This window comes from Azoarcus sp. L1K30 (genome assembly GCF_018122735.1).
Classification (GTDB): domain Bacteria; phylum Pseudomonadota; class Gammaproteobacteria; order Burkholderiales; family Rhodocyclaceae; genus Parazoarcus.
Map to the genome: position 1 here is coordinate 3,019,746 of NZ_JAGRRD010000001.1, position 57,671 is coordinate 3,077,416.

Genomic DNA, 57,671 nt, shown 5'->3' on the forward strand with positions numbered 1-57,671 from the left:
GACGAAACGGTTGCGGCGGCGCGGGCGCGAGGTCGGTTTCCATGGTCTCGCCTCGCCCCGCGCGCGAATCAGGCCTGACCGCGGTTGAGCATTTCCAGACCGACCTTGCCCTCGGCAATTTCACGCAGCGCGATCACTGTCGGCTTGTCGCGTTCATGCTGGTCCATGTCGATCTGCGGCGTGCCGCCCAGGGTCAGCTGGCGGGCACGATAGGTCGCCGCCAGCGTGAGCTGGAAGCGGTTGGGGATCTTCTTCAGACATTCTTCAATGGTGATGCGGGCCATGTTCAATCCTGTTCAAGGAAATCAAAATACTGTGGATGTCGCTGGTGCTGATTGGCGTTGCGCAGGCGCGAAGCGCGTACGACGGCAACCAGATCTTCGAGCGCGACATGCAACTCGTTGTTAATTATAACGTAGTCGAACTCGGCCACGTGCCGCATCTCGCCGCGCGCGCCCAGCAGACGACGATTGATGACATCGTCACTGTCGGTGCCTCGCCCGCGCAGGCGGCTTTCGAGCTCTTCGAGCGACGGCGGCAGGATGAATACCCCCACCGCGTCAGGAAAAACCTTGCGCACCTGCTGGGCGCCCTGCCAGTCGATCTCCAGCAGTGTATCCCGTCCCAGCGCGATCTGCTCCTTCAGCCAGACCTTCGAAGTGGCGTAATAGTTTCCGTGCACCTCGGCCCATTCCAGAAACTCGCCGCGGTCGCGCAGCCCGCGAAAGGTGGGCACATCCACAAAGTGGTATTCGCGCCCGTTCACCTCGCCCGGCCGCGGCTCGCGGGTGGCGTAGGAGACGGACAGCTGCACCTGCGAATCACGCTCGAGCAGGCCCCGCACCAGCGTGGTCTTGCCGGCACCGGAAGGTGCAGTGACGATGAAGAGATTTCCGGGCATACGCGACTCTCGATTGATGGCTCGACTCTGCGCCGTGGCGCCGAGCCCCGATTGTAGCGCGCCGTGCCGACATGCCGAAGGACCTCAGGGAATCAGGCCGCGACCGCGCACAAGCCCAGCCGCCGGCGAAGCGCATCGACACCCCACAACGGACGCTCGAGCTCTGCGGCCATGCGCTTGATACGCATCACCATCTCGCGATTGGTCGCTGGCACGGCACGCGCGGCGTCGAACCAGACATTGTCTTCGAGGCCGACTCTGACGCCATCGGCAAACAGCAGTCCGTAGAGGTTCGCACTCAGCTGCTGACGCCCGAGCCCGGCCATCGCCACATGCGCGCCCTCGGGCAGCGCACTCATCAGGCACCCGGCAGAGACCGCATCGCACTGCGCGCCCGCAATATTTCCAAGCAGCACGTTGATATAGACCGGCGCGTCGATCAGTCCTTCCCTAATCAGCACCTTGCCGAAGTTCGCCATGCCGAGATCGAATACCTCCAGTTCCGGTCGTATGCCGCGCTCACGCATACGTGCGGCCAGGCGCCGGATGGTATCGGGCGCATTCACGCTTTCAGACTGGGCAAAATTAAGCGAACTCAGCGTCAGGCTGGCCATGTCCGGCTTCATGTCGCCCTCGAGACCGAGCACCCCTGCGCGCGCCTCGAAACCAGCCTCGAAGCGGCCGCTCGTCGTCACGCACAGAATGGCAGAACGGCCACCTGGCAAGGCACGGATAGACTCGATCAAACGGCCGTAGCGCTCGGGGTCCGAAGACTGCCTGCCCGCCGCATCGCGCGCATGGAGATGAAACATCTGCACGCCCATTTCAAGGCAGGCGCCGACCTCATCGATGATTTCCGCATGCGTCAAGGGCACATACGGGCTGTTCAGACGCGTCGGGATGGCACCCGTGCATGCAAGATTGATCGAGAACGGATGTCCTTCCGATGCGCTCATTCGTCTCCTCCGGTCACGGCCATGGCCGATCTGTTCGTCTTGCGGGCAGGATTACCGACATAGACGCCATCCGGATCGGTATCGGCGACAACCACCGCCCCCGCACCGACGAACGAACGTTCGCCAAGCTTGATCCCGTCGCGCAGCACCGCCCCCACCCCGACGAATGCGCGCTCGCCGACCGTCACATTTCCGCCGAAGGCGCATCCCGTCGCAATGAAAGCGTGACTTCCCACCCGACTGTGATGGCCGATATTCGCGCCGGAACGCAGCAGCACGTTATCCCCCACTGTCGCATACGGCTGCACCACGGCCTGCTCGAACACCAGGCAGTTTTCGCCGGGCTCGAAACCGTCCCACACGCAGGCCCGGCTCGAGATGTAACTCGCCAGCGTGTAACCACGCGCCTTGGCATCGAGGAAGCGCTCTTGGCGCAAGCCGTTGATGCGTGCGGCACCGAACGGAATGATCAACTCGAACTCCACCGGCGAGAAGGCACTTTCCAGCGCGTCGAAAGCCACGACCGGCAAGCCCTCATGTTCGGACTTGTGCAGATAGGCACGGTCGACCGCAAATGCGGCAACCGTGCGGCGGGCGTCGTGCCGCAAACAGTAAGCCGCCAGACTGGCAAACGTGCCGTCTCCAAAGACGATGATCGGACGCATTGAAGACATTCTCGGCTCCTCAATTTCTTCCAAACGGGAAACGGTCGACCTCGGGCAAGCCAGACTGGCCCCCTGCCTCCAGCCATTGCACCCACGCCGCGAACAGTTTCATGTCATCCAGCTGGTCGATCGCACCGAAGTCCCGTACCCAGTCGGAACTGTCCAGAACGGGGATCGGCGCTGTACCCGCCCACGAATCCACGAGCGTGCCCTGTGGCACGACCAACATCAATGCGGCCAGGCTGGCATGCATGCTTCGCGCTGGCCCAGGCAGATTGTAGATCCGGCATGAGGGCCCGGCTTCCAGCGCGGCCACGCAGGCACGCGCGGCCGTCCACACGCCCAGCGCGTCATGCGCGCGGTCAGGGCAGAAACGACTCACGGCACCGCCAGCCCTGGCCGTGTGCAATGCCGTCCTGAGAAAGGCCTCGCCGTCCCGGCTCACGCCGGCACCGATCAGCACGGAAAGACGCAGAAGGGTAAATGTCGAGCCCGACATCGCGATCGACTGTTCCGCGTCCAGCTTGGCGCGGCCGTATGCATCGACAGGGCGGCACGCGGCCCCGTCCGGTATGCGGTCGCCGACGTGCGCGCCGTAAACAGACCGGCTGGACGCATAGACGATCGGCACGGACCCGGTCAAAGCGCCGAGCATGCCGAGCGTGCCATCGACATGGCTGGCGTGCTGCCCCGCATCACCCCGATGGCGCAGGGCACCCGCGCAGTGAATCACGGCATCTGCGACAACGCTGGCCGCAGGCAGGTCCTGCAGGCGCCCCTCGGTCGTCACGATGCGCCATCCGCGGTCGGCCGCACAACGGACCACGCACTCGCCGAGGTAGCCCCGGTGCCCGGTCACCCAAACGCTTGCCATCTGCCCGTCGCCTGCAATGTCGACACCTGCTGCGCGCGCAGCACGACAGACTGCGGACAGCGCAACGCCACATCGCCGAGCTCGCCGCGTCGCGCATCGTCCAGCACCACGCCAGGCAGGAATGCAGACAGTACGCGTGCCACCTCGCCCACGCCGAGTACGTCGCGCAAACCGGTTCCGCCGCTGAACCGCCCGCCGATCTCGAACGGCACATACTGTCCATCGACCAACCGGCGGCACTGCACCATGACCGGCCCACGCCATCCATCGGCGGCCAGGGCCTGCGCATAGGCCAGTCCGACGGCAACCAGCGCAGGATCGCGTTCGAGGCGGGTGTGCTGGGCGATACCGCACACCATGACGTTGATGGCGGCGGCCATGACCTCGGCACTGCCATCGGGTCGAACCAGGGCCTGCACGCTGTAGTGTGCCCGGTCGGGCGGCGCCGACCACAGCGGCACGCCGGCACGGTCGTCTTCGAGCCACGGGGAAAGGTCTTCTGGCGGCGCCAGCAAGGGCTGGATGACCATGCCCGGCATGGTGAGCACCGCATCGAGCTGCGAAGCCCGCGTCAACACCCGAACGCCACGCGACCCATCGCCCTTGCGCGGCTTTGCGATCATCGGCATGCCCCAGCGCGCGTGCAGGGCGTGCGCCGCCTCAGGCGTCACAGCCGATTCGGCGAAGGGCAATCCATGCCGCGCCGCCCACTGGCAGGTCAGCCACTTGTCACGCATCATTTCTGCCATCGCGGCACCGCCGACCAGCGCCGGCACGCCGCTGGTGGCCGCCCAACGTGCGACGGCGACCACATCATCGTCCCTGCACGGAATGACCAGGTCGGGCCGCATCTCGTCGACGACTGCCGACAAGGCGCTTTGATACCCCGCCTCATCGGCAACTGGCGGCACGAGGAAGCAGACGTCGCAGTCGAAGTTGTTGGCCGCGTCCGCCACGGAATTGATTCCGATCACGCAGAAGCGGTCCCGACCGAGCCTCTGCAGCGACTCCAGCACATTGGTTCCAACCAGGCTGCCCACACCACTCAACAGCAATCGAATCAATTCGCTTCTCCCAGATGGGCCTGCATGCATGCCCCGTCATGCGCTGCCGACGGATTCACCCGCACGCCGGCCTCGACACACAGTTGTCGTAGCGTTCATCAGACGCGCACGGACGAATCACGCGGGCGGACGCCCACGCAGGCTTCGAGCGCCACCGCCACCCTGCGGCATTGCACCGGCGTCATCTCCGCATACCACGGCAAGCCCACCACCGAATGCGCAAGCGCCTCCGTTGCTACGAGGATGGGGCCGCCATCCGCGCCGACCAGATCATGGTGCGCGAAGGCCGGGTGCCGATGCAGCGGCGGGCAATACCAGCGACGGGTTTCGATACCCTGTCGTGCAAGCGCGGCAACGACGTGTTCGCTGTCGCCCGCCACCCTGACCACGACGTTCGCCGGCAGCCCCGGCAAGGCAGCGCCTTGCTGAAGCCGGATGCCGTCGATGGACGCAAGCATCGCAGCGTACTTCTGCCACAGCGCATGACGCCGAGCCTGCAACTGAGGCCAGCGTTCGCACTGTGCCAGCCCGACGGCCGCCGCGTACTCGGACAGCTTGGCGTTCGTACCGACCGCCTCGACCATGCCGTGGCTGAAGCCAAAATTGGAAAGTACCCGCACCCGCCCGGCCAATTGCGCGTCATGACACACGAGCGCGCCACCTTCTCCGATCCCGAACGGTTTGGTCGCATGAAAGCTGAAGGCCAGCGCGCAGTGCCTGCCCGGCCGCTGGTTGCCAAATGCGCCCGCCGCGTCGATCAGAATTCTCACGCCAGCCTCCTCCGCCAGCGCGTCCCAGGCATCGACGTCCTGGGTCACGCCGAAGGTCGCCACCGGCAAGATTGCCGCCGCCTGTACGTGTGCCAGCGCCGCCCGCGCCAGGTCTGGCGTCAGGCACCAGGTGTGTGGATCGACATCGCAGAATACCGGTCGCAGTCCGTTTCGCACCACGGCCCCCGCCGTTGCGGGAAAGGTGAACGCGGGCAGCAGGACGGCACTGCCAGGCGGCAGCCGCATGGCAGCAAGTCCGAGTTCCAGCGGAGCGGTCCCGCTTGCCAGACTGACGACGACCGGAGTATCCGGCGCACTTGAGCCGAACAATTCGCCGATTCGGGCCTCGAATTCGCGCACGAGTGGCCCGAAGTTCGAATACCAGTGCGCCGCGTCGATCTTGCGCAGCCATGGCAGCAGGCGATTGGCGTCGGGCAGGGTCGGTCGCAGCAACGGAATGGGGCCTGCGTCCTGCTCAATCACGCGACCTCCCTTCCGCGGCCACGTCGGCAGGCACTTCGAAACTTTCGGGCCCCTGCCCCTCGCACCAGCGTTGCCACATCACGCGAAACGCGCACTCCAGTCCACGCACGACCACCCCCTGCCGGCGTAGCGGCGCCGAAGCATATTGCTCACGCAGACCCGCACGCAGAACAGCCAGCGTCCCGACATCGCCCGTCAGAGCAAGCGCGCGATCCACGAAAGTGTCGACGTCATCCACCACCCAGTCGCCCAGCCCCACACGCTCCAGCACGGCCGAGCTTTGACAGTGCGCCCGCGACGGTCCGCGCATGGCCAGCACCGGCACGCCCATCCACAGTGCGTAGTTCGTCGTCGTCCCGCCACTGTAGGGCCAGGTATCGAGCACGACATCGACGTCGGCATGCAGCGCCAGGTAGTCCTTGAACGGCAGCCGTGGATGAAACACCAGACGATCGGCGGAAATGCCATGCGTCGCGAAGCGCGCCGTCAGGTGCGCGGCAAGTTCGGGGGCGCCGACGTTGCCGAGCAACATGCGTGAACCGGTGCGGGCATGAAGCACGCGCGCCCAGGTCGCGATCACCGCATCGCCCAGCTTGTTCGGGCGATTGAAGCTCGCGAAGGTGAGGTAACCGTTGCGTGCCGCAGGCAGTCCGGCAACGGCTGGCGCATCGGCCACGGGCTGAAACGCACCCGCGCTCGGCAGACGCGCAAAGCGTTCGGTGAAGAAACGTTCGAAAAGACCGAAGGGCGCAGCGAAGCGGTCGCAGATCAGGTAATCCATCGCCGCCAGACCCGTCGTCCCCGGGTAACCGATCCACGTTGCCTGTATCGGTGCCGGCTTGAGCGCAAAGCACGTCAGGCGATTGCCCGCAGTGTGCCCCGACAGGTCGACCAGAATGTCGATACCGTGGCTCACGATCAGGCACCGCAAGCGTTCATCATCCATTCCGAACACGTTGTGCCACGCGTCGACATGAGCGCGCAGGCGCGCCGACACCGCGTCTTCGTCGGGTGCGGCCATGTAGGCGCTGAGCGTGGCGCGCGCGCGATCGAAGTCGGCAAGAATGGGCTCGATGAAGCGCGCCACCGGATGGTCCTTGAAATCCGCCGACACGAACCCGATCCTGAGCCTGCGCGCGGGATCAGGTGAGTTCTCATGCCGGACATCATCCAGTGGCACGTCGAATTGCCGCCCGAATGCTGCATGTGCATCGAACACCTGTTCGGGGGACAGTTGTTCATCATGCGCCATGGCGTAGAGCATGTTGCTCCACGCTTGCGCCGAGGTGGGCTCAATGGCAATCACTTGCCGCGCCTGCTCGGCGGCGCGGGTGTTGTCGCCGATGGCGCAGTACATGCCGCTGAGATTGATGCACGCCTTCGTGCGGGTCGCGGGATGGCTGACCGCGCGATGCGTAACCGCGATGGCGTCCTGCAGTTTTCCGCATCGCTGCAGTGCGCAACCCAGTCCAAGGAGCGCCTCGGCGAATTCGGGCCGCAGCCTCAGGGCGGTCTCGAATGCAGCGACGGCTGCCACACCGGATCCGATGGTGTTGAGCGCATTGCCACGCACCAGATGCGCTTCGACCAGATCTGGCTGCAGTTCGATCGCACGCGTTGCCCTGCGCACTGCCTCCTTTGCGTCACCGCATTCGAGCGCGTTGACCGCCGCATTCGACCAGATACCCGCCACGTGCGGCGCAAGCGTGATGCTGGTCGCGAAGGCCTCGGCCGAAGCCGCCCACTCGCCGCTACGCTGCAGGGCCACCCCCAGTGCATCCCACACTGAAGCATCGTTCGGCCCCAGCCGCACCGCATGGCGAAGTTGCGAGACGCCAAGCCCCGCATCCCCGCTCAGCATGCAGGAAAGCCCCAGCAGGTGCCAGGCGCGAGCGTCCGCCTTCGCACTCCCGATCATGTGTTGGGCCAGACGCTTGCAAGCCGCGAGATCGTTCGCATGCAGCGAGGCCATCCACGCCGACACCTCCGTTGCGGATACAGTCGTCATTCAGCGCCCTTTGCCCGGACGGTGCCCCGAGAATGAGAATGAAAACGGACGCTCAAATCGTCCCCAATAACGGCAGGATGATAAGGCAACAGCGCATTTGCGGCGACGTAGCTTGACTTGAGACGCGAGGAAGGACTGCTTCGTTCACTCACCACCAGCGCCAACCATGAACCCTGAAGAAGCGAAGGCCGGACCGGACAAAGAGGGCAATGTGCCGCCACCCTTTCGACGCCGCATGCCCACCCTGATGCTCGATCCGTACGTCTGAGACGCGCGCGAGACGGCCACTGCTCCGCGCCCGCAGACTCAAGTCGAAATCCTCGAAATACAGGAAGTAGGCAGGATCAAAACCACCAATCCTGTCAAGACATCGGCGTCGCCAGAACATGAAACAGCCACTGATGATCGGCGGATCCCACAAGACCGCCGTATCGTCCATGTCCCGCATTTCGTAGCGTGCAAGATGCGCCCGGAAAAACTTGCGGATGAAAGCAGGGGCAAATCCACGCAATAGCAGCGACAACACGCTCGGGTAGCGCTTGCACAGATGCTGGATCCGACCATCCGGCCATGTCGCACGCGGCGCAACGAGCGCACATTCCGGATGCGCCTCCATGAATTTCAAGGCCTCGTCGAGCGCATCATCGGCCAACGAAACATCGGGATTCAGAATCAGGTGAAACGGACTGCCGACCTCGCGCAGCGCAAGATTGTGCCCCACGCCGTAACCAACGTTGCCGTGACCATGGAGGAGCTTCAGGTGCAGGGTTTGACCGAACAATGCAACGAGGTCAGCAATCGCTGGCGTCGGCACATCGGAATTGTCGATCAGCACAACGGGCAATGGTGACAGTCCGGCGCACTCTGCGGCACGCGACAAGGTCGCCAGGGTCACGTGCAGCGCCGGAATATCCGGATCAAATAACACGACCGACACCGAGACGCCGCCGCGATGCGCGACCTCCCCGCCACACACCGTTGCCACATCGGCCTTAACCTCTTGTTGCCTCAAAACATTTCTCCACGCCCCGCCCACGTGCTAAATTCTCGCCCTTCGTCTGCCAATTCGGGGCCAGGCCAATGCCTCCCCCAGACGCCTGCACGAGCACTCATGACGTCCAGCCCTAACGCATTGCATGTATACGTTCGCGACATCGACATGTCGCAGACCACTTCACTGTCGATCCTTGTAGCACAGATCGCCGCAGGTTCGGATGTGCTTGATCTGGGCACCGGCAGCGGCGCGCTGGGGCGTCATCTGACCGAACATGCGAATTGCGTCGTCGACGGCGTCACCTACAATGCAGCCGAAGCCGAGCTTGCCCGACCTGCATACCGACAGCTGGAAATCGCCGATCTCGACACCTGCGATCTGGCCGGACTGTTCGGTACCGCGCAATACGACTATATCGTGTGCGCCGACGTCCTCGAGCACCTCAAGCAGCCCGAACGCATTCTGGCCGTATGCATGCAGCGCCTGCGTCCGAATGGCAAACTGTTGATCTCGGTACCCAATATTGCATATGGCGGCCTGCTTGCCGAACTGCTGATGGGTGAATTCCGCTACCGTGAGGAAGGTCTGCTGGACCGTACCCACCTGCGCTTCTTTACCCGCCACTCGCTCACCCGTTTTCTCGAAGATAAAGGGTGGGCACTCGACACCGTGCAGACCGTCGACATCGACCTGCACGCATCGGAGTTCGGTGCGGCGTTTGACAGCCTCCCCCCTGCGGTCGCCCGCTATCTTCTGGCACTGCCCGATTGCCTGAGCTATCAGTTCATCGTCAGCGCCTCGGCAGCCCCGCTGGCAACTGCCGATACGACCCGTATCAAACCGCAAGCCGCGGCAAGCCACCACGCGAAGTTCTCCGCGCAATTGTATCTGGCGGATGAAACGGGCTATGCCGAGCGCCGCAAGATCGTCGCGTCCGGCGACATTGGCAACCCGCGGCAGACGCTTCGGTTTCCACTGCCTTCAGAGTCGTGTTCAAACCTGACCGCTTTGCGCCTCGATCCGGCAGACCGTCCGGGCTTCGTCCACCTGTACGCCATCCGGCTCATCGACACCGCAGGCAAGGTGCAATGGCAATGGGACGGAGAGCTACCAAGCCTCGCCGACTCCACGCACAGCCAGATCGTATTTCAAACGCCGTGGTTTTCACCCGATGCGCCCTTGCTGTTGCTCACGGGCGACGATCCGCAGCTCGAGCTTCCCGTTTCGGCATCGGCGTTGGCAGCGTGTGCGCAAGGGGCTTGCCTCGAGATCGAGCTGGGCTGGCCGATGTCTGCGGATTACCTGGCCATGGCAGGCATCGCCGGCGCCTTCGAAGCGCGGCTTGCAAAGCAGTCTTCGGAATCGGCCAGCCTCACGGCAGCCCTGTCGGATGCCCGCACTCAGCACCAGCACAGCGCAGCTCTGGCCCGGGAAAGGTCGGAGAAGATCGAACACCTGTCCACTGAGCTCGAACGTCAAAAAGCTGCGGCGGCTGCCCTTGCCGCGCAGAAGCAGGCGCTGGAGCGCGAACGCGACGAACGGATTCGCTACCTTCAGGCGATCGAGAATTCCACGATCTTCAGGATGACCCGCCCGCTCGTCCGCGCCAAGATGTTCGTGGACGGATTGATTCGGCCGGGCGTCGAGGCGACACCGCCACACGCGGCACAACGCCGCCCGATGGCGCCAAGCGTGCATCCGGTAGATGTCATCGTCCCGGTGTACAAGGGCCTGAACGACACCCGCTGCTGCATCGAATCGGTATTGGCGAGCAATTGCGCCCATCCGTTCCGACTGATCGTCATCAACGACGCCAGCCCCGACGCCGAGGTCCGCGACTATCTCAAGCACATCGACGGCAGCGACGAACGGCTGATCGTGCTCGAAAACGACGCCAATCTGGGCTTTGTCGCCACCGTCAATCGCGGCATGTCGTTTTCCACCGATAATGATGTCATCCTGCTCAACAGTGACGCCGAAGTCGCCAATGACTGGCTCGACCGGCTTCGGGTCGCAGCCTACGCCGACGAGCGCGTCGCGAGTGTCACGCCATTCTCGAACAACGCGACCATTTGCAGTTACCCCAACTTCTGCCAGGACAACGATCTGCCGGCCGGGTACGACACCGCTGCGCTCGACAGGCTGTTCGCGCAGACGAATGCGGGAAAGCTGGTGGAGATTCCGACCGCGATCGGCTTCTGCATGTATATCCGGCGTGATTGCCTGAATACGGTCGGACTGTTCGACGTCGAGAATTTCGGCAAGGGCTACGGCGAAGAAAACGACTTCTGCATGCGCGCCATCGAAGCCGGATGGCACAACCTGTTTGCGCTCGACACCTTTGTCCGCCACGCCGGCGGCGTCAGCTTCGGCAGCACCAAAACACCACGCGAGCGCGAAGCCGGGGCAGTCATGCGCAGACTCCATCCGGAATACGAAACGATCGTACATGCGCACATCGCCGCCGACCCCGCACGCAGCGCCCGGCTGGCGATAGACATCGCCCGTATCCATGCGTCCGCTCACCCGGTCATCCTGTCGGTCACGCATGACCGCGCGGGCGGCACCCTGCGACACATCAGGGAGCTTGCGCACCACTTTGCCACGCGCGCCGTCTTCTTCAGCCTCAGCCCTGCACCCGGCGGTGAAACCCTGCTCCAGCGCCTTGGCGACGGCGAAGCCTTCCAGCTCTCGTTCCGCTTGCCCGAAGAGTTCGACGCGCTGGTCGATACGCTGCGCCATATCGGCGTCGGGCATGTCCACTTTCATCACCTCCTGGGCCATTCACCGGACATCACCACGCTCCCGGAGCGGCTTTCCGTCGCATACGACTTCACAGCACACGATTTCTACGCACTCTGCCCCCAGGTGTCGCTGATCGACCATACCAACCGCTATTGCGGCGAGAAGGGAATCGAACAGTGCGCCGGGTGTCTGCAGAAATCGCCCGCCCCCGACGGCGTAGACATCGAGACCTGGCGTGAGCGCTATCGGACGCTGCTCAGTGGCGCGCGCAACGTCATCGCCCCGAGCCACGACACGGCGCATCGGCTCAGGACGCTTGCCCCCATCGCCAACATCCGGGTGGTTCCACACGGCGACATCGAGCACACAAGCGCAGTCAGTCCAGCGCCGCATAAGATCGACGCGACTGCGCCGCTGCGCATTGCGGTAATCGGTGCGCTGAGTCCGATCAAGGGGGCCGACGTCCTGGAAGAGGTTGCGACCGAAGCCGCCAGACAAGGTGCCGCGCTGGAGTTCCACCTGATCGGATACGCTTACCGCAGCCTGCGCACCCAGCCCCGCAGCCGCCTCACCGTGCACGGCCAGTACGAAGAAGAAGACCTCCCGCGCCTGCTCGACTGGCTCAAACCGGATCTCGTCTGGTTTCCGGCCCAATGCCCAGAAACCTACAGCTACACCCTGAGTGCCTGCCTGCACCACGCGCTGCCGGTCGTGGCCACAACGCTCGGCGCCTTCCCCGAACGCCTGTCTGGCCGCGCATGGAGCTGGATCCGCCCGTGGAATCTGAGCGCCGCGGAATGGCTCGCTTTCTTCGACAACATTCGCGAGCATCATTTCGTCACTGGCGAGGCGCCGGCAGTCGACACCGGAACCTGCCCCGAACAGGTCGAATGGTCGTATGACGGCGCCTACCTGGATGGCATCACCCAGGTTCGCGAGCGCCCGCCACTACCCGAAGGCGCGCTGGAGCACTATCGCGCCGGTCGCCACACTGGCATGGCCGCCGTACGCAGCGGGCTCAAGCAAACGGCCCTGCAGTTGATCATCCGCTTGCGCAGCACCGCACTCCTGCGCGGGCTGGCTCGCCGCATTCCGCTGCGCTGGCAATCTCGGCTGAAGAGTTGGCTGTTGCGTTAAGCTGAAAGCTGCTTGACGCAATCCAGGCAATCGAGCTCAGTCGGCTCGACCGTGGCAATGCTTGAAGCGCTTGCCACTGCCGCAATAGCAAGGCTGATTTCTGCTCAACGCGTCACTTGGCGAATTGTTCGGCAGCACAGCCGCTGCTTTGCGGGCAACCAGATTCAAGCTGATCGGGACACCCTTGAACAGCATGGAACTCGTATCATCAAACAGGCCAAAGTCCTGAACTTTCCGAACGCCCTCGAATCCGGCGGACTTCAGAAACCCGGCGAGAAATTCTCCATTCAGGCCGACCACGTGATAATCATACTTGTCGACGTGGCCGCCGAACATCATGCGCATGACGAAGAAGCGCTCATCGACGGTCAGTTTGCTCTTATCGAGAATGAGCGCCGCAAGAACATCAAGATCAGGAACGCTGATATAGATCGTGCCACCGGGAACGAGCACACGATTCCATTCACACAAAGTGCGCAGCAGTTCATCCTTGTAATCAAGATGTTCGACAACGTGAGACGCGTAGATTGCATCAAAGGTATTGTCCGGGAAAAGCGATAAATCATTCGCGTTGCAGATGTGATCGACATAAGGTGCCGGATTGGCATTCAAGATTTCCCAGCCCGTTGACTTTGTAGTTCCACCAATGTGCAGCTTTCTGCTCATTTAAGTCTCCATAACCAGACTGCCAATTCGGCAACCAACTGCGCGCGTAAACGCCCGCTGCCCCATGAATATTGAAGGAGCGCACAAACACAGGCACTTGGTTCATCAACTGAAAAACCGCTCGGCGACGCCCCAGAAGTGCCATGCCGCCGGATCGTCCCGCACCGCTGCCTCAAGCACCGCGAACGTGTCCCGGATCAGCGCATGGATGTCATTGCTGACACCCAGCTGATGAATGGAAAGGGTTCTCTTGCCGGTTTCACGGCATACCCCGGTCAGGTAAATCGTCACCGGAAGCGCCTGCTCCACTGCCAGGCGGAACAGGGGGCGCGGCACGCGTGCCTTCATCCCGAGGAAGGTGATCTCCTCGCTTGCGCTCGCATGATCGGCCGGGACATCCACAACCGCCAGCACCTGCTCGCCCGCGCGCAACGCCTTGAGCGCCGGTCGCAAGCTGGCCGAGGCATCGAGTGGCGGCCGGCGCAAGGCGCGTGCCACAGTTCCGTTTCGTGCCTGGCTATACCGGTGGCACAGTGCCCGCCCGTCGAACTGGGCGGCATTGAGCGGCGCGACCAGTGCGTTTGGCGTCAAACCCGACGCCGCCGCATGGCGCAATCCCCACATGCCTGCCCCCCAGTGAAAGGTAAATAGCAATCCCGGCTGTCGGGCCGCAGGCCATTCGCCGGCAATCTCAAGGTGACGCCGCATCCATGCATCCGAACGCGTGCGGGCGAGATACAGATCTGCATGATCGATGATGGTCAGCAGACGCCGTGCGCGTTCGAAGCCGAGTGGGTCGCTACACCACCCGCGCGCCGCCGCCTGCGCCACGGCCACTTCGCACGATGCACGATACAGAAAGCGCCACCCCGACAGCCTGTGAAAGATCCGGAAGCACAACCACCACGGCAGCACGGCCGCCAGGCCGGGCACCAGCACCAGCTCGACGAGATCCTGCCATTCGGCACGAACCCTGCGCCAGATCGAGCTCACGACCATCGATGCGGCAGACGCACGAGTCCCGGCGTCTTCGTCGGATACACGAACCTGAAGCGCACGCAATCCTGCCATTCCTCGTACACGACGATACCGCGCGAATCGAACAGGTAGGCGCTGACGACATAGTCACCGGTATGCAGCGGCAGGTCCGGAAAGGTCACCGTCGCCCGCCAGCGGCCATCTGCAAGCCGCACCGGAGCGGCGCCATCTGCATGCGTGGTGACCGACGTGATGCCCACGCCATTAAGCTGCTCGAGCATGACGCCGATACTCGGTTGCTCGTCGGCATTCACATAGGCGGTGACGGTCACCGCAAGATCGTTGCCCTCGAGTACAGGGACCTCGCCCACCGGGGGCGATGCCTCCAGACCCGCCACCACCACTTCGCTGATGCCGGCACGACGGTCGGCCGACGTGGGCGTCTGCGACGCGGACGCCGGTTCTGCGGCGCCGCCATCGCCCTGTTCGCCCGTATCGCCAGGCCCGTCCAGCGAACGCACATGCGCTTCATAAGAGGCCAGCACGCGCTCGGTCGGGCCGAAAGCGCGCGGACGCCCGCCGTCGAGCCACAGGGCGACATCGCACAACTGCTGGATGTGATAGAGGCTATGGGAACAGAACAGGATGGTGCAGCCCATGCTGCGGAAATTCGCAATGCGCTCGATACACTTCTTCTGAAAGTGCTGATCGCCCACCGCAAGGGCTTCGTCAATGATCAGCACGTCGGGCTCGACCGCGGTCACGAGCGCAAACGCCAGACGCACCACCATGCCCGACGAATAAGTCTTCACCGGCCGATCGATCGCATGCTCAAGCTCGGCAAAATCAATGATGCTGGCCTCGAGGGCAGCCATTTCACGTTCCGAAATGCCGATCAGCGCACCAGCGAAGTACAGGTTTTCTCGACCCGAAAATTCGGGATGGAAACCTGCACCCAGCTCCAGGATGGCCGTCACTCGCCCGTTGCGCGAGATGGTCCCCGTCGTCGGTTGCAATGTTCCGGCAACCAGTTTGAGCAAGGTGCTCTTCCCCGCGCCATTGTCGCCGATCAGACCCATGCACTGCCCGCGGTGCAGCTCGAACGATACGTCCGCCAGGGCCCAGTGACTACGATGACAGGCACGGCCCGTCACCAGCGCCTTGAGCCTTTCGCGCGGCGAGTCATACAGCTTGTAGCCCTTACCTACGCCCTCCGCATGCAATACGACTTGTCCGCACGCGGCGGTGTCGACGCTGGACTTTGCGCTCATAGCCAATCCACCAGCGTTTCGCGGCTGCGTGCGATCAGGCGATCGAGCACCCAGGCACCGACCCCGAGCCAGACGGCGATGCCGCCCCAGACGCCGGCACCCGGCCATATCCCGCTCAACAGAACGGATTGATAGCCCATCACCAGCGACGACATCGGATTGATCCACAACGCCCACCGCCATGCCTCAGGAAACATGGTGACGGGAAACAGCACGGGTGAAAGAAAGATGCCGACCGAAATGAAAAAGGTCACCACCTGCAAGGTATCGCGCACAGCGGCGGCAAGGATGGCCAGGAGATAGGCCAGCACGCCACACAATAGCAACTGCGCGAGAAACAGCAGGGGCAGCGCCAGTACCGCTACCGAAAAGTGATGCATCGGGAAATAGGCGATCGCCACCAGCGCGATCAACGGCAAATGGATGGCCATGCTCGCCAACACCGCCCGGGCCGGAAACAGGACCGGGGGCAAGGGATTCTTTTGCAGAACGCCGCCGGAATCGATGAGGCTGCTCATTCCGCGCGAAATCGCGTCGCAAAACGCCATCCACGGTAGCGCCCCCACGATCAGGAAAGCCCCCACCGCACGTGTTGGCGCATTCTCCCCGAGCCGCATCGCAAACACGACGTCAAAGACGAGGTAGTAGGCCGCCACCGTCAGCATGGGCTGTATGTAAGCCCATGCCATCCCCGCCGCAGAGCCTGCGTGCCGCGCCGCAATTTCGCGCCGTGCCATCATCCACAACAGGGACCGCGCCCGCCACAGGGCAAGGCAATCCTGATACAAAGCACGCATCAGCAAAATCGCAAAATCCGAAAGAGTGAGATTGTCGGCCTCGTCTGCGTCCGCAGCAAGGATCCATGCTACTGTGCGGCGGAAAATGCCTCCAGCGACGACAAGTCCGGAACGACCGAAGCTCGTACCGGCGCGACGGCTGCGGCTCGCGCCTCGTCCCTCAAACGCTTGACGATCTCGGCCGACAGCTGCTCCTTGACCTCTTCAAACGGCTTTCGGCTTGCCGGGCGGCGTGCAGTGACCTTGATGATGTGGGCGCCAAATTCGGTTTCCACGACATCGCTGATTTCGCCAGGTTGAAGCGCAAACGCAGCGTCCTCGAAGGCTTTGGCCATTCGCCCGCGGGCAAAGAACCCCAGATCACCATTGCGTTGCGCGCTGCCCGGATCCTGCGAGAGCTCGCTGGCCAACTTGCCGAAATCCGCGCCCGGCTTGCGCAACTCGACCAAGGCCTTGGCTGCGCGCTCGCGTGCATCGTCCCCCCTGAACAGAATGTGGCTTGCCTGCACCTGCTCGGGCAGCATGAAACGATCCGGATTAGCCTTGTAGTCCGACAACGCCAGGCGCTCGACAGCTGTCATATTGACTTCCATGGACGTCTCGGCCCGCAGCAGGAGCGCATCCACCAATACCTTGTCGCGTGCCTGCTTCAGGTTGAATACGACCTGAGGATCGTTTGCCAGACCGGCCTGCTCGGCCTGCGCTGCCAGCGCTCTGGCAATTGCGATATTGCTGGCCAACTGTGCAACCTTGCCCGGATCCTTCAGAATCTGCTGGCGGATCTCAGGGGGAATGCGCTCCGCATCGGCCAGCACATCAGCCGCGGTCACTTCAATCCCATTGCCGGCACGTACGAGCACGGCATCCGCCAACGCGACGCCTGGAAACAGTGCAAGCACGCAAGCCCAGACCCTCACCACATTTCCGCTACGACGCATACGCAAGACAGCACTCCTGAATCCATTAAGACCAACATGCAAAATACATGGACCCCGACGTCATCCAACGAGATCCGACGCAAGCATCACCGCCACTGTCCCTGCCATACCACCCAGGTCAATCGACCCGCCCCGCCCTCAGGCCTCTTCAAGCACGATGGGCTGACGCGTTGCCGCATTGCGCTGCAGCCACATCTGGCGATACATCCGCTCGAGATCGCTGGCGAAACGTTTGGTGTCGAACAGCGGGCTCGCCTTGCGCCTGCGCTTGAGTTTGGCCCTGGCTGAACGCAAGGCCGCGGGGTCCTTGGCCAAAGCCACCACCAACTCGACGTACCCATCCACGCTGTCGGCGACCAGCTCGGGCATCCCCAGCGTGCGCAGCAGACTCTCACTCACCCGGCCTGCGAAGGTCGTACCCTTGACCGCTGCCATGGGCACACCAGCCCAAAGCAGATCCGCGGCCGTCGCGTGTCCGTTGTACGGCCAACTGTCAAGCCCGAAATCGGCCAGCTGCAGGCGGGCAAGATGGCCTTCAATCGTTGGCTCGTGGTCGGCCCACACCAGACGCTCGACCGCTACACCCCGCTTGACGAACTCACGTTCCAGATTGTCCCGCGCCTGCAACTCCTTGCCACGCGGCAACCACAGCACGCTCGCGGGCGCTGCATCGAGCACTCGGCACCATGCATCCAGCACGTCCGGATTGAGCTTGTACGCCTGATTGAAACAGCAAAAGACAAATCCATCCTCGGGCAAACCATAGTCCGAGCGTTTCGGCTTCTTGCCGAGTACACGCTCGCCGTCGTTCGGGAAATAGCTGTGCGGCAACTGAGCGATCGTTTCCGCGTAGAAGGGCGCGTCCTCGAGCGGCGTCACCACCGGATCACCAATCACATAGTCATACATACCGGGCAGGCCGATGGTACCCGGATACCCTAGCCACCCCACCTGTACGGCGGCAGGGCGCAAGCAGAATGCGCCATAACGACCTTCATTCGCCCAACCATTCAGGTCGATCAGGATGTCGATTTCGTCTTCTCTGATCTGAGCGGCCAACTCATCATCCTCGAGTTCCCTCACATCGCGGAACACGTCCGGTGCGCGCTCTGCTCGACGACGCCACTCGCTGCCATCGTCACGCCCCGTTGAATACGCGTACACCTTGACCTGTTCGCGATCATGAGCCTCAAAGATCGAGAGCACCAGGAAGCAGACCGGATGAATTCGATAATCCGATGAAACGTAGCCCACGCGCAAGACTCGCGTCCCATCAGTACCTCCATCCGGAATGACCGCCGCCGCGCTCACCTGTGCGCCGCCCAGCATGGCTTCGCCATAGGCGCGTGCCACTGACAAGTGAGCCTCCAAGTCGAGCCCGGGAACGGAAAGCATGCCAAAAGGAAGAACGCGGGTTGCGCGCGCCACAAGACCCGCACTTCGCACGTCGTCCACCGTTTGACGCAAGCCGTCCCAATCTGCCAATTTCAACTTCGTCGTCAGCAACTCCAGGGCAACGTTTGCGTTCGCAGGCGAATGCCGATAAAGCTGTTTGAAGAGATCCAGCGCTTCGGCCATCTTTCCGCTGCTCGACAACGCAATGGCGTAATTCTCGACTTGTGCGGGATCAACGACATAGCCCTGACCACGAGGATCCTGCTGAGCAAGTCGAATCGCCTTTTCGAAATGCACAGCAGCTTCGGCGTTGCGGACCTGACGCCCCAACACCACGCCAAGATTGTTGTGCCCGTCGATATCGTCACCCGCAACCTCAAGCACACCGCGCCAGCAGGCCTCGGCTTCGGCCAACGTCCTGCGATCGAATCGTCCCGGTGCAAGCAGAATTTCGCCGAGTCCCCGCAAAGCAATCAGATTCTTCGGTGACTTCACCAGCACCGCACGATAGTGATTTGCCGCAACTTCGGCCTGTCCGAGCCGTGCAGCCACTGATGCCAGGCTCAGACGCGCCTCATGCAGATTGGGATCGATCTTGAGCGCTTCGACGTAGTGCTGAAGCGCTGCATCCATGGCGCCTTGCCCTAGGAGGATGGCAGCTAGGTTGTTGTGCGCGTGTGCAATCGACGGGTTCAGCGCCAATGCTGCCTCGTAAGCCTGCCGAGCCTGGTCAAGCCGCCCTGCCTCGTGCAACATCGTTGCCAGCCGATAGACCGGCCCGAATTCGGTCGGCAGAAGACGTGCAGCCTCCTGATACTGGGTGACAGCTGAATCGACGGCCTTCTCAGCCCGCAACGCCTCCGCAAGAAAATACGCCGCCGCGCCATGTTCGGGCGCCAATGCGATGACATCCCTGAAAGCACGCTCCGCTGCGCGCGTCTTGCGATCTGCAAGGAAGAGTTGGCCGAGCTGGAATAAAGCATCCACATCCTTCGGCTTGCGCGCAAGGTGTGCGCGCAACATTGCAACTGCCTCGGACGTCTTTCCCTGGCTTACCAATTCCTGAACATTCATGTTCGCGCTTCCATCTCGCAGAATGTGCCAGCCCGATTGCAGGCGGCTAAAGAGGCGGAATTTTAGCCCAAGCAGACCACCAGATGGGGCTCGCTTACAAACGGTGAGACAGGTAGGGACGGCGCAGGGACAGGAAAGGGCGCTCGATCAGGCGGTAGCTGATCAATGACAGCCCAACGCAAAACGGGAAAACAAGCAACGCACCCCACGCAAGTGCAGCAGGCAATCCGCTCAGCTCAACACCTGTCCGCGTCAGCCACAGGCCCGCAATTTCTATGACAAACATATGATTCCAGTAGATCGAGTAGCTTGCTTCGCCGCCGCGGGCGAGCAGTCGATCAATGACCGGGGGAATCCGAATATCGACTCGAAGATACCCAATCAGCAACAGCGCATACCCCAGACCTTCAAGCAGGGGCATGAATACCCAGAGCATCGACGACGACGGATAGACGCCATTATTGTAAAACCCCCCCTGAAGATTGAGTCCATGCAACGCCACCGTGGCGATGAGCACGCCGCCAATCAGGCTTCCCCAATGCCACCATCGCCTCCCCGAGGAAAAACGTTCATAGCAGCACGCGGCAAACATGCCGCACAGGAACTGGTCGATGCGACCGAAAATCGTCCAGTAAGCAACATGCTGGACACTGTCCGAGTGCATCCAGACCATGAACCGAAACAGCACAGCAAGCGCCAACAGTTTCAGCAGATAAGCGGCCCCGTCTTTCTGTATGAACAACACAAGAAAGGGAAATACGACGTAGAACTGGACCTCGACGATGACCGTCCACCCAATCCCCGGTACCGCGCCCCGATTCAGCAGAAAAAGGGAACTGACGAGCACTTCGACCGGATCCAGGTTCTTGCTTTGAACGTAGAAAAGGCACCACACCACGAACAAGGGCAGGATGCGCAGCAAGCGATTGACGTAGAACGGAACGATGGAGACCGACTGACCGGCCGCCAGACGCATGAAGATGAAGCCAGACACCACCATGAACAGTGAAACGCCCGTGTGCCCCTCTTCGATCAGACTCAACAACGGAAATCCTGGCACGTGTCCGAATGGCACGTAGGCATGCTCCCCCCCGAAATGCACGAAATGCCACATGAAGACCATGAAGGCGGCGAGCAAGCGCAGATGATCGAGACGGGAAAGATAAACGCCGGAACTGGCTTTCATGGACAGACCGTTGTTGACGAAAAAAGGGGCAGGTTACCCTGCCCCTTCTACACCTAAGCGGTGATCAGCCCAGATTACGGACGGGTCACACGATGCGCCCAGCCGGCACCGAAGTTGCCGGACACGCCAGCAGCAACAGCGGAGTTGGTCGCTTGCACGAAGGACTGACCCAGAACCGGCAGACCGAAGCCGCCGTTGGCCGTGTTGATCGTCGTCCAGCCCGCGGTGGAACCGGTGCTCAGGCTGCCGCTGGCAACCGAAGCGCCCAGAACGTTGGAACCGTTGAACTTGACAACCGTACCTTCGCCGCAGAACTTGACGGTTTCGATGGTACCGGGCGAGAACACCACACCAGCGGTTGCCGTACCTTCTTCCTGGTCGAAGTTCGTCACACCACCGAGCTTCACGCAGATCAGGTTACCCGACACTTCGGTGTTGGAGCTGTAGAACCACGAAGCCACCGGAGCGGTCGTCACAGCAGCGCCAGCCACGTTGAACACGCGCTTTTCAGCAGCGACGGTCGTCGCGTAGTCGTATGCAACATGGTAACGACGCGTCGGCATCGAGAACACCCAGTCGGTCTCGGCGGCGATGGCAGCGTTGGTCAGGAACTCGTTGGTCACCGAGGACACAGCCAGCGCGGTCGTCAGCGCAGCTGCCTGGGCAGTGGCGTTGGCGTAGTCACCGTCGTACGGGGTCGAGAGGTCAGGCAGGTCAAAGTTGGCAACCTTGTCAGCCTTGATCAGCAGCGGGTCAGCCGTGTGCATATTCACCGAAACAGCCGGGAAATACTGGTTGCTGTCCTGCGGGAAGTACACAACGTTGGTCGGAGCACCAGCCGAAACCAGCGCAGCGGACTCACCTGCCCACGAAGCGGCGCTCGGCACATTGATGATCGTCCAGTTGCCCATCAGGCCGCTGGTCGGCGCGGACAGACCCGGCTCAACCTTGGTCGGATCGTTCAGGATAGCGGTATCGCAAGGTGCAACGCCAGCAACGTGCTTGGTGGTAGCGTAGAGCTTGTAAGCAGCGGTCGTCGTGTCAGCATCCTTGACGATGTCGCCCATGTTGAGGAACTCAACATAGCCTTCACGCGTCCAGGTAGCCTTCTCAGCATCGGTTGCGCTGGGCGGCAGGTTGTTGGTGATGAAGGACACGCCACCCGCCGGGATTGCCGGAACGGTACAAGTCTTGTCAGCGGTGCTCAGCACAGCCTTGCCGTCAGCACCCTCAGACACGTTGGCGGTCCAGACGTCGCCCGGCGACAGGAAGACCTGGAAGTCAAGCACGTCGTCGGAGTTGCCGGCGCTGCGGAAACGGACCTTGACAGCCTTACCACGCACGGTGTCGGTATTCACCAGGTTGATAAGGGTCGAGTTACCTTCCTGAGCCGTGAAGTACGGCTGAATCAGGATATGACCAACGCCGTCGGCGTTGAACGTCAGCGCTGCAGATGCGGATGTGCTGATACCACCGATTGCGGCAGCGACGCTCAGCGCGAGGATTTTCTTGTTCATAAAGACTCCTAGGAAAAGTCTGGTAAAAGCGCAAAACCAGTTTGATTACGCAGAAACACATTATCACAGCCCGAACGGCTGCGGCAACCGTGGAATACCGAGACAAGCCACCTGTTGCACAAACACAACTATCAAGCGGTCTATCCGATAGAAATCCTCCTGTCAGCAGCACTAACGCTTCGGGTGAAAATACCACTGACCATCTTCCAGGACCCATTTCTCGCTGATGTATGTGCTCGACTCTTCACTCACACCAGGTCTGACCGCCGAACGAAAATCGAGCTTGACTCTTGCCGAACATGCCTCTTCAGCACACTCGACCGATACCACTTCGGCTTTGGTCCACGACACTGCACTTCCTATCGTCCCACGAAAATGCACAAACGGGCGCAATGCCCTGTAGGACGGAGTGGCGAAACTATAGACGGTTTCCCATTCACCGGCAACATGTGCATCCCACCGCTGCTGCGCGCGGAATTTGACGATGTCTTCCGGCGCCGAGGAGAGTGGCGGCATGTTGCTGCAGGCACTCAACATGCCGACGGCAATCAACATTGCGCCGGTAACAATTCTGGAGCGATACGAGGAGGTCTTCTTCATCTGAGTTCTCTCTGACACGACTGGCTACAATCAATAAGGCTGAGGTATTCAGCTGCCTTGCGACCGGCTCAATCCGCTTTCGTTCTATTCAATCAAACCAGGCAATCACCCACCATTCATCGCCCGTATGATTGCCTGGTTATTCAAGGGACAGACTTGGCCGGAGGCAAGATGTCGTCGGTTGGGGCTTCCGACGATTGCCCGAAGCCTTTCAGACCCTTCATCCGGGCGCGGAACTCTTCGCTGACATCGCGCATTTCCTGGTCCGAGCGGACAACGCGCGGGGTGATGACAACCAACAACTCGGTACGGGCGCTGGAATTCGCAGTGGAGCCGAAGAGATTGCCAAGGACCGGAATATCGTGCAGCAAGGGCACACCGGATTTGCCATTAGTGGTGTTGTCTCGGATCAGGCCACCAAGGACGAGCGTTTCACCCGAACGAACTGCCACCTTGCTCGAAATCTGGCGCTGAAGGAAGGCACGCTGCCCGGTTGCAGTATCAATCTGCTCCCCCACATCCGTGACCGATTGATCGACTTGCATGGTGACGACATTGCCGGCATTGACCGATGGGGTCACCGCAAGCGCCACCCCGGTATCCTTGTATTGAATTGACTCGGTGGTCGTATTGTCCCCGACCGTCGTAGCAGTTTTCACCGGTTGCTGATCACCCACGATAATCGAGGCAGTGTGATTATCCAGCACCATCAGCGACGGGCTGGAGATGACCTTGACCAAGGACTTTTCCGCCAAGGCATTCAGAACCGCCCGAATATCGCCAAGGGGATTGCTTATCGAGTACGAAAAACCCGCGAGCGCGCCGCCCAATACCCCGCCGCCCGTTGTGCTCAAAACCCCCTTACCGCTGTAACCGTTCGCCAGATGGTCCTGGAAATACCATTGGAGACCGTACCTCAAATCATCCTTCAACGTTACCTCGATGATGCTGGCCTCGATCAGAACCTGAGTTGGCGACACATCGAGCCGCTTCAGTGTCGACTCGATCTTGGTGTAGTCGGAAGCCGTCCCCCAAACCAGAATCGCATTGTTAAGTTCGTCGGCGATGACGCGGATGCCGTTTCCGCTGGCAATCGCCGTGACGGCTGGCGTCTGCGCTGCACCCGTGCTGCCTGACAACGCACCTGTGGTGGTGCCCAGCGCACCGGCGCCCGAGGTCGACGTACCCAGGAGGCTGCTTCGCGACGCACCGGAGGACGAAAGTCCGCTCACCCCAAAGCCGCTTGAGGTAGCGCTCACCGCGCGCTGCCCCCGGGCCACGCCGCTATCGGTCTTGGTGCCGGCGGACTGGCCAGTGCCAAAGATACCGTTGAGCACGGTGGCCAAGTGAGAGGCCGAACCATTCTGCACCGGGTATACATATAGGCGCGCCTCGGTTTCACCACTGCCCGGTTGATCGAGACGCTCGATCCACTCACGGGCCTGATCCAGGTAAGCCGCCCGCGGCGTGACCACCAGAATGCTGTTCAGCCGCTCGATGGGCATGACCCGCAGTGCGCCATACAGCGGATGCGCCTCGGACAGCGCAGCGGTTGACGCCGCATTGCCGGGCGCCCCCGCCTTGGCGCCTTCTGCCGCCGCCGTGCCTCCGCCACCGGAGGTCATGAGACGCAACGCGGTATCCACTTCGCGCACGGTCGCATACTTCAGCGGAAAGACCCCCACCGACATGCCCTTGAGCAAGTCGACGTCAAAGGTATTGACGATTTCCATCCAGCCTTCGACCTGACTCCGGGTGCCCGCCAGCACGAGCAGGTTGCGCAGCGTATCCACGCGCAGGAAGGCATCCGGCGTCGCGACCGGGCGCAGGATTTCGGCCATCTCGGCAGCGCCGATATAGCTGAGCGGCACGACGACCGATCCGAAACCTGCCGGGAGCGGTCCGGAACCGACGCGCCGCGGTGCCGACACGATGCCCTTCAGGCTCTCGGGCTTGCCAATGTGATAGACACCGCGCGTATCCCGTGCCATCAGGATACCGTTGGCCTGCAGCACGCTCTCGAGCACCAGCAAGGCCTGATCCGTGGAAATGCTGCCCTGCGTGGACAGCGTGATCGTGCCAGCCAGTGGCGGATGGATCACATAATCGGCACCTGCCGCATCTTCGAGGACTGCTACCAGCACGTCGGCGATCGGAGCCTGTTCGAATTTGAGCGTCAGTGCTTTCTCGCGCAGCGGCCGGATGTTCGCCGAAGGCGGGCGCGGCTTCGCGATGACCTGATCGTTGCCACGCAGGATGCGCGGCTTTGCACTCTTGTCGGCATCGGCATTCGTCGTATCGGCAACTTTGCTGTCCGCACTGTCCGGACGCGCGCCGGCGGCGACGGTCGAACTGGTCGCCCCCGCCTTTTCCGCAACAGGCTGGTTGCCGCCCGGCGCGGAAGCCGGCGCGGCCGATACGTCGGTGACGGTCGCCTCAACCACTGGAGCCGGCGGGCCCGAACGGTCGGCCAGCGCCGACGGGGCGGGGGAAGGCTGCGCGATCGCCGTGTTGATCATGCCGCAGGCACACAACAGGGACACGAGCGTGAGCAATCGATTGAGGGGCATTGATAAGAAGGTCATTGAGGCATCGGTTCCGGCGGCAAACCATTCTGAATACGGAGGACATTGTTGCGGGCAATCCGCTCGCGCACACGGTCCTGTGCAGTTTTCATGCCGCCAGGCCGGGCAGGCGCGGCAGCGGGGCGCTCGGGAGCCGGGCGCTCGGCAACCGAGACACCGCCAGCGGACGGATCCGCCGCGGCGGCTGCAATTCCCCAGGCACGCTCGAGCGCGAGCGTGCGGGTTTCGCCATCGGCGACAAAGATTGCCTGGCGCCCTTCGGCACGTTCAAGCGTCCACTTACCGAGCTTCTCGCCAAAACGCAGACGTCGAGTCTTGCCTTCGGCGACGACCACTGCACTCCCCCTGTTGCCGCCCGCATCAATCAGTGCAAGAAGCCGGGCGCCAGCAAGGCCATCGACGACAGCCACTGCAGCCTCGCCAGCCTTCTGCTCGGGTGGGGGCGGACGCCGATCGGCGGCGAAAAGCGGCCGCTCGACCGTTTCGCGGAATCGGCCGAGATCGATCGGAGACACCGGCTGCGAAGCCGGTTTGAAGGTTTGCGCATCGGGTGCAAGCGGCGCCGGTGCCTTCCATGAATATCGAGCGGGGTCGGACCACAGATAGGCGAGCACGACTGCAAGCAGCAGCCCGAGTCCGATCAGCACCGACGAGATCGATGTTTTCATGGCGTCGAGTGCAGCACGAACAGGGTTAACTGAGCCTGAAGCTGCTGCGCGCCACCCGTACCACGGGAAATGCCACGCAGAGACAGGGATTCGATCGTCAGCGCAGGCGTCGACGCGGCCAATGCAGCAAGCGCGACCTGCAGCTGAGGCAATGTGCCCTCTCCACGCAATGCAATGGGAATACGGTCGAAACCGTTTTCCTTCTGGGCCGGCAACACCTGGCTACTGGAAATCGTCATGCCCGCGCCTTCGACTGCACGCCTGGCACGCTGCTGTGCATCATTGCCGGCCTGGCTGATATCGAGCGAGGCGGGATAGGCGACACGCGCAACCGCCGCTTCGGCCTCAGCGGCACTGTTCTTCAGTTCTTCGGCAACCGACTCCAGCCCTTTCAGCCGTGCATAGCGAGGCTCGATTTCCGCCAGCTTGGCCTCGGCCCAGCGGTGCTTCGAAACCACGTACGAAACCGGTACGGACAGGATGGCCAGCACCATCAGCATCGAAACACCGATAACGATATAGGGACGGCTGCGAAGCAAATTCATGAACCTGCCGCCTCCCCGACCGCCGTATACTCGATGGTAAAACTCTCCTTGCCCGTACCTGCTCGCGCGGACGCGGAAGGCGCACGTACATCGCGGAAGGACGGCTGCGCGCCGAGCTTTTGCATGAGCCCCGCCGCGTTGTCCGTCTGCCCCGCCATACGCACCTTGTCCCCGCGAATCTCCAGGAGGTTAAGCACGGTGTCATCTGGAAGCTGCTGCGTCAGCGTATTGATCAGGGCCAGTGCGGAAACTGGTTGCCCCAGAATGCCCTGCGCGGCGGCGATGCGCTCATTGGCGGCCACGATGCGCTCGCGCAATGCCGCCTGCGGCGCGGCAGTACCCACCAGTGCGGTATAGGCCAGCTGCGCCTCAATGGCGCGCTCACGCAACTGCAAGGTCGGGGTCAGAAGGATACCCGCCACGAGCAGAACAACGATGCCGAGCACGCCGAGTACGCGCGCACGCGCGCGGCGCGTACGCTTGTGGCGCGTGTTCTCGCCATAACCGGGAAACGCGATCTGTCCCGGCGCCCAGACTTCCGCCTGGGCATCGCCGATACGCGATCGCTGTGCATCGAGACAGGCCGCAATGCGACGCTTTGAGGTCAGCACGAGATCGACCAGCATGCCCGCATCGGCAGACCTCAAGCGATAGGTCCACGCCAGATCTTCTGCAGCAAAGGGGCTCGCCGAACTGGCCTCGAGTTCGATGGCGGCTCGAAGCTCCGCGTCCGCCATCGGCGGCAGTACAAGGCTGCGGCGCAGCAGATCGTCTTCGTCGAGTTCGATTGCCACGCACCTGACGTTCGGACTCGCCGCAGCAAGCACCTCGCCGTCAAGGGCGCAGAACTCACTGCCATCCGCGCGCAAGACACGCACAGGCTCCTGGGGCGTGAGCCAAGCGAGCATGGGCAGGTGCAGCGCCTCGTCCCAACCCATGCGCATGAAGTCCGCCACGGCACCGAGGTCGTAGCCGAACAACTGAAGTTGATCGCGCGAAAGCGCGCGCGCCGTTGCAGTCATCTGGAATGCGGCTCGATAGTCGGTTCGAGACGCTGGCCCGTACGCAGGACGCGCCAAGGCACACGCTGCAGCGCCATGACAGACACGTCGATCTCCTGAGTCCGAACCATCGTTGCTCCACTGGACAGAGGCACCCTCGCCTCAATTCGGAAACGCGACGCGGATGACCTCGCCACATTTGCCGGATTCAGGCCCGTCGTATCCGCCAGGTTTGCATCGGCAGTACGGGCCTCGAATATTCGCTTTGCCAACTCGACATTCCCGCCCGCCAAGACGACCAGCACAGAAAACGGCGCTGCCATGGGGTCGACCTTATCGTGCCGACCATCCACCGTGACAAAGGACGCCACTCTACCATAAAGGCCAATATCGACCCCGAGCACCTGTAACAGATCCTCTACGGCTTCGAATCGGTTTCCGCGCGTCAGAAAATGGCTGCCCGCGGCAATATAGGCGGGATCTTCCGCGCCCATCGCACGCGGCACATCGTCTGCGTCGCGCCAGTCAACAATCCGATCTGCGAGCATCCGTGCCGCATCGGGCTCGACCCCCGCGGCAATGACGAAGAGTTGCTCGAGCAAGTCGGAAGATGCCGCGCTCAGATCGATCAAGCCATTCAAGGGCACGACGGTGACATCGATCGCATGACCATCGAAATCGACCTGCACTTCACGGTAGCGGTTGCGCTCGTCGCCGGCAGCACTCAACTGCGCGGCAATCAATCTGATGGCCCCATCGCCCAATGCCGCACCTTCGGACATGTTTCGTTGCGTACTGACAACGCGCAATTCGCCGCGCATAGTGTAGATCAGCCCGGTCACGATGAGACTGAGTGCCGCCACCATCCACAGCACCGCAATCAGCGCAAGTCCGCGTGCCCTGGCTCGACGTGTGTGCCGCCTCATCTCAATAGGGCCCGAACGTGGCGCCACCGGCGCCGCTGTCACCCGACAGCAGTGGTCGAAAAGCGGTGACGATGTCGGGCCAACGGTCTCCTCCGCGCTGCAAGGACAGGCGTACGTGGGAAGGCAAACGGTCAGGAAACGGCCAGGCTTCAAGCCAGGCGCCGCCAGGCGCCTCCGGATCCAGGAACGCAATGCTGAAACCGTCGAGATCGCCGACAAGCACCCTGCGTTCGACCGGCACGTTCTGCCTCCGCGCCTCCTGTTCGACGTATTGCTGGAAATACAGCACGAGCTCGGCCCCGTCCCCGCCTTTTTCGGCCACGAGACGGAAGTGGTACAGGCCGCCGGCACTTTGTCTTGCCGGCATGACCCCGATCCAGGAAAGCTCTCCTGCCGCGCCCATGAAATCGAGGCGGGTACCGGGCTGGCCCTCCTGTTCGCGCCGCTTGATTGCTACTCGGGTGAGCAGGCTATCCAGAAAAGCAGTCGTCACGCGCAGGTCGTCCTCGAGCCGAATGCGTTCGCCGACGCGCTGCTCCGCCGTCGCAAACGAATGCATCGCCGCGCCAAGTCCAAGCGCGATGAACGACAGCAGGGCCATGACCACGATCAGTTCGACCAGCGTAAAGCCCTCGAAGTGCGCCGGCCGGGTCATGGCGTCACTGCCTTCGCCTGGGGCAGGAGCGTGACCAGCTCGAAGTTGCGATGACGCTGACCATCCTGCCAGCCGACGTCCACGCTGACACGATGAAAGCTGACGCCGCCGACCACGTCCGGCCACGGCGTGCTCGTGACCCGCCACTGATATTCCTGAAACGCCCCCTGCTCGTTCCAGCCAGAGGCCTCGACGTCATCGCGTCCAGCGAGCACGGATTCGGCCAACAGAATGGCGCGCGAATAGTTGCGCGTATCCGAGACGTTGCGAACGCTGCCGCCGCTGGCGTTGTAAAGCGCGCCAAGCGAAAAGGCCATGATCGAGAAGGCGACGAGCAGTTCGAGCAGCGAGAAGCCGGATTGGGTCTTCTTCAAGGAACAATGCTCTCCTGGCTTACCCGACCCGAAAGCCAGTCAACCCGCACGCGGACACCGGCTCCCGATGCCCGCACGATCTCGATGCTGCCGCCAGTGGCGCCACCTCCGGGCAAAAAACGAATGCCCGCACCGCGATCGGGGTCGAATTCGGACGCAGCCACCGTCGCACGCAGTTCGAGTCCGTCCGGCACCGTTCGTACCGGCCCGCCGTCGAGTCGATAGGACTTCTGTCGGAGATTGACCTCGAACACCGCTTCGCGCCCCTCCGTCTGGGCAATGTACCGTGCGGATCTCAGATCCGAAAACACATGCCCCACGGTCTCCCGATAGCGGGCGGCGTCCTGCATGCGCTCGAAGGCTGGCGGCGCAAGCGCCACCAGCAACGCAGCAATGGCAAAGACGACAATCAGCTCGAGGAGCGTGAAGCCTGCCGTCCTCCGCTTTCCGGGCATGCCCATGCCGCCCGGCAGCTTACTGGGTGTTTCTGATATCGGCGTTCTCGCCCTCACCACCCGGCGCGCCATCTCCGCCGAGGGAGAGAATCTCGAGTCCCCCGTTGGGACCGGGATTGGCGTATTTGTAGGCATTGCCCCACGGATCGACCGGCACCGAGCTACCCTTCAAATAGGGGCCGTTCCAGCCACCTACCGTGCCGGGGCGCTTCACCAGTGCCTCCAGGCCTTCGTTGGTGGAGGGAAAACGGCCGACGTCCAGCTTGTATATCTCGAGTGCCTTCTCGAGGTCGGAAATCTGCACGGCAGCAGTCTTGGACTTCGCTCCGCCGAGCTGACCGAGCAATCTTGGCCCGACCAGGCCCGCAAGCAAGGTCAGAATGGCCAGCACGACGAGAAGCTCAACCAGCGTAAAGCCACCCTCTGCCGCCTTGGATCGGCGCGAAAACAGACACATGGGTTTGATTCCTAAACAAAAACGAAAATTATACCGCGAGGTCATTGATGGACAGGATGCCCAGCAGGATAGACACGATGATGCCGGCGATCAGCAAGCCCAGCGTAAGAATAAGTAACGGTTCGAGCATCGTCAGGCCACGCTTGATGCCGTTCTCCACATCACGATCGAAAATGCGCGCCAACTCCAGTGCCATTGCATCGAGTCGTCCGGTTTCCTCCCCCACCCGGATCAAATTGATCGCCAGTGGTTCAAACAGCCCCGTTGCTGCCATCGCATCGCCGACTCTGGCGCCAGCTTTCATCTTTGGCGTGACATCGGCCAGCCTTGCGCGCAGACGGCGATTGCCCACCGTCTCCGTCGCAATGCCCAGCGCAGTGAGAATGGGAACGCCGTTTCCGAGTAGCGTACCCAGCGACCGTGAAAAACGTGTGATGTCATATTTGAGAACAAGGCGCCCCAGAATGGGGGTGGCCAGCATGCGAGACTGCAACCAGTCCCGCCCATCCTCAGTCCGCAGCCAACGCCGAACCACCCAGAAAAGAAGCGCGGAAGCGATGCCAAGGTAGACCCCGTACTCGGTGAAGAAACTGCCCAGATTCAATACAAAACGGGTCGGAAGGGGCAATGCATCGCCCATGTCGCGGAACAGCGACTCGAACTGGGGCACGACGAAACCCAGCATCGCGATCAGGGACAATACCGCTACCGAGAGCAGAATGGCGGGATAGATGGTTGCTGAAATGACGCTATCCCGAAGCGCCCTCGATCGCTCGAGGTGCTCGACAAGGCGCCCCATCACCTCGGCCAGACGACCACTCGCCTCCCCCGAACGGATCATGTTGATGTAAAAGTCACCAAAAAGCGCTCGATGGGCCAGGAGCGCCCGGCTCAGCGGCGCACCACCCTTGACGTCCTCCAGAATGCCTTTGACCAGCTCGGCCACGGCGGGCTTGTGGCTCATGCCGATCAAGACCCGCAATGCGCTGTCCAGCGCCAAACCGGCACGCAACATGATCGACAACTCGGTCGTCAGCGCCAGCACGTCCGCCTGGCTGGCCGGCCCGCGCGACCGCCAGCCGCCCCGCTGCTCGGTACTGGAGGGGATGTTTGCATTCGAGTCGGGGCCGCGCGCGGCGCCAGTGCTCGCACCTTCGTCGATGCGGATCGGCGTCAAGCCACGCTGGCGCAGTTGCCGCAAAGCCAACTGGCGGTTGGCCGCGTCGAGCACGCCCTCGCTTACGACGCCTTTTGCATCGGCTGCCCGATAGGAAAACTCAGGCATCAGCCTGATCCTGCGTGACGCGCATGACCTCTTCCAGCGATGTCACGCCCGCCGCAACCTTGCGCAGACCATCTTCATACAGCGTCACCATGCCCGCCTTGCGCGCGACCGCGTGCAATTCGGTCGCATCGGCACCGTTGATGATCGCGCGATGCATGGATTCATCGAGAACGAACAGTTCATGAATGCCGACACGCCCCCGATACCCCGATCCGCGGCACTGCGGACAGCCCCGAGCAACGTGTATGACCGAATCCTTCGTGCAGAACTGATCTAGGCCGGTACGCTGCAGCACCTCCGGCGTCAGCTCCTCCGGCGCCTTGCAGTGATCGCACAGACGCCTCACCAGCCGCTGCGCAAGCACGCCATTGACCGACGAGGTGATGAGATAGCGCTCGACGCCCATGTCCTGCAGACGCACGACCGCACCCGCAGCCGTGTTCGTATGCAGCGTCGACAGCACGAGGTGCCCGGTCAGCGCCGACTGCACGGCAATCTGTGCAGTCTCACCGTCGCGCATCTCCCCGATCATGATGATGTCGGGGTCCTGGCGAAGAATGGAGCGCAGGGCACTGGCAAAGGTCAAGCCGATCTGGGGGTGAACGTGAATCTGATTCACGCCCTCGAGCTGGTATTCGACTGGATCCTCCACCGTGAGAATCTTGAGCGTCTCCGCATCGAGCTTGGACAGGGCCGCATACAGGGTTGTCGTCTTGCCCGACCCGGTCGGCCCGGTGACGAGCACGATGCCATGGGGTCGCGCCAGCAACTCGTTGAAACGAGCAAGCGTTTCGCGCTCGAAGCCCATTTCCTCAAGACTGAACCGGACACTTGCGCGGTCGAGTACGCGCATCACCACACTCTCGCCATGCACCGTGGGAACCGTCGACACGCGCAGATCGAGTTCCCGCCCCTTGACTCGAACCTTGATGCGCCCGTCCTGCGGCAAGCGGCGCTCGGCGATATCGAGATGAGCCAGGAGCTTTACCCGGGAAATGACGGCGGCGGTGAGGCGCGCGGGCGCGCTCTCGTCGCTGTGTATGACGCCATCGACCCGATAGCGAACATGCAGGCCATCCTCAAACGGTTCGAGGTGGATGTCCGACGCCCGCAGGTCGGTGACCCGACCGATGATGGTATTGACCAGTCGGATGACAGGCGCTTCGCTGGCCAGGTCCCTCAGGTGTTCGACGAAATCACCCGCTTCGGCTTCGTCCGACGCCGTACCGTCATCGTCGTCCTCGGCATTGTCGAAAGCTTGTGCCAGCGCCTTTTCGATATCGGTCTCGAGCGCCAGCATGGGGCGAATCTCGAGACCGGTCGCGAGGCGGAGCGCCTTGAGCACGAACGCATCCTGCGGGACCGCCATGGCGGTTTCCAGTTGCCCGTCGGCCACCCGCACCGGCAAGGCAAGGTGACTGCGGAGAAACTCCGCCTGCAAACCCTCGATCTCGGGCAGCACCGCGGGAAAATCATCTGCCGTCACGAACGGAAGCCCGAGCTGATGCGACAACGCAGTGGCGATATCGGCCTCCGACACCACGCCAAGCCGGACCAGCACGCGACCGAGCATGCCGCCCATCTCGTCCTGTGCAGAGAGTGCACGATCGAGATCGCGCGCATTCAGCTTTCCAGCACTCAGCAACAGTTCGCCCAGCTTGGGGCGCGCCGTCTGAAGTGGGGGAAGCGAGGGTTCGGTCTGCTCTGTGGGCTGGTTTGACATTCAATCAGGCGACACGCTAGAAGTGGAGATTTTGTCGCGGGGGAAGTACCCGCGCGCCCAGTGGCCGACTGCACTTGCAGTGCCGGGCGAGGACTTCACGCGTCGATCCGTGCCCGGTTTGCCACGACACCCGTCCTAGACGACTGCAACCGCCGGTTCGACGAGGTAGGGGCGCGGAGGATTATAGGGCACATATTCGGGAACCCAGCGCCTGAGGTCACGACGAACCTCGTCGTCGGTGCGAATCTTCGCCGAATTGATCCACCGGATCAGCCCGTCAATCTCGAACCCCTCCGGCGGCGCCGCGCCAGCCACGCGCAGCTTCGGGTGATGTGTAGGCCGGGTCTTCTCGTAATCGGCGAGCACCTCTTCGTAGAGTTTCTCGCCGGGGCGAAGCCCACTGAACACAATCGGAATCTCGTCCTCGGTATGGCCAGAAAGGCGAATCATGTCGCGGGCCAGATCGAGCACCTTCACCGGCTCACCCATATCCAGGACGAAAACCTCTCCGCCCTCGCCCATTGCCGCCGCCTGCAAAACGAGTTGCGCCGACTCATTCACCGCCATGAAATACCGCGTGATCTCCGGGTGCGTCACGGTAACCGGTCCACCGCGCTCGATCTGGGCCTGGAACTTGGGAATCACACTACCCGCGCTGCCCAGCACATTACCGAAGCGCACCATCTCGAAGCGCGTAAGCTTTGACTTTGCCTGCAATACGAGGCAGATAATCTCGGCCAGGCGTTTGGTGGCCCCCATGACATTGGTCGGATTCACCGCCTTGTCCGTAGATACCAGCACGAAACGCTCGACACCGATGCTCGCGCACGATTGTGCCAGCACCCACGTACCCAGTACGTTGTTGCGCACGGCCTGCCAGGTATTGTTTTCCTCCATGAGCGGCACGTGCTTGTAGGCCGCAGCATGAAATACGACCGCCGGTACATAGCGTTCGAGAATCTCCGTGACCCGGCGGCGATCCTTCACGTCGCCCGCCACCGCGACCAGGGAAGTCTTGGGGAAAGCATCGGCAAACTGCTCGGCAAGCTGATAAAGCGCGAACTCGCTGAGCTCGAAAGCAATGATCTGCGCCGGCTCGAACCTGGCAATCTGGCGACACAGTTCGGCCCCGATCGAGCCGCCCGCCCCGGTCACCATCACAACACGCCCGTGCAACAGATCCCGCACCTGCGGGGTATCGATCACCACCGGTTCGCGTCCGAGCAGATCCTCGAGATTCACACGCCTGATCTGCGACACGGCATCATGCCCGGAGATGATCTGCCCCATGGTCGGCAGCGTAAAGGCCTTCACCCCCGAGCGCATGCACTCGTTCGCCACCTCTCGAAGCCTTGCGGGCGCCGACTCCGGCATGGCAATGATCGCGTGGCGCGTTTTGAACACCGCGGCCCATTCCGGCAGGCTGGAAATCGGGCCCAGCACCCGCACGCCACACACCTCACGAAAAAGCGTTGCGGGATTGTCGTCCAGGATCCCGACGACATGCCACTCACGCGAACGCGCCAACTCTTTCACCAGACTCGCGGCGAAACGCCCCACGCCAAGCACCAGCACCGGGCGACCGACCGACTGCATGGCACCGAACTCTTTCTGCTCCTTGAACACCCTATAGACCACACGCCCACCCGCCATGACCAGCATCAGGAAGAGCGGATAGAGCACCAGCATCGATCGCGGCAACAGCGGCGACGGGTGGATCAGCACCGCACCGATGGCCAACACCACCCCGCTGGCCATGACCGCCTTGGCCAGCCGCATCAGGTCCGGCAGGCTGGCGAAGATCCAGATTCCGCGATAGAGGCCTGCCGCCCTGAATACAAGCGCCTGGGCCGGCAACATGACGACGGCACCACCGAACAGAATCGTCAGGTACTCGTCCGGCACGGAAAAGTTGAAGCGAACACTCAGTGCAAGTGTCCAGGCCAGCAGCACGGCAGCCAAGTCAAACGCAAAAACAGTCAGGGAACGCCAATTCGCGGGAAGTCTCATCGTCATGCCTGGCCGCACAAGAAATCGCACATCACGAGACCCTGATTCACGCAATTCAAATAAAACATAGGCGCACTGACCTTGCGGGGGATGTCCGCTGCGGAATAAACGCGTCCATGGTGACAGCGCGCGAAAATATCTTCATCCGCGAATTGTAAGCGTTTGTCGGGTATTAGCGCGATAGCAGTGTCAATAGTGCAACATTCACTGAAGATTTAAATGCTTGGCATGAAACGGCGCACTTGTCGGCGCCGGGCGCACGAACGCCGCATGTCATTCGCCTCAAACATGCGAAGCAACTGGCATACCGCTACGTGCGGCCTTCTGGCTCCAGTTATCTGGATCAAGTACAATTACGGGTTTCCGCCATTTATGCCTTTATTGGCGAAGATCACCGCAAGGACCTCGTGTGCCGCTCCTGTACATTCTTGCGACGCTGTTATGCGTCACTGGCATCGCGGCCGGCCAGATACTGTTCAAGCAAGCCGCGCTAAACATCCAGGACGCTACTGACTGGCAGGCGTGGGCCTTCAATGGTGCGCTGATTGCCGCTCTTGCCCTGTACGGATTCACCACCTTGTTCTGGATCTGGATCCTGCGCCACGTGCCGCTGCACCTGGCCTACCCGTTCATGGGACTGGCGTTTCTGATCGTGCCGCTGCTGGAACACCTTGTATTCGGTTCGCCCCTGCACCTGCGGACCTTCCTTGGCGGCGGATTGATTCTTCTCGGCGTTATGATCGCAGCATCAACCTGAAGTAGCAAGCCTTCATGAAAATCGCTGTGACCATCCCCTGCTACAAGGTTCGCAACCACATTCTCCAGGTACTGGCGGCCATCCCCTCTTCAGTGACGAAGATCTACGCGGTCGACGACTGCTGCCCTGAGGGAAGCGGCGACTTCATCGAGGCGAATTGCCACGATCCGCGCGTCCAGGTGCTGCGCAACCCGATCAATCTGGGCGTGGGAGGCGCGGTGACGACGGGCTACCGCCAGGCCTTGAAAGACGAGATGGATATCGTGGTCAAAGTCGACGGCGATGGCCAGATGGACCCTCAACTGATTCCCCATTTTGTCCGCCCGATCAGAAAGGGGCGCGCCGACTACACCAAGGGGAATCGCTTTTACCGTCACGAATCGCTGCGCGGGATGCCCCGCATCCGGCTGGTCGGCAACGCCATGCTGTCCTTTCTGACGAAGCTTAGCTGCGGCTATTGGAACGTGATGGACCCGACCAACGGCTATACCGCCATTCACACGCAGGTGTTACGTGAGCTGCCCCTGGAGAAGCTGGAAACCCGCTATTTCTTCGAATCCGACATGCTGTTTCGCCTGAATACGGCGAGAGCGGTGGTGAAAGATGTGCCAATGGATGCCGTCTATGCTGACGAGACCTCTGGCCTGAACGTGCGCAAGATCCTGCCGGAATTCGCGGCCAAGCACCTCTCCCGCCTTTGCCGGCGCTACGTGTACAACTACTGGCTGCGGGACTTCAACATCGGCTCGCTGTACAGCCTGATGGGCGGGCTGTTCCTCATGGGTGGCACCCTGTTCGGCCTGGGGCACTGGGTCAGCAGCGGTCTGCAAGGCATACCGGCCACCAGCGGCACCGTGATGCTGGCAGCCTTGCCGATCCTGATCGGCACTCAGCTGCTGATCGCCTTCCTGCATTACGACATCAGCAGCACGCCCCAAGAACCGCTTCATCCTCATCTCTCACCGCACCAGGCACATCCAGAATGAATGCATCACGGTTTGTCGCGGCCCTCCGGGAGCGGCCTTTTGCCTGGTTCTTTGGCCTGTTCTTGCCGCTGCTGGTCCAGCAGCTGCATTACCGGGCGTCACCGCTAACCCACATCATCCGATTTGACACGCAGGCCACCTACCTCCCGCTGGCGCGTCGCTTTCTGGAGGACGCGGCCGGGCTGTTCGCCGACCCGGCCCACCTGATCGTCGCGCCCGGCTCGTTCATCTACCTTGCCATGTTCGGCGCCGACAACGACCTTGCAGTGCAGGCCAATCTGGCTTTGAGCGGCTTGATCCTGCTGCTGTCATTCGACGCCCTGCGCCGAATCGCCGGTTTCGTCGCCGCCACGGCAGTCGCCTGGCTGATCGCCCTGTCGCCCCTGATGCCGGAAGTCTTGATCTCGGCGCTGAGCGAACCCCCTCACTTGCTGTTCCTGAGCCTCTGGCTATGGTGCTGCGCACTGATCTGCGAATCGCCGCAGCGTCGCTGGCCGGTGGCACTTGGGGGCATCGCGCTGTTGATGTCGATCCTGTGCAGGGCCACCTATATCTACTGGATATTGGCTGCCATTGGCGCCTGTGCCCTGCTGCTCTGGCGCGGCACACCGAGACTCCGAAGCATCGCCACCCCACTCTTGATACTGCACCTGATCGCCGGGGGCGGCACGGCAAGCTATATCGCGTACAACAAGATCGTGTTTGACCTTCCAATGGTCGCCACCGGCAGCGGAGCCGCGCTTTACTTCGGACTTAACCCGGCGGTGGCTGGCTATGAACCACCTTATTTCGGCCTGGGGCACGACCACTTTCAAGTACTCGCCGGGATGGGAGACCACCTGTCCATCGAAGGCGACAAGCGCTTGAGCCAGTTGGCCAAAGCGGAGCTGATCGACATGCCGATGCCGGTGCTGGCCAAGCTGCTGATGCAGAAGGCAGGTGCCACGTTATTTTTCAGCCAGGGCGACCTTAGCCGCAAGGTGTTCAACGCCCGTGCCTCGCATGTCCTGCTGATCGTCCTCACCGCTTTTGGTCTCTGGCGTTACCGGCGCGAACCCTACCATTGGATGCTGTGCTGCATTGCAGCCTATCAGGTAGCGATCATGAGCCTGGTCATGCACAGTACGCGCTATGCAATCGGCGCCATCGAGCTCCCGCTGACAATGCTGGCGGCCTTTGGTGTGGCCGCCATCTGGCAGGCCAGCGCCCGTCGCCGCGCACTGGCCGCATGTATCGCCATCACGATGTTGGGCGTAGCGACAGGCTACCTGCACCAACGCCACACGCGTCCGCTGATGCCGGATTTGGCCCATGTGCCGCATCGCACGATCGCCGTAGCGGAGCCCGCTCTTCTGAAATGGCAGGGGCTGGATGGCAATCCCTTCTCCCCCGCGGGCGCACGCAGCACTGAAAAGGACGCGTATATCATCTGGGAGCAACTGACATATCTCCAACCCGTCGGAATACCGATCGTGCAGTTTCATGCCCTGAACTTCGATAAGGACTGCGACGAGGTCTGGCTCGACTATCTACCGCCGGGCGGTCCGTTCAGAAGCACCCATGTTCCCCTGAACCACATGAAGCCTCCGCAGACGATCAGTATTGGCACGCTGGCACTGAACTCACTCACCCCCATGGGCGGCACCCTGCGCATACGCATGAGCTGCCCCGTGGGTACCCGGCTTGCGCTGGAAGACCTGAAGATCCACACGATCACCCGAGGCCCGCACTATCTGGAACAGATCCAACAAGCGGCTCAAAACAATGACTGATTCCGGTCAGGCTCCTCCAGGACAAGCCTTGCCGTAGCGCCTGGTGGTGTACTGCACGCAGACAGCGCCGACAAACGCCTGTTCACGCATACTCTCCCGCACGCATTCATTCTTGACGACAGTTACTTTTCGCCGGCCTCGTCATTTCGCTTGATGACGATTTGATCGACCACGATCTCGCCCCCTTCCTTCCACTTCAGGGCCAGACTTGTCATTGCCGCACCGGGTCTGGCTGCAATCGCGCACTGCATGCCAATGGCACTTTGAGTGCACGGCAGTTCCACGCTCGACCTCCCTTCCGGCGCTGCGAATTGCACCACGAGCGATGCCGCCTGCTGCTGCCAAGTGCCAGAGACGCTGAGTTCGAATCCCTGCCCAGGTTCCAACCCATCCCAGGCTGGCGAATGCAATACCGGTACAGACCCCTTCAGCCGCAACACTCCGCGCTCGCTGACGAGCGTTGTGTCTTCACCAGCATGCCATCCATCATCGCTTGCCACCAGATCATTGCCGAATGGAAACAACATCGTGCCTACCGGCCATGCACTGCGCTGCTTCAACCACCAGATGAACTGCGTTTCGAACGGCGTCCCTTCATAGGAGTCGTAAGCGCGAAAATGCTCCGGTCGCGTGCGCTGATCCTGCGCGCGACTTCCCCACATCGGCGACAGATAGCGGGCGCCCGCGTTCATCATGGTCAAGAGCGTACGATACGATTCGTCGTTCGATGGAATGCGTTCGGGCTGATCGATTGTCGCCGGGTGGAACTCGCAGCTTCCCCAGCCCGGATCCACACTGCGAATGTTCTGGCTCAGACTTACCCCGCTGCGCGGACGGCCTTCATCGCGACTGGCGGGACCATACAGAATTGCGCACAGATGCCCTTTGGGCGGCTTCGCGCCGCGGATCGAAACGCCCGCCTGGTCGGTCCAGCCCGTCGCCTTGTCCAGTGGATCAACCGATACATCACTCTGAATGAAAGTCTGCCCGGTAAACACCCGATCCTGCGGCAGCCCTGCCTCCACCGCCCAGGCGGCAAGATCGGCGTAATGACGTGCAACCAGATGGCGCTTGAACTGGGTCCACACCTGCTGCCACGGATCAGCATAATCAAGCGCGCCGCGCGGCGGCTCGACATCCTCCAGTTTGGCAAACACTCGCCCTGCCGCTCGGGATGCGCGCTCGAGCGTCCACTTGGTGGCAGCCCGCTCGCTCGCCCACGGCGCGCCGTCGGCGTAGGGCCCAAGATGAAAGAGCCATTCCCGGTACTGACGCAGGGTGTCGGGGTTGTAGTCATACCATTGCGTCAGAAAGAACCACGGATTGATGTACTGATCCGGGTCCAGGCTGATGGCCACATACTGTTCGGGATGCGCCGCCATGAAGGCAACGATCTCGCGCACAGCCGCCTGCAGGTTGCGCTTCTTGTAGGCCAAAAAGCGTTCGTTGAACCGGTTCAGGCTCATCATCCGCGCCAGTTGCGGGCTGGCGATGGAACCGGGAAGGTTGGAAAGCGCATCGTCGGGCTCCGCAACCCCGTGCTGATTCCACTGCACAGTCGTCGGATCCTGTTCCAGCCAATCCACGATATCCAGTTCCGGTACCGAAAACGCCGAATCGGCCCATACGCCACCATCGAGCGTGATCAGCAACGGCGCTTTATGCTCCCAGGCGATGTTCAGGAATCCGCGCAGACTGCCACCGGTCATTTCCTTGCCGTCGATGATGCGATGTGACTCGGGCAAATCCGGATCGAATATGAAATCCTGCGCCTTTCCGAGCGTTGAGCGGAGATACTCCACCCGGCCGCGCATGCCGACTTCCACACAGCCATGGCCAACGAGCGTTCTCTGCGCCTGCATCTGCGACGCGCCAGAGCGGAAGAAACTCAATGGCCCGGGAAAGAACACCCGGAGTGGCTCTCCCGCGCACTGCGCATCCTCGATGGCGCCCTTCCACAGCAATGGCCCGGGCAACGACGTGATTACCCCTCCACCATCCGTCACACGAACGACGAGCCTGTGCAGCCCTTCCGGCAATGCGTCAGGCTTGCCATTGAAGCGAAAGAGCTGTTCGCGGGGCAGTCGCTGGGAACCATCGCTGGCCACGTCACTGTCTGTCGCCGGCCGTTCGGCGGACGCAGGCGCATGCACCGGCTGCATCGGGCCAAGAACCATCCCGGCCTCGGTCTCCACACGGGCGCCCGCAATGCCACCGTCGGTCTGAGCCCAGGCCTGAAATTCGATTGACGCTGGATCGAGCAAGATGGATACCGCACTTTCGACGCGCCCGATCGCCTCATCGTTTTCCAGCACCGGCCCTGGCAACTCCGATGTGCGTCCTGCGCCATCCACGAAGCGAAGCGTGAGCGGAAAACGCCCGCGCGGCAGACTCCCGATGTTCAGGCGCACCTCGAAACCCGACCGGTCGGCGTGCGGCCAGAAGCGGAAGACACGCCCCACATCGTCTCGACCGGACTTTGCCGTCATCTGTGCAATCTCGCGACCGTCGGCCAATACCGTGACCGCTACAGGTGCGGCGTCGCTCAATGCCCAACCACTGATGACATTGCGCCCGTTCCAGCGAATGGGCTGATCCGTATCCAGATGAGCGAAGGGGCGCGGCCACTCGAGCTTCACGCGTCCAATCCGGTACCACCCCAACTGCGTACGCGCCCGAATCTCGAGCATCTCTTGCGCTGGCGAAATATCGCCGGCAGACAGTGCCAGGTCGAATCCTGGCAAGGTGTTGTCCGCACATGCACCAAGGTAATTGCTGACGTCCTCGCGGCGGTGGCCGGGTTTCACACTCGCAATCACCCGTCCGCCCGCAACCGCCTGAACCTCGTCGACCCCCGAGGTATCGACAGCCCAGCCGGATATCGACACGCCATTGGGTGACATCATGAGCGGCGAAACCGTATCGACGCTTCCGCGCGCCACACAGGTATGGGTCAGCCGGGTGCGCTCGATCGAACGATCAAGCGCACCCCCCAGAAATAGCAACAACAAGACCGGAACGATGGAGAGAATTCGCGACATGGCCCAAGACACTTTTGGCTCCGACAGCACTTGCGAATTGCCCCTGGCGCGAGCCCCGGAATTCAATGATCGTGCCTTGCAAGTACTGTTGAAGCAGTCGGTTCAAGATCATTCCGTCTGAAACGACAGAGCGGAAGGCATACGAAACCCGTAAGCGGCGAGACTCTACCACGTTGTGCTCGGACGCCACCTGCCGCGCAGCGACAAACATGAGGATCATCCACTTTCAATAATTCGCACCCCGGTTTCAGCCACGGACCTCCTGCTCCCGAATCGCGAGCGCGGCGGCGGCTGCACGCGTTTCCACACCCAGCTTCTCGAACACATGCTCCAGATGCTTGTTAACGGTGCGCGGGCTCATACCCAGGATGTCGGCAATATCCCGGTTGGTTTTTCCTTTAGCCACCCATGACAGCACTTCCGCCTCGCGCCGGGTCAGCGAAGACAGGTTCGAGCCGGTCACATGCTTCATGCCCGGCAAGCGCACGGAAAGAAAGAACAGCGTCTCTCCCATGCCAGCGGGTCCCAAGGGCTGAAGGTGCAGGCTGCGGCCATCGCGCAGGGGCAAGGTCTGCCCGGCGCGGCGCGAAGGATCTTCGATCAGCGCCTGTAGCCAGGCAGCTGCATCCGCAGGCCTGCCGAACAGATCGGAAAGCCAGCCAATTGCCTGGGGCGATTGCCACGCTATTCGCCCCTGCGCATCGAGCATGATGACGCCGTGTCCGCCAATATCGAGCGCCTCGCGAGACAATCTCGCCATGCGCGCATTGCGCGCGTGGGTCGCAAGGCGTGCCAGCACCTCGGGGATACGCACCGGCTTCACCACGTAATCGACACCACCTGCGGCGAATCCGGCAAGCACATGCTCGGTTTCCGCCAAACCGGTCATGAAGATGACCGGCACATGCGCGTAGGCATCGACAGCCTTGATCCGGCGACAGGCCTCGAAGCCGTCCATGCCCGGCATGACTGCGTCCATCAGGATCGCATCGGGCACGCTCAGATCCATCAGTCGCACCGCAGCCTCGCCGCTGGAGGCCACCAGCACGGTGTAACCCTCCTGATCCAGTGCGTGAACAAGAAAATCAACATCTGAAGGCATGTCGTCGACCAGCATGACCACACGTTCGACTTCGGGCATTCCAGCCATCACGACTCCTGCGCCAACAGAAAATGCCGGCAACGTTCCAGCTCATAACGATCGACAAGCTCGACAAGATGGGCGCAGACAAGTGCCGCAGCCGGCGACTCGGCTGCCACGCGCGCCAACTCGCGACGTATGCCCTGAACGTGACCCAGCTTCAACAGGGCGATCAACTGCGCCCGATCATCGGCGCCTATTGTGCCGACCGGGACCTCATCCGCCACCACACGAGGATGCGGGGCCAGGCGCAGCCACTCGAGCGAAAGCACACTGCCAAGACAGGTCAGCAGTTCCGATTCGCGCACAGGCTTGCTGACAAAGCCCTGGCAATCGGCCTCTCCCAGCAGGTCCGGGCGATTGTCGAACACATTGGCAGATACGATCACGATCGGGACATCATGGCCTGCCGCCCGGATCGCCGCAGCGCAAGCCCAACCGTCCATGCCAGCCATGCTGATATCGAGCAGCACCACATCCGGCACCTCGGATGCCAGTTGTGCGAGACAATCCAGCCCGCTCGCCGCACCACTGCAGACAAACCCAAGGGGCTCCAGCAAGCCGGCAATCAATTGTCTGTGCTCACTTTGATCGTCCACCACCATGACTCGCCGACGCTGCCCCCCATAGCCTGTCACGGCCGTCATGACTTCCGCTTCCGCAAGTGCCGCTGTCTGCGCCGGCAAGTAGAGACGCACGCCGAAACGGCTGCCTTTTCCAAGCTCGCTGTCGACACGCAGCTCGCCCCCCATCAGCTCGGTCAACAGGCGGGTGATGGTGAGCCCCAGCCCGGTACCGATCTCCCTGTGCTGGCTACCACTGCGTTCGAAGGGAAGAAAGATGCGCTCGAGGTCATCCGCATCGATGCCTACCCCGGTGTCGATGACGTCGAAACGGGCGACATCGGCACGATAGTCGATGCGCAGGACAACCTCGCCCTGAAAGGTAAACTTCACCGCATTGACGAGCAGATTGATCAGGATCTGACGCAAACGTTTCACATCGGCACGTACCAGCCCCGGCAACCCGGAGATCACGTCGACACGAAAATCGAGCTGCTTCCCGGTCGCCAGTGGACCAACCATGCGCTCGAGGTCTTCGACAAACTCAGGCAGGTCGAAGACCGACGGATCGAGCGTCAGCCGCCCCGCCTCGATACGGGCCAGGTCGAGCAGGCCATCAATCAGGCTTGCCAGGTGCTCGCCGCTGCGGTGGATGGTGGAGATTGCGCGCAGCTGATCGGTTTCGAGGCGAGCATCACGCGCCATGACCTGAGCGTACCCGAGGATACTGTTGAGCGGGGTCCGCAGTTCGTGACTGACCCCCGTCACGAATCGCGTCTTTGCCCGGTTTGCAGACTCCGCCGCCTCCTTGGCCCGTTGCAATGCATGGTCGGTCTGGCGGTGTGCCTCGATCTCGCGGCTCAAGAGCAGGTTCTGCCGATTCGATTCATCCTCGGCAAGTTGCCTGCTCTCGCTGCTCAATACCATCCACCAGGCACCCACCGCCGCCAGCATCGCCATCATCGCAAAGCTCTTGCCGAAGGCGTTACGCAGGAAATGATCGACCCCGGGTTCGAAGCCTGAACTGACGGAGGCCTGATAATAATTAATCCCAAGCACCGTTCCGATCATCAGGAACAGCCCGAACAGCAGCAACATGTAGTGCCCGACGCGAAAATTGACCCGGCGTGAAATCGCCGCAGGCAGGATCAGTGCAAGCAATCGCTGGGTCTGCTCTGCGGCCCGTGCCCCACGCTTGCAGCGGTCATGGCAGCGCGATTCGAGCGTGCAGCACAGCGAGCAAATCGGCGCAGCATAGGCCGGGCAACTGGCCATGTCTTCAGACTCGAAATGGTTCTCGCACACGACGCAACGCACCATCTCACCCGGTTGCCAGGCAGGCAGGTTCTGCCGCGCAAGATAGTAGCGCCCGCGCGTCAGCCACGCGATGATCGGCGCGCTCAGGAAGGCCAGGAACAGTGCGATGAAAGGCGAAAAAGCCTGCGCAACGTGTCCGAAGTAGCCCGCATAGGCGAGGATTGCCACCGAAGCTGCGATCAGCATCGCCCCCGGACCGACGGGATTGATGTCAAACAGGTGGGCGCGCTTGAACTCGATGTGCTTGGGCGACAAGCCCAGGGGCTTGTTGATCACCAGGTCTGCCACCAGGGCGCCGACCCAGGCCACGGCCACATTCGAATACAGCCCCAGCACCGACTCCAGCGCCTGAAACACCCCGAACAGCATCAGCAGCGTCGCGATGAGCACGTTGAATACAAGCCACACGACCCGCCCGGGGTGGCTGTGGGTCGCGCGGGCAAAGAAATTGGACCAGGCCAGCGAGCCCGCGTAGGCATTGGTCACGTTGATCTTGATCTGGGAGATGATCACGAACACCGTCGTCGCTGCAATCGCCCAGAACGGGTCGGCAAAGATATAGCCGTACGCGGCCAGATACATCTGCGTCGGTTCAGTTGCGTTCGCCGGCCGAATCTCGTGCTGCAACGCGAGGAAGGCGAGAAACGCGCCGCCGAGCATCTTGAGCATGCCGGGCAGAATCCAGCCCGGTCCGGCGATGACGACTGCGGCCCACCAGCGGCGCCGGTTGAATTCCGTCTTCTCCGGCAGGAAGCGCAGGAAGTCGACTTGCTCGCCGATCTGCACGATGAGCGAGAACGCCACCGTACATGCAGAGCCGAACATGATCCAGCTGAAGCCACTGTCACCGGAGGTGCGCCCTGCCATGCCGACAAAGTCGACGAAGGCCTGCGGCTGCTCGAACAGAATGAAGACGAAAGGGCCCAACCAGAGCACCAGCCACAGCGGCTGGGTCCACCACTGCAGGCGCGAAATCAGCGTAACGCCATAGATCACCAGCGGCAGGATCACCGCCGACGATACGACATAGCACCATGCGATCGGCCAGTCGAAGGCCATCTGCAATGCCAACGCCATGATCGCGGCTTCGAGCGCGAAGAATATGAATGTGAAGGTCGCGTAAATCAGCGAGGTAAAGGTGGACCCGAGGTAACCGAAACCTGCGCCCCGTGTCAGCAGATCCATGTCCACACCGTAACGCGCGGCGTAGTAGCTGATTGGTAGCCCGGTCAGAAAGGTCAGCAAACCGACGACCAGGATGGCAATCAAGGCATTGGCAAAGCCGTAATTGACCACCATGGTGCCGCCGATCGCCTCCATGGCAAGAAAGGACACCGCACCGAACGCAGTGTTGGCGACCCGGAACTCCGACCAACGGCGAAACGATCTGGGTGTGTAACGGAGTGCGTAGTCCTCAAGGGTTTCGTTTGCGACCCACGTGTTGTAGTCGCGGCGAACCCTGAAGATGCGCTGCGTGGAGGCGGACATGGCGGCGACGGCAATATGGAGATCTCTTGGGCACCGTCCAGCAAGATTCGCTCCACGGGTCCCGTGTCAGGCAGGGCCCCGATGTCCTGCCGCCGCGATCGTCGTCTCCAGCGCGTCACGCACCAAAAGCGTGCACGTCCGCACCAATCCAACGCGGCAGACAGTACGTCAAACGACGTATTTGGGCATTTCTCCCCGGCGACTAGATTGTGCCCAGCAGCACCGCAGCGACCTGACAGAGGTTGCAGCGCCATGCCGATGTCTTTCATACCCGCTGAGCAAGGAGTCATTCCATGTCGTCAAAGTCCGACCAGAGCAAGATGTCCCTCGATCGCCGCCGCCTCCTGCAAGGTCTTGCCGCGCTACCGCTGGTAAGCATGTCCGGCCTGAGCTTCGGCCAGGCCTTTCCTACCACGAAGGTAAACACCACGGGCCTCGCCATTACCGACACCGAAGTCACCGTCGGCCAGTTGCACTCGGCCACCGGCACGATGGCAATCTCGGAAACCGGCTCCATCCAGGCCGAACAACTCGCCATCGACGAGATCAACGCGATGGGCGGCATCCTCGGCCGCAAGATCAAGGTGATCAAGGAAGACGGCGCCTCGGACTGGCCGACTTTCGCCGAGAAATCGCGCAAGCTGCTGGTCAATGACAAGGTTGCCACCGTATTCGGTTGCTGGACGTCGGCCTCGCGCAAGGCGGTGTTGCCCATCTTCGAAAAGGAAAATGGTCTGCTCTACTACCCGACCTTCTACGAGGGTCTGGAACAGTCGAAGAACGTCATCTATACCGGCCAGGAAGCCACCCAGCAGATCATCTGGGGTCTGGACTGGGCGCAGAAGGAAAAGGGGGCGAAGAAGTTCTTCCTCGTGGGCTCGGATTACATCTGGCCGCGCACCTCGATGAAGATCGCACGCAAGCACATCGAGAACTTCCAGAAGGGCAGCGTCGTCGGTGAAGAGTACTACCCGCTCGGCAACACCAACTTCAACTCCCTGATCAACAAGATCAAGATCGCCAAGCCGGACTGCATCTTCTGCGCGGTCGTCGGCGGCTCCAACGTCGCGTTCTACAAACAACTCAAGGCCGCCGGCATCACCGCGAACAAACAGTTCCTGCTGACACTGTCGGTCACCGAGGACGAGATGCTAGGCATCGGCGGCGAGAACTTCGAAGGCTTCTATGCCTCGATGAAGTACTTCCAGTCGCTCGAGAATGACAACAACAAGAAATTCGTCGCTGCATTCAAGGCCAAGTACGGCCCGAAGGCGGTCATTGGCGACGTCACGCAGGCTGCCTACCTGGGCCCCTGGCTATGGAAAGCAGCGGTCGAAAAAGCGGGCAGCTTCGATGTGGACAAGGTCGTGGCCGCCTCCCCCGGCATCGAACTCAAGACCGCCCCGGAAGGCTACGTCAAGATCCACGAGAACCACCACCTGTGGAGCAAGACCCGCATCGGCATGGGCCAGGCCGACGGTCAGTTCAAGGTTGTGGCCGAATCCCCCGAGTTGATCGAACCGAACCCCTTCCCCAAGGGCTACCAGTAAGACGGACGCCCGCCGCGGCACCTGCCGCGGCGGCCTTCGACCGTCCAGTGCATCCACTCCGGGAGTTCCGTCATGACATTCGACGAAATCTACAACATCGCCCTGATGCAGGGTTTTGCAGGCCTGAGCCTGTTCGCGGTGCTGCTGCTGATGGGCCTCGGTCTGGCGATCATCTTCGGCCAGATGGGCGTGATCAACATGGCCCATGGCGAATTCATGACCATCGGCGCCTACACCATCTTCCTGTTTTCCAGCCTCACCGAATCGCTCGCGCCTGGCCTGATCCAGGTCTATTTCCCGATTGCCATCGTATGCGCTTTCCTGATCGCCTTCGCCTTCGGCTGGCTGGCCGAATGGGCGCTGATCCGGCACCTCTACAAGCGTCCGCTCGACACCCTGCTCGCCACCTGGGGTCTGTCGCTGGGCATGCAGCAGCTGTTTCGCTCCACCTTCGGTCCGAAGGAAGTCAGCCCCACCTTGCCCGACTGGCTGATGGGCTCCTGGGCGCCCACTGAAGGGCTGGACATTCCGATCAACGGCATGTTCGTGCTCGCACTCACCGTGGTCGTCACGGGTGGCGTCCTGCTTGCGCTGTACAAGTCACGCTGGGGGTTGCGGGTGCGCGCCACCGTCGCCAACCGCACCATGGCCAACGCCATCGGCATCAACACCACGCGCACCGACCGTCTCACCTTTGCCATCGGCTGCGGCGTGGCCGGCGTGGCCGGCGCGGCCTTTACCACCATCGGCTCCACCGGGCCGACCAGTGGCTCGCTCTACATCGTCGACGCCTTCCTGGTGGTGACCTTCGGCGGCGCCGCAAGCCTGTGGGGCACGGTGGTATCCGCGTTCGGCATCGCCCAGACCCAGTCGATTTCCGAGTTCTTCCTCAGCGGCTCGAATGCGAAGGTCCTGACTCTGCTGATGATCGTGACCATCCTCATGCTGCGACCGCAAGGCCTGTTCGCCGCCAAGGTCCGTCGCTGACCCCCGCCCAATCCGGAGAGCCAACCATGAATGCAATCAAGAATCGGGTGATGCGAGGCGGCTACGGCAGCTTCGTGATCCTCGCCTTCATCCTGATAGTGGCGTTTCCGCTGCTGATGGACATCTTCCGCCTCAACCTGGTGGGCAAGTACCTCACCTATGGTTTCGTTGCCATCGGCCTGGTCATGCTGTGGGGCTACGGTGGCGTACTCAGTCTTGGCCAGGGCGTGTTCTTCGGCCTTGGCGGTTACGCGATGGCCATGTTCCTCAAGCTCGAGGCATCGGACCCCGTCAGTACCGCCATCCAGTCAACGCCGGGCATTCCGGACTTCATGGACTGGAACCAGCTGACCGAACTGCCAGCGTGGTGGCTTCCATTCAAATCGCTCCCGCTGACGCTGATCGCGGTCATCGCCATACCGACCCTGCTCGCCTTCATCATCAGCTACGCGATGTTCAAGCGCCGCGTCGGCGGAGTGTATTTCGCCATCATCACGCAGGCTGTCGCCCTGATCCTGACGGTGCTGATCATCGGTCAGCAGGGCTATACCGGCGGCGTCAACGGCATGACCGACCTCAAGACCCTGATGGGCTGGGACATCCGCACCGACAGCGCCAAGTACATCCTCTATTTCATCAATGTCGGTTTGCTGCTGGGGTCGATTGCGCTGTGTCGCTGGATCCAGCTCAGCAAGCTCGGCACCCTGCTGCTGGCCATGCGCGACAAGGAAGACAGGGTGCGCTTCTCGGGCTACGACGTGTCGATGTTCAAGGTCTTCGCCTTCTGCCTGGCCGCCGCGCTGTCGGCGATCGGTGGCGCGATGTTCACGCTGCAGGTGGGCTTCATGTCGCCCTCTTTCGTCGGCATTGTGCCGTCGATCGAGATGGTCATCTTCGCCGCCATCGGAGGCCGCATGAGCCTGATCGGTGCGGTGTACGGCACCTTGTTGGTGAACTTCGGAAAGACCTATTTCTCGGAGAGCTTCCCCGACTTGTGGTTGTTCCTGATGTCCGCACTTTTCATCAGCGTGGTGATGGTGTTCCCCAACGGCCTCGCCGGCCTGTACGAAAGCCACGTCAAACCCAGGCTGGTCCGACGCAAATCGGGGTCCGGGCCCGCAAAGTCAATCGAGACGCCCCCAAAACCCGCAGCAACGCCTTCCACCCCCGCCAGCGACATTGGCCTGGGCGCCAAGGTCAGCAACCAGTCCGCCTGATCGACAACGGAGAAGATCATGAGTAATACCGACTTCGTGCTCGCCGTGGAAGACCTGACGGTGTCCTTCGACGGCTTCAAGGCCATCGACAACCTCAACCTGTATGTGGACCGCGGCGAACTGCGGGTCGTGATCGGCCCCAATGGCGCCGGCAAGACGACCCTGCTCGACCTCATCTGCGGCAAGACCAAGGCCTCGACAGGCAGCATCAAGTTCAAGAACGAGGAGATGACCAGACTCTCCGAGCACATGATCGTGCGCGCCGGCATCGGCCGCAAGTTCCAGACGCCGTCGATCTACGAAAACCTGAGCGTGTTCAAGAACCTCGAAGTCTCCTTTCCCCGCGGTCGTGGCGTGTTTGGCGCACTCGGGTTCAAGTGCGACGACGAGGTCCGCAACAAGGTCAACGAAGTGGCCGACATGATCGGCCTCACCGACCGCCTCGACGTCGAGTCCGGCCTGCTGTCGCACGGCCAGAAGCAATGGCTGGAGATCGGCATGCTGCTGATGCAGGACCCCGAACTGCTGATGCTCGACGAGCCCATTGCCGGCATGAGCGCGCGCGAGCGCGAGCTGACCGCAGAACTGCTGCTGCGCATCTGCAAGAACCGCTCGGTCATCGTCATCGAGCACGACATGGAGTTCGTGTCGCGCATCGCCCACAAGGTCACCGTCATGCATCAGGGAAAGATACTCGCCGAAGGCTCGATGGAGAAGGTTCAGGCCGACCCCAAGGTCATCGACGTCTACCTCGGCCACTGACAGGAGCAATCATGCTGAACGTATCGGATGTCGTGGTGAACTACGGTCAGAGCGAGGCGCTGCACGGCATCTCGTTCAAGGCCGAACGCAATGAGGCGGTCGCCATCATGGGCCGCAACGGAATGGGCAAGACCACCCTGTTCAAGTCGCTGATGGGGGTACTCCCCATCCGCTCGGGATCGGTCGAGGTCGACGGGCAGGAGGTGTCGAAGGACGAAAGCTATCGCCGCGTCGCCAAGGGCATCGCCTATGTGCCCCAGGGCCGTCTGATCTTTTCCACGCTGACGGTGGAGGAGAACATTCAGACCGGGCTCGAGAACGCCCGCGAAAAGCACATTCCCGAAGAGATCTACGCCCTCTTCCCGGTGCTATGGGACATGCGCCGCCGCAAGGGGGGCAACCTGTCGGGTGGCCAGCAGCAGCAGCTCGCCATCGCCCGCGCGCTGGTCACCAACCCAAAGGTCTTGCTGCTCGACGAACCCACCGAGGGTATCCAGCCCTCGATCATCAAGGACATTGCCAAGGCGCTCAACGAGATCCGCAAGCTGCGCCAGATCACCATCGTGGTCTCCGAGCAGGTCCTCTCCTTCGCCATGGATGTCGCCGACCGCCTGTTTGTCATCGAAGGCGGTCGTCTGGTCCATGAAAGCACGCGCGCGGATACCGACGAGGCGCGCATCAAGCAGTTCCTGTCGGTCTAACTCACACCAAAGAGGTATGCCATGCCTGAAACCCTGATCAAGGTCGATCTGAAGCAGTCCCCGTACGAAAACGAAATGGTGCATAACCGCTGGCACCCGGACATCCCGATGGCGTGCTGGGTCAAGCCCGGCGACGACTTCGTCCTCGAGACCTATGACTGGACCGGCGGCGCGATCAAGAACGACGACGACGCCTCCGATGTGCGCGACGTCGATCTGTCCACCGTACACTTCCTGTCCGGCCCGGTCGGTGTCGAAGGCGCCGAACCGGGCGACCTGCTGGTCGTCGATCTGCTCGACATCGGCGCAAAGGAAGAGAGCCTGTGGGGCTTCAACGGGTTCTTTTCGAAGACCAACGGCGGCGGTTTCCTCACCGAGCACTTCCCCCATGCGCAGAAGTCGATCTGGGATTTCGAAGGCATGTTCACCAGGAGCCGCCATATCCCTGGCGTGAACTTCGCCGGCCTCATCCACCCCGGCCTGATCGGTTGCCTGCCCGACCAGAAGATGCTCGACATGTGGAACGAGCGCGAAGTGGATTTCATCGCCACCCAACCCGACCGCGTGCCGCCGCTGGCCAACCCGCCGGCCCCCAAGACCGCCCACATGGGCAAGATGCAGGGCGAAGCCCGCGACAAGGCTGCGGCCGAAGGCGCACGCACCGTGCCGCCGCGCGAGCACGGTGGCAACTGCGACATCAAGGATCTGTCGCGTGGCGCGAAGATCTTCTTCCCCGTCTATGTGAAGGGTGCCGGCCTGTCGGTGGGCGATCTGCACTTCTCCCAGGGCGATGGCGAGATCACCTTCTGCGGCGCCATCGAGATGGCCGGCTGGGTGCACATGCGCGTGTCGCTGATCAAGGGCGGGATGGAGAAGTACGCCATCAAGAACCCGATCTTCAAGCCCAGCCCGATCACGCCGAATTACAAGGACTACGTCATCTTCGAGGGCATCTCGGTCGATGAGCAGGGCAAGCAGCACTATCTCGACGTGCATGTCGCCTACCGCCAGGCCTGCCTCAATGCCATCGAGTATCTGAAGAAGTTCGGCTACTCCGGCGCCCAGGCCTACTCGCTGCTCGGCACCGCGCCGGTACAGGGTCACATCAGTGGCGTGGTCGATATTCCGAACGCCTGCGCCACCCTGTGGCTGCCGACCGAGATCTTCGAGTTCGACATCAACCCCAACGCATCGGGACCGACCAAGTTCATCACCGGCACGGCCGACCTGCCGATCGCCTACGACAAGGTCTGAACCTGACCCTTGCAGCGCGTCCTTACGGACGCGCTGCACTTTGCCCTGCCAGACTCCAGGAGAGCCGAAATGCCGACCTATGAATACTGCTGTGAAGACTGCGGTGACTTCACCGCCTATCGTCCGATCGCAATCCGCAACGATCCATGCATCTGCCCCTACTGCGGCAAGGCCTCCGAGCGCGTCATTCTCAGTGCACCGACGCTGGCGACGATGTCATCCACCAATCGCATCGCCCACGCCACCAACGAACGTGCCGCCCACGCGCCCAAGACCAGCGCCGAGCACCACGCCACCCACCGCCACGGGCCGGGTTGCGGCTGCGGATCGGGTATCTCCAGATCGACGGTGAAAAGCCCGGATGGCGCCAAGACTTTTCCCACCAAGCGCCCGTGGATGATCAGCCATTAATCATGGAGCACTGACGCTCCGCTTCGAGGACACGCAAGATGAGACACGGTGATATTTCCAGCAGCAAGGACTGCGTAGGCGTCGCAGTCGTCAACTACAAGATGCCCAGCCTGCACACGAAGGCGGAAGTCATTGCCAATGCACGCAAGATCGCCGACATGGTGGTCGGCATGAAGCGCGGCCTGCCCGGCATGGACCTTGTCGTGTTTCCGGAGTACTCCACGCACGGCATCATGTACGACGCCAAGGAGATGTACGACACCGCCGCCGCCATTCCCGGCGAGGAAACCGAGATCTTTGCCGCCGCCTGTCGCAAGGCCAAGGTGTGGGGGGTGTTCTCCCTCACCGGCGAGCGCCACGAGGAGCACCCGAACAAGGCCCCTTACAACACCCTGATCCTGATGAACGACCAGGGCGAAATCGTGCAGAAGTATCGCAAGATCATGCCCTGGGTGCCGATCGAGGGCTGGTATCCAGGTGACTGCACCTATGTGTCCGACGGCCCCAAAGGCATGAAGATCAGCCTCATCATCTGCGACGACGGCAACTACCCCGAAATCTGGCGCGACTGCGCAATGAAGGGGGCAGAGCTGATCGTGCGCTGCCAGGGCTACATGTATCCGGCCAAGGATCAGCAGGTGCTGGTGGCCAAGGCCATGGCGTGGATGAACAACTGCTACGTTGCAGTGGCCAACGCCAGTGGCTTCGACGGCGTGTATTCCTACTTCGGCCATTCGGCCATCGTCGGCTTCGATGGCCGCACGCTGGGCGAATGCGGCGAGGAGGACATGGGCATCCAGTACGCCGAGCTGTCGACAAGCCTGATTCGCGACTTCCGCAAGAACGCGCAGTCGCAGAACCACCTGTTCAAGCTGCTGCACCGCGGCTACACCGGCAAGATCAACTCCGGCGAAGAGGCTTCGGGCGTCGCCGCTTGTCCTTACGGTTTCTACGCCGACTGGATCAATGACCCGGAAGGCACGCGCAAGAAGGTGGAGGCCATCACCCGCAGCACGGTGGGCACCCCGGAATGCCCCATCGACGGCATTCCGAATCAGGCACCGGAACACCGCTGAACGCCGGCCGGGTCTGGCGTCATGCCCGGCACACTGCGTGACAGCTTGCGTTGGCTGGCGCAGAGGCGATTTCAGGCCCGCCGCCGCAGGCATCGTCCTCCTGGGGCCTTCCGCACCGGCTGTCCGAGCGCAGCGAGTGCCGGCGCGGCCAGGATGACGGTGCCTGCGGCGGGCACCCGAAGGGCGAGGCCTGCATGAGCCACAGCGCCAGCCAACGCAAGCGGGCACCGGTCAGCACACACCCTCCTTCCTGCCTTTCTTGCCAGCAATAATGGACCTCTCCGACTACCGCTTAAGCGCAGAACCCTATTACCGCCCCGTCGGTCACGAGATCGCGCTCTACGAGCACGCCTACGCCCACCGCCTGCCCCTGATCCTCAAAGGCCCCACCGGCTGCGGCAAGACCCGCTTCGTCGAATACATGGCCTGGCGCCTGGGCAAACCGCTGATTACCCTCGCCTGCAACGAAGACATGACCGCAGCCGACCTTGTCGGCCGCTTTCTGCTCGACGCCGACGGCACCCGTTGGCACGACGGTCCGCTCACTGTCGCCGCGCGCTACGGCGCCATCTGCTACCTCGACGAAGTCGTCGAGGCGCGCCAGGACACCACCGTCGTCATTCACCCACTGACCGACACCCGGCGCAACCTGCCGCTCGAGCGCAAGGGCGAGGTCGTTCACGCGCACCCGGACTTCCAGCTCGTGGTGTCCTACAACCCTGGCTACCAAAGCGGCGCCAAGAGCCTCAAGCCATCCACCCGCCAACGTTTTGCAGCACTTGAATTCGACTACCCCGATGCCGCGGCAGAGATCGAGATCCTTGCCCACGAAGCGCGGATCGACCGTACTCTCGCCGCCACACTGGTCGACATCGCCCGCCACTCCCGCGCCCTGCGCACGCGCGGTCTCGACGAAGGCATCTCGACGCGGATGCTGATCTACGCCGGCGTACTGATACGCGATGGGCTACCCGCCGCGGAAAGCTGTCACATGGCCATGACCAGCGCCATCACCGACGACCCCGACCTGAGGCAGGCCCTGCAGGACATCGTGAATGCCTGCCTCGGCTGAGTACGCGGCTAGCGGCAGCACCACACGCAGCCTCGACGCCCTGGCGCATGTGCTCGAAGCCCTCGCGGGCCGCTCGCTCAGCGTGCAATGGCTGACCGACGACCCTGGCTCGTCCGCCACCAGTCGGCCGATACTGCGCGCCGACGCCGTGCTGCTTCCCCCCTCCGGCAGCCCGGATCAACACCTCGCCGCCATCGCGCACGCCGCCGCCCACCTGCTTTTCTCTCGTCCGGCGCAAGCCACGGGCAAGCTCAAACCGATGGGTATCGCCATGGCCTCGGCCATCGAGGATGCCCGCGTCGAACACCTTCTCATCAAGCGCTATCCGGGCCTGCGCGCCCTGCTGCTGCAACAGGCGCGCATTGCCTGCCAGCAAGCCCAAGGCCCGGATGGCAGTTTTGCCGACCTCGTCGCTCGTCTCAATCTCGCCTTGCTCGACCCCTCTTATGCCACCGACGATTACTGGGTCAGCAAGGGACGGCAATTGTTCAACGCGCACGAAAGCTCGCTCGACGATCACGCCACCCTGCGCAATGTGGCCTCGGTATTGGCCAACGACCTCGGACAGATGCGGGTGAGAATGAATCTGCAGGGCTATGCCGTGCCTTGTCGGCACGGCGACGACAACAGCTATCTGTGGCAATACGAGCACACCAGCGAACACAGCCTCGCCTCGGTCGACACGGCACCCACCCGCGCAGGCACACCTGCCGGGGCCGGCGACACCACGCCGCAAGCGCAGGAACTCGCCCGCTACAGCTACCCGGAATGGGACTATCGGCTCGACCGTCATCGGCAACGGTGGACGACGGTCATCGAGCGCGCCTTCGTGGCGCCCGCCATGCGAGCGCCGCGCGTGTCCATCCGGCCAACGGCGCTGGATCATCGGGTTCGCCTGCGACGCCAGTGGGAGGGAGAGGACATCGACCTCGACGCCGCGACCGAACTGATGATCGACCGCCGCACCGGCAGCCTCGGCGACGCGCGTATCCATCGCCGCAGCGGGCGCAGCCCGCGACACCACAGCCTGCTCTTGCTGCTCGACCTCTCCACCTCGGCGAACGACGTCGTCGACGGCCGCACCGTGCTCTCTCTTGAATGCCAGGCCGCGCTTGCCCTGGTCGCGGCGGCAAGGGCAAACCGCGACCGCGTGGCCGTCCACGGTTTCTCATCCAACACCCGCGAACAGGTCGATTACTGGCGTTTGAGCGAATTCGGCTCAGCCGAGCCCGCTGCGCTGGAACTGAGCCTCGCGTCCGTACGCGCCTGCCACTCCACCCGCATCGGCGCCGCCATTCGTCACGCCGCGGCCAACTTGAGCACCGAACACCACGGCAGCCGCCACCTGGTGCTGCTCAGCGATGGCGAAGCCTCCGATGTTGACGTGTTCGACACCAACTATCTGCGCGAAGACGCCGCCGCCGCGGTGCGCGAAGCCCGTCGCGCCGGCATTCATGTATTCTGCCTCGCGCTCGACAGTCAGGCCGGTCCCGCACTTGGACGCATCTTCGGGCATGGCAACACCCGCTCGGTATTGCGCCCCTCTGCCCTGCCCCTCGCGCTGCGCCAGTTGCACGAGCAACTGGGACGCGCCTGAGCGCTCACCCGACCCGCTTCAAGCGCGCCATCAGCCGCGCGCCGAACAGATTGACCGCGAGCCCGGCCATCAGCAGCGCGCCACCGGCAAAATGCACCGGCTGCAACCGTTCGCCATAGACCACCCAGCCCGTCGTCAGCCCCACCAGCGGCACCAGCAGCGAGAACGGCGCCACCTGATTGGCCGGATAGCGCGACAGCAGACGACTCCAGATGCCGTACCCCAGCAAGGTGGCGATCCACGCCAGATAGGCGATTGCCGCCGCCGAGCGCAGGC

General features: G+C 62.2%; 49 protein-coding genes (2 of these 49 cut by a window edge). 14 read left to right on the forward strand and 35 right to left on the reverse strand.

Going from position 1 to position 57,671, the window contains the following annotated elements:
- The 10 genes from J5J83_RS13955 to J5J83_RS14000 all read right to left on the reverse strand — a co-directional run.
- Positions 1 to 43, reverse strand: partial view of a bifunctional (p)ppGpp synthetase/guanosine-3',5'-bis(diphosphate) 3'-pyrophosphohydrolase gene (locus J5J83_RS13955; RefSeq protein ID WP_212350101.1) — the 5' end (the start) only. 2,159 nt of this gene lie to the left of the window's left edge; 43 of the gene's 2,202 nt are visible here — the first part of the coding sequence; the start codon lies at positions 41 to 43; the stop codon falls past the left edge of the window.
- 25 nt (positions 44 to 68) lie between these two features.
- Positions 69 to 284, reverse strand: a complete 216-nt coding sequence (gene rpoZ, locus J5J83_RS13960) for a DNA-directed RNA polymerase subunit omega (RefSeq protein WP_212350103.1) — start codon at positions 282 to 284, stop codon at positions 69 to 71.
- A 2-nt stretch (positions 285 to 286) separates the two neighbouring features.
- A complete protein-coding gene (gene gmk, locus J5J83_RS13965) occupies positions 287 to 901 on the reverse strand; it encodes a guanylate kinase (protein ID WP_212350105.1) in 615 nt (204 codons plus the stop codon).
- Between the two features lie 92 nt (positions 902 to 993).
- Positions 994 to 1,857, reverse strand: coding sequence for a 3-keto-5-aminohexanoate cleavage protein (locus J5J83_RS13970; protein ID WP_212350107.1), 864 nt, complete (start codon positions 1,855 to 1,857; stop codon positions 994 to 996).
- On the reverse strand, positions 1,854 to 2,531 hold the full coding sequence (locus J5J83_RS13975; protein ID WP_212350109.1) for an acetyltransferase: 678 nt from the start codon (positions 2,529 to 2,531) through the stop codon (positions 1,854 to 1,856). The genes J5J83_RS13970 and J5J83_RS13975 overlap by 4 nt, the downstream gene beginning before the upstream one ends.
- Positions 2,532 to 2,541: 10 nt before the next feature.
- A complete protein-coding gene (locus J5J83_RS13980; RefSeq protein WP_212350111.1) occupies positions 2,542 to 3,396 on the reverse strand; it encodes an SDR family oxidoreductase in 855 nt (284 codons plus the stop codon).
- A complete protein-coding gene (locus J5J83_RS13985; RefSeq protein ID WP_212350113.1) occupies positions 3,378 to 4,460 on the reverse strand; it encodes a hypothetical protein in 1,083 nt (360 codons plus the stop codon). The genes J5J83_RS13980 and J5J83_RS13985 overlap by 19 nt, the downstream gene beginning before the upstream one ends.
- 98 nt (positions 4,461 to 4,558) lie before the next feature.
- Positions 4,559 to 5,713, reverse strand: coding sequence for an aminotransferase class I/II-fold pyridoxal phosphate-dependent enzyme (locus tag J5J83_RS13990; RefSeq protein WP_212350115.1), 1,155 nt, complete (start codon positions 5,711 to 5,713; stop codon positions 4,559 to 4,561).
- On the reverse strand, positions 5,706 to 7,721 hold the full coding sequence (locus J5J83_RS13995; protein ID WP_212350117.1) for a hypothetical protein: 2,016 nt from the start codon (positions 7,719 to 7,721) through the stop codon (positions 5,706 to 5,708). The genes J5J83_RS13990 and J5J83_RS13995 overlap by 8 nt, the downstream gene beginning before the upstream one ends.
- A gap of 148 nt (positions 7,722 to 7,869) precedes the next feature.
- Positions 7,870 to 8,733 carry a glycosyltransferase gene (locus tag J5J83_RS14000; protein WP_212350119.1) on the reverse strand — a complete coding sequence of 288 codons (864 nt, stop codon included), beginning with the start codon at positions 8,731 to 8,733 and terminating at the stop codon, positions 7,870 to 7,872.
- 99 nt (positions 8,734 to 8,832) lie between these two features.
- Here J5J83_RS14000 and J5J83_RS14005 point away from each other — a divergent pair, with 99 nt between their 5' ends.
- Positions 8,833 to 12,597, forward strand: a complete 3,765-nt coding sequence (locus J5J83_RS14005; RefSeq protein ID WP_212350121.1) for a methyltransferase domain-containing protein — start codon at positions 8,833 to 8,835, stop codon at positions 12,595 to 12,597.
- A 36-nt stretch (positions 12,598 to 12,633) separates the two neighbouring features.
- Here the strand turns inward: J5J83_RS14005 and J5J83_RS14010 are convergent, their stop codons facing one another.
- From J5J83_RS14010 to J5J83_RS14110, 21 genes are all read right to left on the reverse strand, one after another.
- Positions 12,634 to 13,263, reverse strand: coding sequence for a methyltransferase domain-containing protein (locus tag J5J83_RS14010; RefSeq protein ID WP_212350123.1), 630 nt, complete (start codon positions 13,261 to 13,263; stop codon positions 12,634 to 12,636).
- A gap of 105 nt (positions 13,264 to 13,368) precedes the next feature.
- The gene (locus tag J5J83_RS14015; protein ID WP_212350125.1) at positions 13,369 to 14,256 is read right to left on the reverse strand and encodes a hypothetical protein; all 888 of its coding nucleotides are present in this window, start codon (positions 14,254 to 14,256) and stop codon (positions 13,369 to 13,371) included.
- Positions 14,253 to 15,512, reverse strand: a complete 1,260-nt coding sequence (locus tag J5J83_RS14020) for an ABC transporter ATP-binding protein (RefSeq protein ID WP_212350127.1) — start codon at positions 15,510 to 15,512, stop codon at positions 14,253 to 14,255. The genes J5J83_RS14015 and J5J83_RS14020 overlap by 4 nt, the downstream gene beginning before the upstream one ends.
- Complete coding sequence (locus J5J83_RS14025; RefSeq protein WP_212350129.1) at positions 15,509 to 16,309, reverse strand: ABC transporter permease; 801 nt, start codon at positions 16,307 to 16,309, stop codon at positions 15,509 to 15,511. The genes J5J83_RS14020 and J5J83_RS14025 overlap by 4 nt, the downstream gene beginning before the upstream one ends.
- A 68-nt stretch (positions 16,310 to 16,377) precedes the next feature.
- Positions 16,378 to 17,247 carry a peptidylprolyl isomerase gene (locus J5J83_RS14030; RefSeq protein ID WP_249116004.1) on the reverse strand — a complete coding sequence of 290 codons (870 nt, stop codon included), beginning with the start codon at positions 17,245 to 17,247 and terminating at the stop codon, positions 16,378 to 16,380.
- 138 nt (positions 17,248 to 17,385) lie between these two features.
- On the reverse strand, positions 17,386 to 19,716 hold the full coding sequence (locus tag J5J83_RS14035; protein ID WP_212350133.1) for a tetratricopeptide repeat protein: 2,331 nt from the start codon (positions 19,714 to 19,716) through the stop codon (positions 17,386 to 17,388).
- Between the two features lie 94 nt (positions 19,717 to 19,810).
- Complete coding sequence (locus J5J83_RS14040; RefSeq protein WP_212350135.1) at positions 19,811 to 20,902, reverse strand: acyltransferase; 1,092 nt, start codon at positions 20,900 to 20,902, stop codon at positions 19,811 to 19,813.
- 74 nt (positions 20,903 to 20,976) lie between these two features.
- Complete coding sequence (locus tag J5J83_RS14045; RefSeq protein ID WP_212350137.1) at positions 20,977 to 22,419, reverse strand: hypothetical protein; 1,443 nt, start codon at positions 22,417 to 22,419, stop codon at positions 20,977 to 20,979.
- 171 nt (positions 22,420 to 22,590) lie between these two features.
- On the reverse strand, positions 22,591 to 23,019 hold the full coding sequence (locus J5J83_RS14050) for a hypothetical protein (protein ID WP_212350139.1): 429 nt from the start codon (positions 23,017 to 23,019) through the stop codon (positions 22,591 to 22,593).
- Between the two features lie 143 nt (positions 23,020 to 23,162).
- On the reverse strand, positions 23,163 to 25,589 hold the full coding sequence (gene gspD, locus J5J83_RS14055; RefSeq protein ID WP_212350141.1) for a type II secretion system secretin GspD: 2,427 nt from the start codon (positions 25,587 to 25,589) through the stop codon (positions 23,163 to 23,165).
- 11 nt (positions 25,590 to 25,600) lie between these two features.
- Complete coding sequence (locus J5J83_RS14060; RefSeq protein WP_212350142.1) at positions 25,601 to 26,272, reverse strand: hypothetical protein; 672 nt, start codon at positions 26,270 to 26,272, stop codon at positions 25,601 to 25,603.
- Entirely contained in the window at positions 26,269 to 26,817 is a 549-nt protein-coding gene (gspM, locus tag J5J83_RS14065) for a type II secretion system protein GspM (RefSeq protein WP_212350144.1), read from the reverse strand. The genes J5J83_RS14060 and gspM overlap by 4 nt, the downstream gene beginning before the upstream one ends.
- Positions 26,814 to 27,839 (reverse strand): PilN domain-containing protein, encoded by a 1,026-nt coding sequence (locus J5J83_RS14070; protein ID WP_212350146.1) that lies wholly within the window; start codon positions 27,837 to 27,839, stop codon positions 26,814 to 26,816. The genes gspM and J5J83_RS14070 overlap by 4 nt, the downstream gene beginning before the upstream one ends.
- Positions 27,836 to 28,744, reverse strand: a complete 909-nt coding sequence (locus tag J5J83_RS14075) for a type II secretion system protein GspK (protein WP_212350148.1) — start codon at positions 28,742 to 28,744, stop codon at positions 27,836 to 27,838. Before J5J83_RS14075 ends, J5J83_RS14070 begins: the two co-directional genes overlap by 4 nt.
- Position 28,745: 1 nt before the next feature.
- Positions 28,746 to 29,399, reverse strand: a complete 654-nt coding sequence (locus J5J83_RS14080) for a prepilin-type N-terminal cleavage/methylation domain-containing protein (RefSeq protein WP_212350150.1) — start codon at positions 29,397 to 29,399, stop codon at positions 28,746 to 28,748.
- Positions 29,396 to 29,773, reverse strand: coding sequence for a prepilin-type N-terminal cleavage/methylation domain-containing protein (locus J5J83_RS14085; protein WP_212350152.1), 378 nt, complete (start codon positions 29,771 to 29,773; stop codon positions 29,396 to 29,398). Before J5J83_RS14085 ends, J5J83_RS14080 begins: the two co-directional genes overlap by 4 nt.
- Positions 29,770 to 30,228, reverse strand: coding sequence for a type II secretion system protein (locus J5J83_RS14090; RefSeq protein ID WP_212350154.1), 459 nt, complete (start codon positions 30,226 to 30,228; stop codon positions 29,770 to 29,772). Before J5J83_RS14090 ends, J5J83_RS14085 begins: the two co-directional genes overlap by 4 nt.
- 19 nt (positions 30,229 to 30,247) lie before the next feature.
- Positions 30,248 to 30,685, reverse strand: a complete 438-nt coding sequence (gspG, locus tag J5J83_RS14095; protein ID WP_212350156.1) for a type II secretion system major pseudopilin GspG — start codon at positions 30,683 to 30,685, stop codon at positions 30,248 to 30,250.
- 28 nt (positions 30,686 to 30,713) lie between these two features.
- Positions 30,714 to 31,970: a type II secretion system F family protein gene (locus J5J83_RS14100; RefSeq protein ID WP_212350158.1), complete on the reverse strand. Its 1,257-nt coding sequence runs from the start codon at positions 31,968 to 31,970 to the stop codon at positions 30,714 to 30,716.
- Positions 31,963 to 33,693, reverse strand: coding sequence for a type II secretion system ATPase GspE (gene gspE / locus J5J83_RS14105; RefSeq protein WP_212350160.1), 1,731 nt, complete (start codon positions 33,691 to 33,693; stop codon positions 31,963 to 31,965). The genes J5J83_RS14100 and gspE overlap by 8 nt, the downstream gene beginning before the upstream one ends.
- Before the next feature lie 135 nt (positions 33,694 to 33,828).
- The gene (locus tag J5J83_RS14110) at positions 33,829 to 35,646 is read right to left on the reverse strand and encodes a nucleoside-diphosphate sugar epimerase/dehydratase (RefSeq protein WP_349251950.1); all 1,818 of its coding nucleotides are present in this window, start codon (positions 35,644 to 35,646) and stop codon (positions 33,829 to 33,831) included.
- A 466-nt stretch (positions 35,647 to 36,112) separates the two neighbouring features.
- On the opposite strand from J5J83_RS14110, the gene J5J83_RS14115 reads away from it, so the two are divergent.
- The 3 genes from J5J83_RS14115 to J5J83_RS14125 are packed head-to-tail and all read left to right on the forward strand — an operon-like array spanning position 36,113 to position 39,218.
- Entirely contained in the window at positions 36,113 to 36,460 is a 348-nt protein-coding gene (locus tag J5J83_RS14115; protein ID WP_212350164.1) for an EamA family transporter, read from the forward strand.
- Between the two features lie 26 nt (positions 36,461 to 36,486).
- Positions 36,487 to 37,446, forward strand: coding sequence for a DPM/DPG synthase family glycosyltransferase (locus tag J5J83_RS14120; RefSeq protein WP_349251898.1), 960 nt, complete (start codon positions 36,487 to 36,489; stop codon positions 37,444 to 37,446).
- Positions 37,443 to 39,218, forward strand: a complete 1,776-nt coding sequence (locus tag J5J83_RS14125; protein ID WP_212350168.1) for a hypothetical protein — start codon at positions 37,443 to 37,445, stop codon at positions 39,216 to 39,218. Before J5J83_RS14120 ends, J5J83_RS14125 begins: the two co-directional genes overlap by 4 nt.
- A 122-nt stretch (positions 39,219 to 39,340) precedes the next feature.
- Here J5J83_RS14125 and J5J83_RS14130 read toward each other — a convergent pair whose 3' ends face one another.
- The 3 genes from J5J83_RS14130 to J5J83_RS14140 all read right to left on the reverse strand — a co-directional run bounded on the left by J5J83_RS14130 (position 39,341) and on the right by J5J83_RS14140 (position 46,768).
- Positions 39,341 to 42,259 carry a hypothetical protein gene (locus J5J83_RS14130; protein ID WP_212350170.1) on the reverse strand — a complete coding sequence of 973 codons (2,919 nt, stop codon included), beginning with the start codon at positions 42,257 to 42,259 and terminating at the stop codon, positions 39,341 to 39,343.
- A 247-nt stretch (positions 42,260 to 42,506) separates the two neighbouring features.
- Positions 42,507 to 43,409, reverse strand: coding sequence for a DNA-binding response regulator (locus J5J83_RS14135; protein WP_249115724.1), 903 nt, complete (start codon positions 43,407 to 43,409; stop codon positions 42,507 to 42,509).
- A complete protein-coding gene (locus tag J5J83_RS14140) occupies positions 43,409 to 46,768 on the reverse strand; it encodes an ATP-binding protein (protein WP_212350172.1) in 3,360 nt (1,119 codons plus the stop codon). Before J5J83_RS14140 ends, J5J83_RS14135 begins: the two co-directional genes overlap by 1 nt.
- Before the next feature lie 293 nt (positions 46,769 to 47,061).
- On the opposite strand from J5J83_RS14140, the gene urtA reads away from it, so the two are divergent.
- The 10 genes from urtA to J5J83_RS14190 all read left to right on the forward strand — a co-directional run bounded on the left by urtA (position 47,062) and on the right by J5J83_RS14190 (position 57,395).
- The gene (urtA, locus tag J5J83_RS14145) at positions 47,062 to 48,318 is read left to right on the forward strand and encodes an urea ABC transporter substrate-binding protein (protein ID WP_249115725.1); all 1,257 of its coding nucleotides are present in this window, start codon (positions 47,062 to 47,064) and stop codon (positions 48,316 to 48,318) included.
- A gap of 72 nt (positions 48,319 to 48,390) precedes the next feature.
- Complete coding sequence (gene urtB, locus J5J83_RS14150) at positions 48,391 to 49,305, forward strand: urea ABC transporter permease subunit UrtB (RefSeq protein ID WP_212350174.1); 915 nt, start codon at positions 48,391 to 48,393, stop codon at positions 49,303 to 49,305.
- A gap of 26 nt (positions 49,306 to 49,331) precedes the next feature.
- Entirely contained in the window at positions 49,332 to 50,522 is a 1,191-nt protein-coding gene (gene urtC, locus J5J83_RS14155) for an urea ABC transporter permease subunit UrtC (RefSeq protein ID WP_212350176.1), read from the forward strand.
- Between the two features lie 18 nt (positions 50,523 to 50,540).
- A complete protein-coding gene (gene urtD, locus J5J83_RS14160; RefSeq protein ID WP_212350177.1) occupies positions 50,541 to 51,284 on the forward strand; it encodes an urea ABC transporter ATP-binding protein UrtD in 744 nt (247 codons plus the stop codon).
- Positions 51,285 to 51,295: 11 nt separating this feature from the next.
- On the forward strand, positions 51,296 to 51,985 hold the full coding sequence (urtE, locus tag J5J83_RS14165; protein WP_212350179.1) for an urea ABC transporter ATP-binding subunit UrtE: 690 nt from the start codon (positions 51,296 to 51,298) through the stop codon (positions 51,983 to 51,985).
- 21 nt (positions 51,986 to 52,006) lie between these two features.
- Positions 52,007 to 53,239: a formamidase gene (fmdA, locus tag J5J83_RS14170; RefSeq protein ID WP_212350181.1), complete on the forward strand. Its 1,233-nt coding sequence runs from the start codon at positions 52,007 to 52,009 to the stop codon at positions 53,237 to 53,239.
- 69 nt (positions 53,240 to 53,308) lie between these two features.
- The gene (locus J5J83_RS14175) at positions 53,309 to 53,650 is read left to right on the forward strand and encodes a zinc ribbon domain-containing protein (protein WP_212350183.1); all 342 of its coding nucleotides are present in this window, start codon (positions 53,309 to 53,311) and stop codon (positions 53,648 to 53,650) included.
- A 38-nt stretch (positions 53,651 to 53,688) separates the two neighbouring features.
- Positions 53,689 to 54,726: an aliphatic amidase gene (locus J5J83_RS14180; protein ID WP_212350185.1), complete on the forward strand. Its 1,038-nt coding sequence runs from the start codon at positions 53,689 to 53,691 to the stop codon at positions 54,724 to 54,726.
- A gap of 271 nt (positions 54,727 to 54,997) precedes the next feature.
- Positions 54,998 to 55,798 (forward strand): CbbQ/NirQ/NorQ/GpvN family protein, encoded by an 801-nt coding sequence (locus tag J5J83_RS14185; protein WP_212350187.1) that lies wholly within the window; start codon positions 54,998 to 55,000, stop codon positions 55,796 to 55,798.
- Positions 55,782 to 57,395, forward strand: a complete 1,614-nt coding sequence (locus tag J5J83_RS14190) for a VWA domain-containing protein (protein ID WP_212350189.1) — start codon at positions 55,782 to 55,784, stop codon at positions 57,393 to 57,395. The genes J5J83_RS14185 and J5J83_RS14190 overlap by 17 nt, the downstream gene beginning before the upstream one ends.
- 4 nt (positions 57,396 to 57,399) lie before the next feature.
- Here J5J83_RS14190 and J5J83_RS14195 read toward each other — a convergent pair whose 3' ends face one another.
- Positions 57,400 to 57,671, reverse strand: the end of a protein-coding gene (locus J5J83_RS14195; RefSeq protein ID WP_212350191.1) for an EamA family transporter. Its footprint extends 619 nt past the window's final position; only the last 272 of its 891 coding nucleotides appear in the window; the start codon falls outside the window, past its right edge; the stop codon is at positions 57,400 to 57,402.

Excerpts from the sequence above, each read along its gene's own strand:
- J5J83_RS14035 (WP_212350133.1), bottom strand. The coding sequence starts at position 19,716 with ATGAATGTTCAGGAATTGGTAAGCCAGGGAAAGACGTCCGAGGCAGTT.
- gmk (WP_212350105.1), bottom strand. The coding sequence starts at position 901 with ATGCCCGGAAATCTCTTCATCGTCACTGCACCTTCCGGTGCCGGCAAG.
- rpoZ (WP_212350103.1), bottom strand. The coding sequence starts at position 284 with ATGGCCCGCATCACCATTGAAGAATGTCTGAAGAAGATCCCCAACCGC.
- J5J83_RS14060 (WP_212350142.1), bottom strand. The coding sequence starts at position 26,272 with ATGAAAACATCGATCTCGTCGGTGCTGATCGGACTCGGGCTGCTGCTT.
- J5J83_RS14045 (WP_212350137.1), bottom strand. The coding sequence starts at position 22,419 with ATGAACAAGAAAATCCTCGCGCTGAGCGTCGCTGCCGCAATCGGTGGT.
- J5J83_RS14130 (WP_212350170.1), bottom strand. The coding sequence starts at position 42,259 with ATGTCGCGAATTCTCTCCATCGTTCCGGTCTTGTTGTTGCTATTTCTG.
- J5J83_RS14080 (WP_212350150.1), bottom strand. The coding sequence starts at position 29,399 with ATGACCCGGCCGGCGCACTTCGAGGGCTTTACGCTGGTCGAACTGATC.
- urtD (WP_212350177.1), top strand. The coding sequence starts at position 50,541 with ATGAGTAATACCGACTTCGTGCTCGCCGTGGAAGACCTGACGGTGTCC.
- J5J83_RS14185 (WP_212350187.1), top strand. The coding sequence starts at position 54,998 with ATGGACCTCTCCGACTACCGCTTAAGCGCAGAACCCTATTACCGCCCC.
- gspM (WP_212350144.1), bottom strand. The coding sequence starts at position 26,817 with ATGAATTTGCTTCGCAGCCGTCCCTATATCGTTATCGGTGTTTCGATG.
- J5J83_RS13995 (WP_212350117.1), bottom strand. The coding sequence starts at position 7,721 with ATGACGACTGTATCCGCAACGGAGGTGTCGGCGTGGATGGCCTCGCTG.
- urtE (WP_212350179.1), top strand. The coding sequence starts at position 51,296 with ATGCTGAACGTATCGGATGTCGTGGTGAACTACGGTCAGAGCGAGGCG.
- J5J83_RS14050 (WP_212350139.1), bottom strand. The coding sequence starts at position 23,019 with ATGAAGAAGACCTCCTCGTATCGCTCCAGAATTGTTACCGGCGCAATG.
- J5J83_RS14025 (WP_212350129.1), bottom strand. The coding sequence starts at position 16,309 with ATGCGTGCTTTGTATCAGGATTGCCTTGCCCTGTGGCGGGCGCGGTCC.
- J5J83_RS13970 (WP_212350107.1), bottom strand. The coding sequence starts at position 1,857 with ATGAGCGCATCGGAAGGACATCCGTTCTCGATCAATCTTGCATGCACG.
- J5J83_RS14135 (WP_249115724.1), bottom strand. The coding sequence starts at position 43,409 with ATGGCTGGAATGCCCGAAGTCGAACGTGTGGTCATGCTGGTCGACGAC.
- J5J83_RS14090 (WP_212350154.1), bottom strand. The coding sequence starts at position 30,228 with ATGCCCGGAAAGCGGAGGACGGCAGGCTTCACGCTCCTCGAGCTGATT.
- J5J83_RS14190 (WP_212350189.1), top strand. The coding sequence starts at position 55,782 with ATGCCTGCCTCGGCTGAGTACGCGGCTAGCGGCAGCACCACACGCAGC.
- J5J83_RS14010 (WP_212350123.1), bottom strand. The coding sequence starts at position 13,263 with ATGAGCAGAAAGCTGCACATTGGTGGAACTACAAAGTCAACGGGCTGG.
- J5J83_RS13975 (WP_212350109.1), bottom strand. The coding sequence starts at position 2,531 with ATGTCTTCAATGCGTCCGATCATCGTCTTTGGAGACGGCACGTTTGCC.
- J5J83_RS14020 (WP_212350127.1), bottom strand. The coding sequence starts at position 15,512 with ATGAGCGCAAAGTCCAGCGTCGACACCGCCGCGTGCGGACAAGTCGTA.
- urtB (WP_212350174.1), top strand. The coding sequence starts at position 48,391 with ATGACATTCGACGAAATCTACAACATCGCCCTGATGCAGGGTTTTGCA.
- J5J83_RS14070 (WP_212350146.1), bottom strand. The coding sequence starts at position 27,839 with ATGACTGCAACGGCGCGCGCGCTTTCGCGCGATCAACTTCAGTTGTTC.
- gspE (WP_212350160.1), bottom strand. The coding sequence starts at position 33,693 with ATGTCAAACCAGCCCACAGAGCAGACCGAACCCTCGCTTCCCCCACTT.
- J5J83_RS14030 (WP_249116004.1), bottom strand. The coding sequence starts at position 17,247 with ATGCGTCGTAGCGGAAATGTGGTGAGGGTCTGGGCTTGCGTGCTTGCA.
- J5J83_RS14100 (WP_212350158.1), bottom strand. The coding sequence starts at position 31,970 with ATGCCTGAGTTTTCCTATCGGGCAGCCGATGCAAAAGGCGTCGTAAGC.
- J5J83_RS14175 (WP_212350183.1), top strand. The coding sequence starts at position 53,309 with ATGCCGACCTATGAATACTGCTGTGAAGACTGCGGTGACTTCACCGCC.
- J5J83_RS14180 (WP_212350185.1), top strand. The coding sequence starts at position 53,689 with ATGAGACACGGTGATATTTCCAGCAGCAAGGACTGCGTAGGCGTCGCA.
- J5J83_RS13980 (WP_212350111.1), bottom strand. The coding sequence starts at position 3,396 with ATGGCAAGCGTTTGGGTGACCGGGCACCGGGGCTACCTCGGCGAGTGC.
- urtC (WP_212350176.1), top strand. The coding sequence starts at position 49,332 with ATGAATGCAATCAAGAATCGGGTGATGCGAGGCGGCTACGGCAGCTTC.
- J5J83_RS14125 (WP_212350168.1), top strand. The coding sequence starts at position 37,443 with ATGAATGCATCACGGTTTGTCGCGGCCCTCCGGGAGCGGCCTTTTGCC.
- J5J83_RS14075 (WP_212350148.1), bottom strand. The coding sequence starts at position 28,744 with ATGAGGCGGCACACACGTCGAGCCAGGGCACGCGGACTTGCGCTGATT.
- urtA (WP_249115725.1), top strand. The coding sequence starts at position 47,062 with ATGTCGTCAAAGTCCGACCAGAGCAAGATGTCCCTCGATCGCCGCCGC.
- J5J83_RS14140 (WP_212350172.1), bottom strand. The coding sequence starts at position 46,768 with ATGTCCGCCTCCACGCAGCGCATCTTCAGGGTTCGCCGCGACTACAAC.
- fmdA (WP_212350181.1), top strand. The coding sequence starts at position 52,007 with ATGCCTGAAACCCTGATCAAGGTCGATCTGAAGCAGTCCCCGTACGAA.
- gspG (WP_212350156.1), bottom strand. The coding sequence starts at position 30,685 with ATGTGTCTGTTTTCGCGCCGATCCAAGGCGGCAGAGGGTGGCTTTACG.
- J5J83_RS14040 (WP_212350135.1), bottom strand. The coding sequence starts at position 20,902 with ATGAAAGCCAGTTCCGGCGTTTATCTTTCCCGTCTCGATCATCTGCGC.
- gspD (WP_212350141.1), bottom strand. The coding sequence starts at position 25,589 with ATGCCCCTCAATCGATTGCTCACGCTCGTGTCCCTGTTGTGTGCCTGC.
- J5J83_RS14005 (WP_212350121.1), top strand. The coding sequence starts at position 8,833 with ATGACGTCCAGCCCTAACGCATTGCATGTATACGTTCGCGACATCGAC.